We start from the raw sequence: 57,671 nt of genomic DNA, 5'->3' as shown, positions 1-57,671 counted from the left end.
GAACTTGCGTGATGAAGTCGTAGCACAGCTTGTCGAGCTGGTTGGTCGTCACGCCCGGCACCACGTGCGGGGTGATGAAATCGAGAACTTCGGAGGCCAGTTTGCCCGCGATACGCATGCCTTGTGCGCCTTGGGCGTCTTTGATGGAGATGGTCATGAGTGTGATTATCCCATTCACGCAACAACACCTTGTTCCATGTAGATATTGTGTACAAATGTGCCGCGCCAGACACGTAAAATCTTGTCTTTGCCGACCAGCCCCAGTCAGCGGCCCGGCTCGAACCGATTCCCGTCTTTTTCTCAAGGCTCCCTCGTGTCCCTGCACCTCAGCATTTTCGAAGGCGGCAACGCCCTCAGCAATTTCCGTGTTCAACAGCTTTTGCCACGTTTGGCGGCCATTTCTCCCCAAATCAAAGGCTTGAGCGCACGTTTTGTGCATGTGTCGGCCAGTGACGCGGCCTTGAGTGCGGAACAGCAAAACACATTGGCTGCCTTGTTGACCTACGGCGAGCCTGCCCACGGTTTGCAACAAGGCACTTTGCTGGTCGTTACACCACGTTTTGGCACAGTGTCGCCTTGGGCTTCAAAGGCGACTGACATTGCGCACAACTGCGGTTTGCAGCTCAAGCGCATTGAGCGCATCACCGAGTTCCACATCCAACTCAAAGACGGCTTGCTGAGCAAAGCCACGCTCACACCTGAGCAGTTGATGGCGGTCGCCGATGTGTTGCACGACCGCATGACCGAGTCTGTCATGCGCACACGCGACGAGGCGCTGGGCTTGTTCACCGAACTGCACCCCGCACCCATGGAACAAGTGGACGTGCTCCAAGGCGGCGAGGCCGCTTTGCACGACGCCAACACCCGTTGGGGCTTGGCCTTGGCCGAGGACGAGATTGCGTATTTGGTGAATGCCTTCACGCAGCTCAAGCGCAACCCCACCGATGTAGAGCTGATGATGTTCGCGCAAGCCAACAGCGAGCACTGCCGCCACAAGATTTTCAATGCCGAGTTCACCATTGACGGCGAAGCGCAATCGCACAGCCTGTTTGGCATGATTCGCCACACTGAAAAAACCAGCCCGCAATACACGGTAGTGGCGTATTCGGACAACGCCTCCATCATGGAAGGTCACAAAGTCGAGCGCTTTTTAGCCACCAACAATGGCAAAGACCTGCCTCAGTACAGCAAAGTATCAGCCACCAACCATGTGTTGATGAAGGTCGAAACCCACAACCACCCCACCGCCATTTCGCCATACCCCGGTGCCTCTACCGGCAATGGCGGTGAGATTCGCGACGAGGGCGCAACAGGCCGAGGCTCCAAGCCCAAAGCCGGTATGTCTGGCTTCACCGTGTCGAAGCTGTGGGACAGCCAACTGGGCCGCCCCTCGCACATGGCCAGCCCTTTGCAAATCATGACCGAAGGCCCCTTGGGCGGCGCCGCGTTCAACAACGAGTTTGGCCGTCCCAACCTGACTGGCTACTTCCGAGAGTATGAGCAAGACGTGGCTGGCGTGACACGCGGTTACCACAAGCCCATCATGATTGCGGGTGGCTTGGGCGTGATTGACAGCGAACAAACCAAGAAGATCGAGTTCCCCGCAGGCAGCTTGTTGATTCAACTCGGTGGCCCTGGCATGCGTATTGGCATGGGCGGCAGCGCCGCCAGCTCGATGGCCAGCGGCACGAACGCGGCAGAGCTGGACTTTGACTCGGTGCAACGCGGCAACCCCGAGATTGAGCGCCGTGCGCAAGAGGTGATCAACCATTGTTGGGCGCAAGGCGCGGCCAACCCCATCCTCGCCATTCACGATGTGGGCGCGGGCGGTTTGTCCAACGCGTTTCCAGAACTCACCAACGACGCAGGCCGTGGCGCACGCTTTGATTTGCGCGCTGTGCCTCTCGAAGAGTCGGGCTTGGCCCCTAAAGAAATTTGGTCCAACGAAAGCCAAGAGCGTTATGTGATGGCCATTGCGCCAGAGTCGCTGGAGCAATTCAAAGCCTTCTGCGAGCGCGAGCGTTGCCCGTTTGCAGTGGTGGGCGTGGCCACCGAAGAGCGCCACTTGACCGTTGCCAATGAAGATGCAACGTTGGCACACCACTTAAGCGCCCCCACGGGGGGCAGCGAATCACACGAAGTGGGGAGCGTGGGGGTGGCAGTCAACATGCCCATGAACGTGCTGCTGGGCAAACCACCCAAGATGCACCGCGATGTCACACGCGTAGCACGCACCAGCGCCCCGATGGACTTGACTGGCGTGAGCTTGCAAGAGTCAGTCATCAACGTGCTGAGCCACCCCACGGTGGCCAGCAAACGCTTCCTCATCACCATTGGCGACCGCGCCGTGGGTGGCCTGACGCATCGCGACCAAATGGTCGGCCCGTGGCAAGTGCCAGTGGCTGACGTTGCCGTGACCTTGGCCGACTACCAAAGCTTCGCCGGTGAAGCCATGAGCATGGGCGAACGCACACCGCTCGCGTCACTCGACGCACCCGCCTCAGGCCGCATGGCTGTGGCTGAAGCCATCACCAACTTGTTGGCTGCGCCGTTTGAATTGTCTCGCGTCAAGCTCAGCGCCAACTGGATGGCCGCTTGCGGCGAAGCCGGTGAAGACGCTGCGCTCTACGACACCGTCAAAGCTGTCGGTCTTGAGCTGTGCCCAGCTTTGGGCATTTCCATTCCCGTGGGCAAAGACAGTTTGTCTATGCGCACGCAGTGGAGCGAAAACGGCGACACCAAAAAAGTGACCTCGCCTGTGAGCTTGATCATCAGCGCGTTTGCGTCCATCCCCGATGTGCGTGGCACGCTCACGCCGCAGCTCAACAACATCGAAGACACCACCTTGGTCTTGGTGCAATTAGGCGAGGGCAAGCGCCGCATGGCAGGCAGCATCTTGGGCCAAGTGCTGAACCAAGCAGGCGACCAAGTGCCAGACCTCGACGATGCGCAAGACTTGGTCAAGCTCGTCAATGCCGTCAACGCCTTGCGCGCGCAAGGAAAAATTTTGGCGTACCACGACCGCAGCGATGGCGGCTTGATGGCGGCCGTGTGCGAAATGGCCTTCGCAGGCCAAGTGGGCGTGGCGCTGAATGTAGACATGCTCATCACCGAAGGCGACGGCATCAACGACAGCCGTGCCGAATATGGCGACACCAAGAACTGGGCCTCACAGGTGAGCGCACGCCGCGAAGAACTGACGCTAAAAGCCTTGTTCAACGAAGAGCTGGGCGTGGTGCTGCAAGTGCGCACGTCGGAGCGTAACGAGGTGATGCAAACCCTGCGCGAGCATGGCTTGTCCAAGCACAGCCACTTTGTTGGCAAAACGCGTCCCGCATCGGCGGCGTTAGACCATGGCAAAGGCGCCATCAGCGTGTGGCGCGACACCAAAGAAGTCTTCACCGCCAAGCTGGCCGACCTGCATCAAGTGTGGGACAGCGTGAGCTGGAAGATTTGCCAACAGCGCGACAACCCTGCATGCGCTGACGCAGAACATGCTGCCGCTGGCAACCTCACCGACCCCGGTATGCATGTGCATTTGCCAGCCGGTATCACCGACAACGTGGCCGCACCCTTCATCAACGTGGCCGCCAAACCCAAAGTGGCCGTGCTGCGCGAGCAGGGCGTCAACTCACACATCGAGATGGCCTACGCCTTTGCCGAAGCCGGTTTTGACGCGTATGACGTGCACATGACCGACCTGCAAACCGGCCGCGCCAAGCTGCAAGACTTCAAAGGCTTGGTGGCGTGCGGTGGCTTTAGCTACGGCGACACCTTGGGTGCCGGCATCGGCTGGGCACGCAGCATCACGTTCAACCCCCTGTTGTCTGAGCAAATGCAGCAGTTCTTTGCACGCACCGACACCTTTGGTTTGGGCGTGTGTAACGGCTGTCAGATGTTTGCCGAGTTGGCCGACATCATTCCTGGCGCTGAACACTGGCCTCGCTTCACCACCAACCAAAGCGAGCGCTTTGAAGCGCGCCTCTCGATGGTGGAAGTGTTGGAATCGCCCTCTTTGTTTTTCGCGGGTATGGCCGGTGCGCGTTTGCCCATCGCTGTGGCACACGGCGAAGGCTTTGCCAACTTCCAAACACGCGGCAATGCAGCCCTAGTGTTGCCCGCCATGCGCTTTGTGGACAACCACGGCGCAGCGACCGAAGCCTATCCGTTCAACCCCAACGGCAGTGCAGGTGGCTTGACCGCTGTCACCACCGCCGATGGTCGCTTCACCGCCATGATGCCGCACCCCGAACGCGTGTTCCGCAACGTGCAAATGAGCTGGACAGACTTGGCTGCTTCGGGTGGCATTGACGCGTTCAGCCCTTGGATGCGCATGTGGCGCAATGCGCGCAAGTGGGTTAATTGATAAATTCATTAGGAAATATCAGCCTCAAAGATTAATGCTTTACGTCAATAATTATTAATACATAAGTTGACTTAAATCAATTAAAATTCAACCTTTCCCAACATGGATGGCGAGAGGTATCAATTTGAAACAACACTGTCTAAACATCAAGGCAAATATTGACAAATTGATGGCGTCGTTTAGGCTTCAGCCCGGCGAGGCATTGGGACACCCTCGTTTCCTGTGGGGCTTACCTCTGATCGCATTGGCTTGGCTATTGGTCCTGGGTGTCATCACCAGCATGCAGCTGACGTTGACGGGTGAACTGATACACGCCAACGCGTCCGCCACACAACTTCACCTAGCGCCTCGGATCTGGACTTTGGGAATGTGCCAGCTGCTGCTCTGGGGCATAGCGATTTGGGCATTGTTGGCAAACCAACGGCAGCAAGCACAGGCTTACGCGATGCAAACGCGTAACTACGAAGATCAACTCAAGGCAACGCACCAAGCCGAGTCGAGCAACCGAGGGAAAAGTCAGTTCCTCGCCAACATGAGCTATGAGTTGCGAACACCATTTAATGCCATGTTGGGCATGCTGAGTTTGTTGGACAAAACCCAACTCGATCCACAGCAACAAGATCTGATCGAAACGACCAAAAACAGCGCCGAACATTTGCTGCGTTTGCTGAACGACATTTTGGAAGTGTCGGCCTTGGAAGCAGGTCAGCTCAATATTCATTCCGAGCCGGTGGATATGGCGGCCTTGCTTCAGGATGTTTTCCGACTCATGCGCTGCATGGCTAACCAAAAAAACTTGGCGTTTTATTTAGAGGGCGATGTGCACACGCCGCAATGGGTCGCCACGGCGCCCACACGCGTGCGGCAAATTTTGTACAAACTGCTCAGCAACGCCATCCAGTACACGGAGTCGGGCAGCATTCACATCGAGGCACGTGTCAAGCTGCATGACAAACGCATGCATTGGACCATCGACGTCAAAGACACCGGCATCGGCATGAGCGCTGAAACCATGCATGGCTTGTTTCAGCACATGCCTTCGGGCGATATGGGTTTGAATCGTTCAGGTCTGGGTTTAGAAATATCGCGCGCTTTGGCCCGACTGATGGGCGGCGACTTGACCGTGACCAGCCGTTTAGGCCATGGCTCGTGCTTCTGTTTTGAATTGGTCATGTTGCAAGCTGCGCCCCCCAAACCACAGGCGTCGCCATTGGTGCCGATTTTGGTCGCTCACCAGCCGATCCGCTCTGATTTACAGCCTCAAGAGCCGCTTCAGGTGTTGGTGGCCGAAGACCACCCGATCAACCGCAAAGTGGTTGGCATGCTCTTGCAAACCATGGGGCACCAAGTGACGTTTGCGGAGGATGGACTGAAAGCCTTGGATTTGGCCCGTTCACAAGACTTTGACGTTGTGCTGATGGACATTCACATGCCAGAGATGGACGGACTGACCAGCACGCGCCACATTCGCGAATTACCCACGCCACGCTCGCAAGTGCCTATCGTGGCGCTGACGGCTGACGTGATGAATGATGCCGAACAACGTGCGATGGATGCGGGCATGAATGCCTTCCTTGCCAAACCGCTGCGCAAAGCACAACTAGAAGCCGTTTTGGGCCGCGCTTGTAAGCGACAGCCGCTCCTTTGATAAATGGCGTAAATCCTGAATCTGCAAATTCAATCAATATGACTTCGTCAATCGGGTTTCCATGAGTTGGATTTTTGCGCTGGCAGCTTTGATTTCGTTTTGAACCAAACGTCTCATTTCTGACATGGCTCCGGATCGGTTTTGATAGTTCTGGAACATCTGACAGTTCGCGGGATGCAAGGCCACGAAGTCTTCATGCGACATGACTTCGAGCCTGTTGTTGCGCTCGATGACGTACCAGCTATTTGAAAAGTCCATGCGGCATCCTTTTGGGGCTTTTAAACATCACTCTTCAGACGTGTTCAGATTAAAGGCCTTCATGGCTTTATTGAAATATTCACGCGAGGCCAAGGGGAGCTCACCCAGAGGCGGTCTTGATCTTGCCCAATCCGCATCACGGTAAATGATGGACAGTATGAACTTCATCGCGAGGGTGCTGGGGTATTTACCCAGCAAAGTGACCAACTCTTGCACCCGTTCATCGCCTTGTTTGACTTTCAAGCCCGGAACGCTGTGCGCCTGTGTTTGAGAAGCCGATGTGCTCATGCCAATGATGACGCGCGGCAAAAGATTGGCCAACGGCGAGACAACGCCGCGTGACTTCAGAAGCTTGTGGTTCATTTCATGGGTGGAAGAAATGTCCACTTTGTCACCAAACGACTTCAACAGATCAAGCGTGTGCGTGGGGTTGGCCCCCTCATCAATCATGCCGACGATGTGGTTGGGATGTTTGCGTAGCAAATCTTCAATGACCGCATCGGGCATGCTTATTTTTTGAGCATTCAGAAGCAAATACAAGCGCCAGTTCGGTTGGTTCACGCGTCCAATGAGCTGATCAACGTAGTCGATCAAACCTTGCTCACTGATCTCTTGTTCATAAGACGGCGGCATCACTGTGACGCCATGGATTTCATGCTGGAGCGCCTGCTGGATCAACTTGAGTGAGTCGTTCATGTTGGTGCAACTGGCACTCAGCATGATGGCGTTTGCAGGAATACCTTGGGCGATCAAATATGCAAGCGCCGTGAGTTTTTCATCCACATCAAACAAAGACCCCTCGCCCATTTCTCCAAACAACAAGACACCGTGCACGCCTTTGGCAAAAAGTGTTCGAATGTGTGAATTCAACCGGATCAGGTCAATGTTCAAGTCTGCTTTCAAGGGGGTGGGAACGCTGGCCCAAACCCCTGAAAATGCATGGCTTTCGTGTGAGATGGTGGTCATGAAATCATCATGTCAGCCAAATACTACCTTGTAACTAGCAAATACCCTTGAAGTTACTTTGATTGATTTATTGCTGAAATACCAAAGCCTTCAGCCCGTCACCTTGGCGATTGGACGCGTTTTGAAGAACGTCATCGGCATTTCGGTCATCTCTTTCACACGCTGATTGAGCACCGACTTTTTCATCTTGCCCACCACATGCATCTCACAGGGCTTGCAGTCAAAACGCAGGGTGAGTTTTTCGCTGCCGTTGATGAGCATCAGAGGCTCAGCCTTCACGGTGCCTTGCACACCGGTGACGCCTTTGGCTTGTTTGGGGCACAAGCTCATGCTGAAGCGCACGCAGTGTTTGGTGATCATCAAGCTGGCTTCGCCCAACTCTTCGTGGCTTTCGTACGCAGCCTCAATCACTTTCACGCCATGCTTGGCGTAGAAGTCGTGTGCTTTTTGGTTGTAGACGTTGGCCAAATAAGTGAGCGAATCTTCGGGGTAGTTCACAGGTGGCTCAACGGCGGCTGCACGTAGAGGCCGTTGATAGGCGGCCAAGCGCGCTTGTTCCAACTGATCAACGGCATCACGTCGCAGCGCGTTCAGAGAAGAGGCTGGCACAAACCAAGGCTGGCTGAGGGTGAGTTGCAGATTCAACACGTCAAAGGCCGTGGCGCCAAATTTGCGCAAGTGCTCACGCAAACTGGCATCGTTGCGCACCGCGTCTTTGGCGAGTTCTTTTGGACAGGTGAGGGTGGCTGTTGCCGTGTGACCATCTTCATCGGTCAGACTCAGCGCAAAGCCTTGGGGTGTTTCAGAAAACGCCAGCCAGACGCCCATGCGGCGCTCGCTGGAGGTTTTCTCTAAGCCACGCACCCAGTCCATGTCGCGGTTGCGGTTGATGACCATGCCTGCGCGCAAATCGCGAAAGCCTTCGATGGGGTCTTTGGGAAACAAGCGCCAGACGCCTTTTTTGGCGGTGGCTTCAGCACGGTTGATGGCCACACCCACCAGCTCTTTTTGCAGGTCGTAGTAGCACAAGCCGTCACCGTTGTGCAGCACAGCGGCTTTATCGTAGGGCTGCACTTCGAGCCAGTTGGGCCCGGTGCCCATGACTTCACCCAACACGATGCCCGGGTTCTTGGGCGAGTCAAACGCGCCAATGTCTTCTTTGCGGCCTTGCACAAAGTAGTCGGTGAATTCGCGGTTGAAGTTTTGCTCGGGGTTGGGTGTGAAGTAGAGCGTGGTGTTGCCGCTGGATGCGCGGCTGAGCGGTGGGCGCTCGGGGTCTGTTGAATATTGACGCGCTTCAATCAGCTCGTCCATCAACACGCGGTAGTGCGCGGTGATGTTCTTCACATAGGCCATGTCTTTGTACCGGCCTTCGATTTTGAAGCTGCGCACACCCGCATCCACCAAGGCGGCTAAGTTCTCGCTTTGGTTGTTGTCTTTCATCGAGAGCACATGCTTGTCGTGGGCGATGAAGCGGCCTTGTGCATCGGTGACGTGATAGGGCAGGCGGCAGGCTTGGCTGCAGTCACCTCGGTTGGCACTGCGCCCTGTGTGCGCATGGCTGATGAAGCATTGGCCGCTGTAGGCCACGCACAACGCGCCGTGCACAAAGAACTCTAAGTTGCAGCGTTCAGCATCGAGCACGTCGTGAATGGCTTTGATTTGCGGCAGCGTCAACTCACGCGCCAACACAATTTGCGAAAAGCCAACGTCTTGCAAGAAGCGCGCTTTCTCGGGAGTGCGAATGTCGGTTTGTGTGCTGGCGTGCAACTGAATGGGAGGCAAATCCAGCTCTAACAAACCCATGTCTTGCAAGATCAGCACATCGGCGCCTGCGTGGTACACGTCCCACGCCATGTTGCGGGCGGCTTCTAATTCATCGTCACGCAGAATCGTGTTGAGGGTGATGAAGATTTTGCTGTTGAATCGGTGCGCTTCTTTGCACAAGCGTTCGATGTCTTGCAGCGTGTTGGTGGCGCTGGCTCGTGCACCAAAGGCGGGGGCGCCAATGTAGACCGCATCTGCGCCGTGGTGAAGTGCGGCAATGCCAATGTCGGCATCACGTGCGGGGGCAAGCAGTTCGAGTTGGTGGTTGAGCAAAGACATGGCGTGAATTATCTAAAAAAACAAAAGCGGCCCGAAGGCCGCTGTGTGTATGGCGCAAAGGTGAATTATTCGACCTTGGCTTTGGCGCGCAATTCTTGCTGGAAAGCGGCCATGCGTTGCTGTGTCATTTGTTGGGTGATTTGAGGCTTCACTTCTTCCAACTTGGGCAACTGGGCTTCACGCACGTCGTCCAAACGGATGATGTGGAAACCAAATTGGCTCTTCACCGCGGCGGGTGTTGTTTCGCCTTTGTTCAAAGCCACCATGGCGTCCGAGAACTCTTTGACGAAGTTGCCTGCCGCCGCCCAGTCCAAATCGCCACCATTGGCACCTGAGCCTGGGTCTTTGGACATCTTCTTGGCCAAGTCTTCAAACTTAGCGCCTTTTTTCAGGCTGGCGTAGACGGCCTTGGCTTGGTCTTCGGTTTCCACCAAGATGTGGCGTGCGCGGTACTCTTTACCGCCGTTGGCAGCCACGAATTTGTCGTATTCAGCTTGCACGTCTGCATCGGTCACAGCGGCTGTTTTTTGGTATTCGGCGAACAACTCGCGGATCAGAATCGTTTGACGGGCCAGTTCGATTTGAGCTTTGTAATCGTCAGTCGCATCCAAGCCGCGCTTTTGGGCTTCTTGCATGAAGATTTCGCGGGCAATGACTTCTTCTTTGACCTGGGCTTCCACCTCAGGTGTGATCGGACGACCCGAGCGAGCGACTTGCTGCATCAGGGCCTCAACGCGTGTCTTGGGCACAGCTTTGCCATTGACGATGGCGATGTTTTGCGCAGAAGCGCCCATGCTCAATGCAGTCAGCGCGGCGGCGGCAACAGCGGTCCAAATCATTTGTTTTTTCATGTCAGGGGTCTCAATCCGGTTGGGTTTCGATGACTTCGATGGCCAAAGCGTGCAAGCCTTGGTCTATGAATTCTTGCAATGCATCATACACAAGGCGATGGCGCGAAACCCGTGATTTACCTGTGAAAACGTCGCTTTGGATACGTACCCGAAAGTGGGTACCTTGACCCGTGCCATCGGCCCCTGCATGGCCTGCATGGGCAGCACTTTCGTCCAAAACTTCAACAAAAGCGGGCGAAAGGCGTTCTTGTAATCGCTGCGTCAGCGCTTGTGCAGAGATATTCATGGCTTATCTTCAGGCGCTTCTTGCACAAAGCGGCTCATGTACATCCCTTGAATCACCACAAACACGAGCATCAAGCCCAAACCGCCAAAGAGTTTGAAGCTCACCCACGTGTCGGTGTCAAAGTGATTGGCCACCCACAAGTTAAGACATCCCATGACCGCAAAGAAGCATGCCCAGCTGTGCAGCAAAACAAGCCATGCGTGGGGTGGTAATTCAATTTGTGCGCCCATCAGTTGGCGCAAAAAGTTGCGCTTGAACACGTAATGGCCCACCCATAAAGCACTGCCCATCAACCAGTACAAGACGGTGGGTTTCCATTTGATGAAGGTTTCGTCTTGGGTCAACAGCGTGGCGCCGCCAAACACCACGATGACGCCAAGGCTCACCCATTGCATGGGCTCTACCAACCCGTTTTTGCGCCACAACCAAGCAATTTGTCCCAAGGTGGCAACGATGGCAACGGCCGTGGCCGCCATGATGCCAAACGCTTTGAAGGTGCCAAAAAACAAAATAATTGGGAAAAAGTCGAGCAGTAATTTCATAGAGCGGGTTCAGTCTTTGGGCACGAAGTCTAACGAGGCCGAGTTCATGCAATAGCGCAAGCCTGTGGGGGCAGGGCCGTCGTTGAACACATGGCCGAGGTGCGCCTCGCATTGGGAACACACGGTTTCAACACGGGTCATACCGTGGCTGGTGTCCCGGTGTTCGGTGATGGCACTGGCATCCGCAGCGGTGTGAAAACTCGGCCAGCCGCAACCCGCATCAAACTTGGTGTCGGCTTCGAAGAGTTTGTTGCCGCAACAAATGCAGTGGTAAGTGCCTGCGGCCCAGTGGTCTTCGTATTTGCCCGTGAAAGGGCGCTCCGTGGCGGCTTTGCGGGTCACTTCAAAGGCCAAAGGTTCGGCATGTTTAGCGGCCAGCAGTTCGCGCCATTCTTGTTCGGTTTTGGGTGTGGTCATGAGGAACAACTGATTTCAATAGATGACGCCCATTCTGGCGCAAGACCGGCCCAAGCTTCAAAGGCCGGATGTTCATCAAACGGGTGATGCAGCACGTCACACAGGTCTTGCACCATCGCAAAGTCGCCAGTTTTGGCTTGCCGAATGGCCAATTCCCCCAAATGGTTGCGCAGAATAAATTTAGGGTTCACCTGCAACATGGCCTGACTTCGGGCTGCGCGTGATGTGGCCACCCCTTCGCCCGTGCCGCTGGCCGTGTGGTCGAGGTCTAAGCGGGCGAGATATTGCGTGAGCCATTGATCCAACACCTCGCGGTGCAAGAACAAATCGCGCACGGGGTCGAAGGCGTGTGCCAAGGTGGTCGATTCCCCCACGGCGTGGCTGAGGCGACGCCAAAAAACGGTGTAGTCCACACGGTCTTGGTGCATGGCTTTGAGCAAGGTTTCCACCAGACCGCGGTCGCCGTCGTTGGCCGTTTGCAAGCCGAGTTTGGCGCGCATGCGCGCATCCAGCGCAGCGGGAAAAGCTTCTTTGTAACTTTCTAAAGCAGCCAAGGCTGGGGCTTGTTCGTCAATGAGCGGCATCAGGGCTTGGCCCAAACAGAATAAATTCCAATACGCGACTTGTGGCTGACGCGCATAGGCATAGCGCCCTTGGTGGTCCGAGTGGTTGCAAATGTGGCTGGGGTCAAAGGCGTCTAAAAATTGGAAAGGTCCGTAATCGAGCGTCAGTCCAAGCACACTCATGTTGTCGGTGTTCATCACCCCATGGCAAAAGCCCACGGCTTGCCATTGCGCCATCAGTGCCGCCGTGCTTTGTGTGACGGCGTGCAACAGCCCTGTGTAGCGCTCAGGGCCTTGCAACGCCTGCAAACTGGGCAGGTGCTGGGCCACCACCGCATCAGCCAGCGCTCGAAGTTCGTCGGTCTGACCGTTGGAGGCGAAGTGTTCAAAGTGTCCAAAACGCACAAAACTTGGCGCAGTGCGGGTCACCACAGCGGCGGTTTCGACCTCTTCGCGACGCACAAACCCGGGTGAACCCGTCACACAAAGTGCGCGAGTGGTGGCGACGCCTAAGCCATGCATGGCTTCGCTGGCCAAATACTCGCGAATGCTGGAGCGCAACAGGGCGCGTCCATCGCCACGGCGTGAGTAGGGCGTCGGTCCTGCGCCTTTGAGTTGCAGGGTTTGGGGACCCAAAGGGGTGTCGATGTCCCCTAAACTCAAGGCACGTCCGTCGCCCAATTGCCCCGCCCATTGCCCGAATTGATGCCCGCTGTACACACTCGCATAGGGGGCGCTACCCGCTAAAACCAAGTTGCCGGTCAGCGCCTGAAGGGTTTCTGGGTGCGTCCAAAAATCACGGGGCAAACCCAAATCGCTCCGCAACAGTTCGTTACGCGCCACCCAATGTGCGGCTGGCAAGGCCGTGGGTGCGGTGGGCGTCGCAAACTGGGGGCCAAGCTGGGTCAAACCCGATGCGTTGGCAGGTCGCCACGGCAGGTCAAGCGGTGCCACAAAAGAGTCGGGGTCGGCGTAAGTCATCGATGAATTGTCTAGGGTATTCCATAGGCTTGTTTTTCGTAGGCCATCCCGAAATCGTCAAAAACTCTGGGCACAATGGATTCACAAAAAGCACGATCGTGCGAAAAATTATCGTTTGACAGGAGTTCCCCCCATGCTGGGTTTGATGCAAGACCAACCTTTGTTGATTTCAAACATGATCGAGTACGCCGATCGCCACCACGGCGATGGCGAAGTCGTGTCGCGCCGCGTGGAAGGCGACATCCATCGTTACACCTGGTCTGACGTGGCGCGTCGTTCGCGCCAAGTGGCCAATGCGTTAGATGGCATGAATTTGGCCTTCAGCGACCGCATCGCCACTTTGGCTTGGAACGGCTACCGCCATCTGGAGTTGTACTTTGGCGTCAGCGGCAGTGGCCGTGTGCTGCACACCATCAACCCCCGTTTGCACCCCGACCAAATCGCGTGGATCACCAACCACGCCGAAGACCAAGTGTTGTGTTTTGACATGACGTTCTTGCCCATCATTCAAGCCGTGCACAGCAAATGCCCGACCGTCAAACAGTGGATTGCGCTGTGCGATGCTGACAAACTGCCCGCCGACACCGGCATTCCCGGCTTGATGAGCTACGAGTCTTGGATGGGCCAGCAAGCGACCACCTACACCTGGCCCGTGTTTGACGAAAACTCGGCTTCCAGCATGTGCTATACCAGCGGCACCACAGGCAACCCCAAAGCGGCGTTGTACAGCCACCGCTCGACCACCTTGCACGCTTATGCTGCCGCCATGCCGGACGTGATGTGCATTTCCGCACGTGATGCCATCTTGCCCGTTGTGCCCATGTTCCACGTCAACGCGTGGGGCATTCCTTACAGCGCGGCGTTGACGGGCGCTAAGCTGGTGTTCCCAGGCTCGGGCATGGACGGCAAGTCGATTTATGAATTGATTGAGGGGGAAGGCGTGACCTTTGCTGCCGGTGTGCCCACCGTCTGGCAAATGTTGCTCACGCACATGAAGCCACAAGGTTTGCGTTTCTCCAAATTGAACCGTACCGTCATTGGCGGCTCAGCCTGTCCACCGGCCATGATCAACGCCTTCCGCGACGACTACAACGTCGAGGTCTTGCATGCTTGGGGCATGACCGAAATGAGTCCTTTGGGCACGCTTTGCACTTTGAAAAACAAGCACCTGAACCTGCCCAAAGACGAGCAAATGAAAATTTTGCTCAAACAAGGCCGCGCCATTTACGGCGTGGACATGAAGATCATCGATGACGCTGGCCACGAACAACCGCACGACGGCAAAGCCTATGGCGATTTGTTGGTGCGCGGCCCGTGGGTCGTGGCCAACTATTACAAAGGTGAGGGCGGCAGCCCGTTGGTGAAAGACGCCAATGGTTTGGAATGGTTCCCCACCGGCGATGTGGCCACCATCGACGCCGATGGCTTCATGCAAATCACCGATCGCAGCAAAGACGTCATCAAGTCAGGCGGCGAATGGATCAGCTCCATCGACATCGAAAACATTGCCGTGGCGCATCCCGCCGTGCTGATGGCTGCTTGCATTGGCGTGAAGCACCCCAAGTGGGACGAGCGCCCCATCGTGGTGGTGGTGAAAAAGCCAGATGGCCAAGTGACGCGCGAAGAATTGCTGCATTTTTACGAAGGTAAAACCGCGAAATGGCAGATCCCCGATGACGTGGTGTTTGTTGACAGCATTCCCATCGGCGCAACGGGCAAGCTGCTCAAAACCAAACTGCGTGAGCAACTCAAAGACTACGTGTTGCCCACCCTTTAAAAGGCTGTTTTCAGTCACACGCGAGATAGTGTCTAGGGCAATCCCTTGCGTGTGCTGAAAACAAACCTTGTACGCTTTCACTGGCATTAAAACTTCTAAGGAGACAACCATGAAATTTGCACGCAACCTCATCGCCACCGCCGTCTTGGTGACCGCTGGCGTCTCAGCTTTTGCGCAAGCTGGCGAGACAGTCAAAATTGGCTGGATCGATCCACTCTCCGGTTTGATGGGCCCCGTTGGCTCCAACCAAATCAAGTCGTTCCAGTTTTTCGCTGAAAAATTCAATGCGACCAACCCCGCCAAGGTCAAGTTTGAAATGGTGCCGTTCGACAACAAGCTCAGCCCCGCTGAAAGCTTGAACGCCCTCAAAGCCGCCATGGACCAAGGTGTGCGCTACATCGTGCAAGGCAACGGCTCTTCGGTCGCGGGTGCCTTGATCGAAGCGGTCAACAAACACAACGAGCGCAACCCCGGCAAGGAAATCTTGTTCCTGAACTACGCCGCCGTGGACCCTGACTTCACCAACAGCAAGTGCAGCTACTGGCACTTCCGCTTTGATGCCGACACCTCCATGAAGATGGAAGCGTTGACCACCTTCATGGCCGATCAAAAAGACGTGAAGAAAGTCTATTTGCTCAACCAAAACTATTCGCACGGCCACCAAGTCGCCAAGTACGCGAAAGAGAACTTGGCCCGCAAGCGTCCTGATGTGCAAATCGTCGGTGAAGACCTGCACCCCTTGGCCCAAGTGCGCGACTTCGCACCGTACATTGCCAAGATCAAAGCGTCTGGCGCAGACACCGTGATCACAGGCAACTGGGGGTCGGACTTGGCTTTGCTGGTCAAAGCGGCCAACGAAGGCGGCTACACCGGCAAGTTCTACACCTACTACACCAGCGTGACGGGCACCCCCACCGCATTGGGCAAAGGTGGCGAAGGCCGTGTGTATCAAATTGGCTATGCCCACTACAACATGGGTGGTCAAAACGACAAATGGGCGGCTGAGTTCAATGCCAAGTTCAAAGACGACTTCTACACCAACGCCGTGGTGCATGTGTTCAACGCCTTGGGGCAATCGATGGCCAAAGCCAAATCGACCGACCCTGTCAAAGTGGCTGCAGCACTTGAAGGCATGAAGTTCAACAGTTTCAACGGCGAAGTTGAAATGCGCAAAGCCGACCACCAATTGCAGCAACCTTTGTATTTGGCCGTGTGGCAAAAGGCGGACAAAAAGTACCCCTACAGCCCAGAAAATACCGGCATGACATTGGCACCGGTGAAAACGTTTGAAGCTTATGTGGCCAGCACGCCCACCAGCTGCCAAATGAAACGACCCGGTTAAGCAAGCGGTCTATCGGTGACGGAGTGCCAAGTCCACTTGGCACTCCGTTTTGTCAGGTCTCGGGAGAACAGGTTCATACATGGAGTTTTTCTTCATCTCCATGCTCAACGGCATGAGCTACGGCTTGCTGTTGTTCATGCTCAGCTCAGGGTTGACGCTGATTTTCAGCATGATGGGTGTGCTTAACTTTGCACACGCCAGTTTTTACATGATTGGTGCCTACATTGGCTACACCCTCAACAGCGTTTTAGGCTTTTGGGTGGCCTTGTTGGTGGCACCGATTTTGGTCGGCGCTTTAGGCGCCATGTTCGAGCGCTTGTGTTTGCGCCGTGTTCACAAATTTGGGCATGTGCCTGAATTGTTGGTGACGTTTGGCTTGTCTTACATCGTGTTGGAAGTGGTGCAACTGGTCTGGGGCCGGACTGCGGTTGAGTTCGCACCGCCGCCATCGTTGCAAGGCCCAGCCTTCACATTGGTGCAAAACTCCTTGAATGGTTTGTCTTTGGTTTGGGGGGCCGCTGCGCCTGAACTGTGCAGTGCCGCAGATGCCGCTGTCCGTGTGGTCTGCTCGCCATTCCCTGCCACCCGTGGTTTCATGATGTTGGTGGCCTTGATGATGATGGTCGGCTTGTGGCTCTTGCTCAAGCGCACCCGCGTGGGCTTGGTGATTCAAGCGGCGTTGACACACCCAGAAGCCGTGGAAGCGTTGGGGCACAACGTGCCACGCGTTTTCATGATGGTCTTTGGTGTGGGCACCGGTTTGGCAGGTCTGGCGGGCGTGATTGGTGGCAGCACCTTTGTCACCGAGCCAGCCATGGCCGCAACCGTGGGCTCTGTGATCTTTGTGGTGGTGGTGGTCGGTGGCATGGGCTCTTTGGCCGGTGCGTTTTTGGCGTCTGTGCTGATTGGCGTGGTCCAGACCTTTGCCGTCGCGTTTGACAACTCACTCGTGTCGCTGATGCAAGGCTTTGGTTGGCAACTCAGCAGTGCGTTGCAAAACAACTCGATCTTGAAGCTCACGCTGTCACAGGTTGCGCCGATCTTGCCGTATCTGTTTTTGGTGTTGATTTTGATCTTCCGACCCAAGGGTCTGTTGGGCACTCGGGAGACTTGAGCCATGGCCTTGACCAAAACCCATTACGAATTCAAACCCTACAACGTGGCCCGTTGGGTCATTTGGAGTCTCTTTGCACTGCTCTTGGTGGTGTCACCCATGGTGTTCACCAGCAATTTGTCTGTGACCATGCTCACCCAGATGGGCATTGCCATGATCGCCTGCTTGTCCTACAACATGTTGTTGGGGCAGGGCGGCATGCTCAGTTTCGGCCATGCGGTGTACACCGGTCTGGGCGCTTACATCGCCATGCATGCGTTGAATGCGGCTAGCAGCGGAGGGCTGAACATTCCTGTCACCTTGGTCCCGTTGGTGGGCGGCCTAGGCGGTATGTTCTTTGCAGTGCTGTTTGGCTATGTAACCACACGCAAATCAGGCACCACCTTCGCCATGATCACCATGGGCGTGGGCGAGTTGGTGTTTGCCATGTCGCTGATGTTTTCGGAGTTCTTTGGCGGTGAAGCCGGTGTCTCGGGCAACCGTGTGATGGGTCAAGCGTTCATGGGCATCACCTACGGGCCACCTGTCCAGGTGTACTACCTCACCGCGGCCTACACGCTGGTGTGTGTGGCCTTGATGTACGCCTTCACCCGCACCCCGTTGGGGCGCATTTTGAATGCCGTGCGCGACAACCCAGAGCGTGTCGAGTTCATTGGCTACAACACCCAGCATGTGCGTTATTTGTCGTTCATCATTGCAGGCTTTTTCGCAGGCATTGCCGGTGGTTTGGCCTCGGTTAACTTTGAGATCGTCACGGCCGAGGTGGTCGGCGCAGGGCGTTCCGGCGCTTACCTGCTGTTCACCTTCTTAGGCGGCGCCACCTTCTTCTTCGGCCCCCTCATTGGGGCTGTGTTGATGGTGCTGGCGTTTGTGCTGCTGTCGGAGTTCACCAAAGCTTGGCTGCTGTATTTGGGCTTGGTGTTCTTGTTCATGGTGATGTTTGCGCCCGGCGGCATCGCAAGCTTGATCATGATGAACTTGCGCTTGGCTGCCTTTGGTCGCTTGCGGCAAATGTGGGTGGCCTACGTGGGGTTGGCCGTCACGGCCTTGATCGCGCTGGCAGGGGCTGCGGCCATGATTGAAATGGTCTACCACTTGCAACTCAACGCAGCGCTTGGCCCTGAATTGAAGTTTGCAGGCGTGCACCTCAACGCCGACTCGCTCAACAGCTGGTTTGGTTCTGCGTTTGTCATGCTCACCGGCTTGGGGCTGTTTGAGTTAGCCAGACGTCAATATGTGCACGATTGGGATGAGACGCAGGTGTTCATCGAAAAAGAAATCAAACGCCGGGAGGCCCTGTGATCGCCCTCGAACTCAAAGACGTCCGCAAGAACTTCGGCAAGACCGAAATCATCCGAGGCGTGAATTTAGCGGTGCAATCCGGTGAGCGCGTGGGCATCATTGGCCCCAACGGCGCCGGCAAATCCACCTTGTTCAACCTCATCAGTGGCAGGTTAGAGCCCAGCAGCGGTGAGATTTGGTTGGGTGACAACCGCATCGACCACAAAAAGCCTTTCGAGATCAACCGCTTGGGCTTGTCCCGCAGTTTTCAGATCACCAACATCTTCCCGAAGTTGAGTGTGTTTGAAAACTTGCGCTGTGCCGTGCTCTGGAAGCTGGGCTACAAGTACACCTTCTTCAAGTTCTTGGCCGATTTGGACGACGCCAACGATGCCGCTGACAAGCTGATGCATGAGATTCGTCTCGACAAAAAACGCGATGTGCTGGCCATGAACTTGACCTATGCCGAGCAACGCGCTTTGGAGATTGGCATCACCATCGCAGGCGGCGCGAACGTGATCTTGCTCGACGAGCCCACAGCGGGTATGAGCAAAAGCGAAACCAAGCGATTCATTCAACTCATCCGTGAAGTCACCGAAGGCAAAACCTTGTTGACCGTTGAGCACGACATGGGCGTGGTGTTTGGTTTGGCCGACAAGATCGCCGTGGTGGTGTACGGCGAAGTGATCGCCTTTGACACCCCTGAGGCTGTGCGCGCCAACGCCAAGGTGCAAGAGGCCTATTTGGGCTCTGCCGTGGCTGAATCCCAAGCCCACGGCTGACCGACGAACACGACCGCGCGAGAAACACCGCATGCTTCACATTGAAAATCTTCACGCGTTTTACGGCAAAAGCCATGTCTTGCATGGCGTGTCGTTCGACATCCAGCCCGGCGAAATTGTGTCGCTTTTGGGACGCAACGGTTCAGGCCGTTCTACCACCGCACGCAGCATCATGGGCTTGGTCGATTGCAAGGGCCACATCGACTGGAAAGGGCAATCTATCCTCGATAAAAAGGCCTACCAAATTGCACATTTGGGCATCGGTTATGTGCCTGAAAGCCGCGATATTTTCCCAACTTTGACCGTGCATCAAAACTTGCTGCTGGGTCAAAAGGGCAAGGGCGAAGGCAGCCGCTGGTCCTTCGACGACATGTACGCCATGTTCCCTCGTCTCAAAGAGCGCGAACACACGGAAGCTGGCGTGATGTCAGGCGGCGAGCAGCAAATGCTCACCCTCTGCCGCACCCTCATGGGCGACCCTGATCTGATCATCATTGACGAACCCACCGAAGGCTTGGCGCCCAAGATTGTGGAGTTGGTCGGCCAGTATTTACAGACGCTCAAAGCACGCGGCATTTCCGTGCTGCTGATTGAGCAAAAACTCACCATCGCCATGGACATTTCTGACCGCGTGTTGGTCATGGGCCACGGCAGCATTGTGTTCACAGGCACACCCGCTGAACTGAAAGCAGACGCGTATACCCGACGCGAATGGCTTGAAGTTTGATCTAGAATAAAAAATAGAACGACCGTTCTTTTTTCCTTTCATTGCTCCAACAAGGAACCCGCATGAGTGCAGACTACAAAGTTCACGGCGACGTGGCCGTGATTTCTCTCAACAACCCACCCGTCAATGGGTTGGGCTTGTCGACACGTCAAGCGATCGCTGACGGCGTGGCCAAAGCCTTGGCCGATGCCGCTGTCAAAGCCATCGTGGTGACCGGTGAGGGCACCGCTTTTTCGGGCGGCGCAGACATTCGTGAGTTTGGTTCTCCCAAAGCGATCCAAGAGCCCAACCTGTTGAGCGTGATCTCGGTCATCGAAAACAGCACCAAGCCCGTCGTGGCGGCCATTCACTCCGTCGCCATGGGCGGCGGTTTGGAATTGGCCCTCGGTTGCCACTACCGCATTGCCGCACCCGGTGCCAGCATTGCCTTGCCTGAAGTGAAGATTGGGTTGATCCCCGGCGCAGGTGGCACGCAACGTCTGCCACGCGTGTTGGGCGTCGAAGCCGCGCTGAACATGATCGTCAGCGGCGAAGCCATCAAGAGCGAAATGCTCGCCATGCTGCCTGGTCAAAAGCTGTTCGACCAAATGGCCGCATCCCCCGCCTCCTTGATGGACGAGGCTTTGGCCTTCGCCCGTTCGGTGGCCGATGTGCGCCCCTTGCCCCGCGTGCGTGACTTGCCTTGCAAGCACCCCCAAGGCGATGCGTACTTCCAGTTCACACGCAACATGGTCAATGGCATGGCCAAAAATTACCCTGCGCCGCCCAAGTGCGTGGACGCCGTGCAAGCCGCCACCAAGAAAAAGTTCGACGACGGCATGGTTCTCGAGCGCGAAATCTTCACCAATCTGATGTGGACACCCGAGTGCCGCGCTTTGCGTCACTTGTTCACCTCACAACGTGCGGCCTCGAAGATTCCTGACGTTCCGAGCGACACGCCCACACGCGAGATCAAACAAGTCGCTGTGATTGGTGCAGGCACCATGGGTGGCGGTATCACCATGAACTTCTTGAACGCAGGCATCCCCGTCAAGATGCTCGAAACGAAGCAAGAAGCGCTGGACCGCGGCGTCGCCACGATCAAGAAAAACTACGAAGCCCAAGTCAAAAAGGGCAAGCTCAAAGAAGACAAATACGCGCAGCGTATGGCTTTGCTGACCACCACCTTGAGCTACGACGACATCAAAGACGCCGACATGGTGATTGAAGCTGTGTTTGAAGAAATGGGCGTCAAAGAGGCCGTCTTCAAACAACTCGACGCCGTGATGAAGCCCGGTGCCATCTTGGCCTCCAATACCTCCACACTCGACGTCAACCAAATCGCCAACTTCACCAAGCGTCCACAAGACGTGGTGGGCATGCACTTCTTTAGCCCTGCCAACGTGATGAAGCTGCTCGAAGTGGTGCGTGGCGCGGCCACGGCCAAAGATGTGCTGGCCACCGTCATGGCTGTGGCCAAGAAAATCAAGAAAACTGCCGTGGTGTCTGGCGTGTGCGATGGCTTCATCGGCAACCGCATGATTGAGCAGTACGGCCGTCAAGGCGGCTTCTTGCTCGAAGAAGGCTGCACCCCACAGCAAGTGGACAAAGCCATTGAAAAGTTTGGTTTCGCCATGGGCCCATTCCGCATGGGCGATTTGGCTGGCAACGACATTGGCTGGGCCATCCGCAAGCGTCGCTACCAAGAAAAACCCAACATGAAGTACAGCAAAACCGCTGACTTGTTGTGCGAAATGGGCCGCTATGGTCAAAAAACGGGCGCCGGCTGGTACGACTACCAAGCGGGCAAACGTGACGCCATCCCGAACAAAGAGGTGGAGGCCATGATCGTCAAGCACCGCGCCGACATGGGCATCACGGCTCGCAAGATCAGCGACGAAGAAATTGTTCAACGCTTGGTGTTCTCGCTCGTGAACGAAGCTGCGCACATCTTGGAAGAAGGCATTGCCTCCAAGGCCAGCGACATCGACATGGTCTACATCACCGGTTACGGCTTCCCCATCTACCGCGGTGGCCCGATGCTGTACGCCGACCAAATCGGCCTGTTCAACGTGGTGCAAGCCATGAACCGCTTTGCCACCAACCCCCTCGATGACGCCGAGTTCTGGAAACCAGCCCCGTTGCTGGCCAAACTCGTCGCCGAAGGCAAGACCTTCAACTGAAACCCAATTAAGGACACCTTATGACCAACGCTGTCATCGTTTCTACCGCACGCACCCCGCTCGCCAAGAGCTGGAAAGGTGCCTTCAACATGACCCACGGCGCCACGCTGGGCGGTCATGCCGTGAAACACGCCATCGCTCGCGCAGGCATCGACGCAGGTGAAGTCGAAGACGTCATCATGGGTTGTGCCAACCCCGAAGGGGCGACCGGCGCCAACATCGCACGTCAAATCGCGCTCATGGCCGATTGCCCCATTTCTGTGTCGGGTGTGACCGTCAACCGTTTTTGCTCGTCTGGTTTGCAAACCATCGCACTGGCCTCGCAACGCATCATTGCGGGTGAGGGCGATGTATATGTGGCGGGCGGCGTGGAGAGCATTTCATGCGTTCAGCAAGAGATGAACCAACACATGCTGGGCGACGTCAACTTGATGAAGAAAAAGCCAGAAATTTACTGGAACATGCTGCAAACCGCTGAGCAAGTGGCCAAACGCTACAACATCAGCCGCGACGTGATGGACGAGTACGGTGCAGGCAGCCAGCAAAAAGCCTGCGCTGCACAAGCCGCCGGTTTGTTTGACGCTGAAATTGCCCCCATCACGGTCTCCGCGGGTGTGATCGACAAAGTCATGGGCATGATGCACAAGCAAGTCACTGTGAGCCGCGACGAAGGCACCCGCGAGGGCACCACGGTTGAAGGCATTCGTGGGTTACGTTCTGCCATGCCCGGTGGCTTGGTCACCGCAGGCAACGCCAGCCAGTTCTCGGACGGCGCCGGCGCTTGCGTGGTGATGAGCGAAGAAATGGCGAGCAAACGTGGCTTGCAACCGCTGGGCCGTTTCCTCGGTTTCGCCGTTGCCGGTTGCGAGCCTGACGAAATGGGCATTGGCCCTGTCTACGCCGTGCCCAAGGTCTTGAAGCGCTTGGGCCTGACGGTCAATGACATCGACCTGTGGGAACTGAACGAAGCCTTCGCCGTGCAAGTGCTGTATTGCCGCGACAAGCTGGGCATTCCACACGACCGCTTGAACGTCAACGGTGGCGCGATTGCCTTGGGCCACCCCTATGGCGTGAGCGGCCAGCGTTTGACAGGCCATGCCTTGATTGAAGGCAAGCGCCGTGGCGCCAAGCGCGTTGCTGTGACCATGTGCATTGGTGGCGGCATGGGCGCTTGCGGCATTTTCGAAGTTTTGTAACTCGTTGACGTTGTCCAAAGGCCAAGGGTGGCGTGAGCCCTTGGCCTGTTCTTTCTCTAAACCCTGAGTGGTGTTGTATGACTTTGCGTTCCACGGTTGATTTTTTACTTCACGACTGGCTGCAAGTCAGCACCTTGAGTCAACGCGAACGCTTCGCTGACCACTCACGCGACACGTTTGATGCCGTGCTCGACACATGCGAGCGCATCGCCCGCGACAAATTTGCGCCGTTCAACCGCACGGTCGACATCGAAGAACCCCAATTTGACGGGGAGCAAGTGGTGCTGCCGCAAGCCACCTACGATGCCCGCGAAGCCTATGCGGCCTCCGGCATGTTGAGCGCCGCACAAGATTACGACATCGGTGGCATGCAGCTGCCCTACACGGTGGAGTCTGCGGCCAACGCCTTTTTTGCTTGCGCCTCGGTCAGCATTGGCGCAGGCATGTTGACCGTGGGCAATGCCAATTTGTTGATGGCGCACGGCACCGAGAAACAAAAAGAAGTCTTTGCCCTGAGAGAGTTCGCAGGCGATTGGGCGGGCACCATGTGCTTGTCTGAACCCCAAGCGGGCTCATCCTTGAGCGACATTGCCACCCGTGCCATGCCCGATGGCGATGCGTTTGAGGCCGACCCACTGGGCCCACGCTACCGCCTCAAAGGCAACAAGATGTGGATCTCAACGGGCGACCACGAACTCACCGAAAACATCGTTCATTTGGTGCTGGCCAAAATTCCAGGGCCGGATGGCAAAACCATCCCAGGTGTCAAAGGCATTTCGCTGTTTGTGGTACCTAAGAAACTGGTCGATGCGCAAGGCGCGATGACGGGTGAGCGCAATGACGTGGCGCTGGCTGGCTTGAACCACAAATGCGGCTGGCGTGGCACCGTCAACACGTTGCTCAACTTTGGCGAAGGCAAGTACCCCGTTCGCGGTGCAGGCCTCGACGGCAAGGGTGCTGGGGCCATTGGCTATCTTGTCGGCAAACCCGGCGAGGGCTTGCGCTGCATGTTCCACATGATGAATGAAGCACGCATTGGTGTGGGCATGGCCGCCACCATGCTGGGCTTGGCAGGCTATTACGCCTCCCTCGACTACGCCAAAACCCGCCCACAAGGTCGCCCCATGACCTCGGCTGGCAAAGACGCGGCATCGCCACAAGCGCGCATCATCGAACACGCGGACGTGAAACGCATGTTGCTGGCTCAAAAATCTTACGGCGAAGGCGCCTTGGCGCTGGAGTTGTACTGCGCTCGCTTGGTCGACGAGCAGCACACGGGTGACGCCGAGAGCGCCAACCAAGCCCGCTTGTTGCTCGAAGTGCTCACGCCCATCGCCAAGAGCTGGCCCAGCGAATGGTGTTTGGAAGCCAACTCACTCGCCATTCAAATTCATGGCGGCTACGGCTACACGCGCGATTACCCCGTGGAGCAATATTGGCGCGACAACCGCCTCAACATGATTCACGAAGGCACGCACGGCATTCAGGCCCTCGACTTGCTGGGCCGCAAAGTGCTGATGGAAGAAGGCAAGGGACTGTGGCTGCTGGCCGATCGCATCAACGTGACCGTCCAAAAAGCACTCGACGCCGACAACGCCCACGAAAACGTGGCTCGAACCGAACACGCCCATGCCTTGGCGCAAGCCTTGCAACGGGTGGGCCGAGCCACCAAAATGGCGTGGAGCAGCGGTGTGCCCAACGAAGCCTTGGCCAATGCCGTGCCCTACATGCAAGCCTTTGGCCACACCGTGCTCGCATGGATGTGGCTGGAAGTGGCCTTGGCCAGTGAAGGCGAGGGCGCTGCCAACGCGGGTCGCCGTGCCGCGGCGCAGTTCTTCTTCCATTACGAACTGCCCAAAATTGGCGCTTGGCTGAACGTGGTTGAAAGCCGCGACATGACCTGCGCCCAACTGTCCGAAGACGCGTTTTAAGCGCCTGCTCTTGTTTCAAGAAAGAACTCCTATGCAAGAAAGTTTTGGCGCCTACATTCCCTTTGTTGAACACCTTGGCTTTGAGATGGTGTTCTTTGACGACGGTCAATCCGAGTTGCGCTTCACCCCCGAACCCGAACACCTGAACTCGTTCAACGTCACCCACGGTGGTGCGGTGATGACGCTGCTTGACGTCACCTTGGCCACCGCTGCACGCAGCATCGACAAGGCTGTTGGCGTGGTGACCATTGAGATGAAAACCAGCTTCATGCAACCCGCACGCGGCACATTGACGGGCAAAGGCCGCTTGATTCACCGCACCCGCAGCATGGCCTTCACCGAGGGCACGGTCTTTGATGCCCAAGGGAATGCGTGCGCCCACGCCACCGGCACCTTCAAGTACGTGACCCGTGCGCCCAAGCACGAGGACGCGGAGCATCCTGCGCATCCCAGCCCAGAAATTTCGACCGATTAATTTTTCACGACACCACAACAACATCTCGGAGACAACATGACAGAAAACCAACAAATCGTGCTCGACAACCGCCCCCAAGGCGAAGCAACGACCAGCAACTTCAAGCTCCTGCACACGCAAACACCTGAACTGAAAGACAACGAAGTGCTGGTGCGCCACCACTACCTCAGCCTCGACCCGTACATGCGCGGTCGCATGAACGAGAGCAAAAGCTACGCCGTGCCCCAGCCTTTGGGCGAGGTCATGATCGGCGCCACCGTGGGCGAGGTCGTGGAGAGCCGTCATCCCAAATTCAACCCAGGCGACAAAGTCGTGGGCATGGGCGGTTGGCAGCTTTACAGCTTGGTCGACGGCAACGCGATCTCGAACGGCATGCTGCGCAAGGTCGACACCACCCATGTGTCGCTCTCTTATTACTTAGGCGCGGTCGGCATGCCCGGCGTGACGGCTTGGTACGGTTTGGTAAAAATCATCAATCCCAAAGCCGGTGAGACCGTCACCGTCAGCGCCGCCAGCGGTGCAGTGGGCAGCGCTTATGGCGCTTTGGCCAAAGCACGCGGCTGCCGCGTGGTCGGCATTGCGGGCGGCAAAGACAAATGTGATTACGTGGTCAACGAGCTCGGGTTTGACGCCTGCATCGACTACAAAGAGCACAAAGACTACATCTCGCTCTCCAAAGCCCTGCGCGAAGCCTGCCCCAATGGCATCGACGGTCACTTCGAAAACGTGGGCGGTATGGTGCTCGATGCTGTGATGTTGCGCACCAACGCGTTTGCCCGCATTGCGGTCTGCGGCATGATCGCCGGCTACGACGGCGCGCCCATCGGCATGACCAACCCCGCTCTGATTTTGGTCAACCGCATGCGTGTGGAAGGCTTCATCGTCAGCGAGCACATGGAGGTGTGGCCCGAAGCGCTGCAAGAACTGGGCAATTTGGTGGGCAGCGGCAAATTGCGCCCCCGTGAAACCGTGGCGCAAGGCTTGGCTGCCGCGCCCGAAGCATTTTTGGGTTTGCTGAAAGGTAAAAACTTCGGCAAGCAATTGGTCAAGTTGATTTGAGTTGACATCAACGATCGCTCGCATGGCCCCCATCATTCTTCACCACTACCCCCTGTCGCCGTTTGCTGAAAAAGTGCGGCTCATCTTGGGCTACAAACAACTCAGCTGGCAAAGCGTGCACATTCCGATGTACATGCCCAAGCCCGATGTGATCGCACTGACTGGCGGTCACCGCCGCACGCCGTTCATGCAAATTGGTGCAGACATTTATTGCGACAGCAACTTGATTGCCGATGTGTTGGAGCAAATCAAGCCCACGCCCACCTTGTACCCAGAGGCCGTCAAAGGTGCCGCCCGCATCGTGGCGCAATGGGCGGACACCTTGGTGTTTCCCGTGGCTATGGCTTACAACTTTCAACCCGCAGGTGCGGCCTATGTGTTGGCCAAATGGTCGCCCGAGGATGTGAAAGTGTTTGTGCAAGACCGCGCCACCATGCGCGGTGGCGCACCGCGCATGCCACCCGCTGACGCCATTGGCATGTACAAAAGCTACTTGCGCCGCTTATCCCACATGCTGGACCAACATCCGTTTTTGATGGGCGATGCGCCTTCGATCGCTGACTTTTCGGCCTACCACCCCACTTGGTACACCTTGCGCCAAGTGCCCTTGCTGGCCGACATCTTCAAGGCCACGCCGAACGTGCGCGATTGGCTGGAGCGCATGGAGAAGTTGGGCCACGGCACACACACCGATCTCAGCGCGACACAAGCACTGCAAATCGCGCACGACAGCCAGCCCGCGGATGTGTCGCAAGAGCCATTCATCGATCACCACGGCATCCCCTTGGGCAGCCAAGTGGTCATCACTGCTGAATCGTTCGGTTTAGAGCCGACGGCCGGCGAATTGGTCGCGGCCACCCGCACGCGCTACACCGTGCGCCGCACCGACGATCGCGCAGGCACCGTGCATGTGCATTTCCCACGCAATGGGTTTATTTTGAAAAAGGCGGACTGATGATTTCTAACTTCAAAGGCAAAACCGCCGTATTGACCGGCGCAGGCTCGGGCTTTGGCCTGGAGTGCGCCCGTATTGGTGCCAAGTTGGGCATGAACTTGGTGCTGGTCGATGTGCAAAAAGACGCACTCGACGCGGCCGAGGCCGAACTCAAAGCCACCGGCGTTCAAGTGCTGGCCCGTTTGGTCAACGTGGCTGACGCCGCGCAAATGCAAGCGCTGGCCCATGACGTGAAAGCCACCTTTGGCGCGCCCAACTTTGTGTTCAACAACGCGGGCGTGGGCGCAGGCGGCCTGATCTGGGAAAACACCCAAGCCGACTGGAACTGGGTGCTGGGTGTCAACGTGTGGGGCGTGGTGCACGGTGTGCGCTTGTTCACCCCCATGATGTTGGAGGCTGCAGCCAAAGACCCAAGTTTTCAGGGACACATCGTCAACACCGCCAGCATGGCCGGTTTGCTCACGCCGCCCAACATGGGCATTTACAACGTCAGCAAACATGCCGTGGTGGCGTTGACCGAAACGCTCTACCAAGACTTGAAGCTGGTCAACGACCAAATCAGTGCCAGCGTGTTGTGCCCTTACTTTGTGCCCACCGGCATCAGCCAAAGCCATCGCAACCGCCCAGCCGCTTTAGATGCCGAGCAACCGACCAAGAGTCAGTTGATTGGCCAAGCCATGAGCGACAAAGCGGTGAGCAGTGGCAAAGTGAGCGCAGCCGATGTGGCGCAAATGGTGTTTGACGCCGTTGCCGCCGATCAGTTCTATATCTACAGCCACCCGCAAGCGCTGGGTAATGTGCAAAGCCGCATGGAAGCCATCGTTCAGCAGCACAACCCACCAGACCCGTTCAAAGAACGGCCAGATTTGGGCGAAAAACTCAAGGCACAGCTGCGCGATTGAGTGAGGCATCGGTGTCTCCAAGGCCGCGCAAGTCGCGAACCTGTGGTTCAGTGAAAGTGGCCTTCGAAGCAGTGACGAACCTCATGGCCCAACACCGCATGGTCGGGGTTGGGTCCTGTCACGATGGTGCACTCGTGGGTGCTTTGTGACCATTTGGCACAGGCGACAGGGGTTCCGTTGAAGGCTTGATCCCGCCCTTTGTGCGCCTGCAAGCAGTACTCGGCGGCATCGGGCCGAACTTCCCAATTCAGTCTGACTTTGTTCATGATCCGCTTGTCATAAGTCATGGGGGTGAATTCGGCGTATTCCCATTTGGGAACGTTGTAGCAACCGCTCAATAAAAACGTGCAAAACAATGCAATTGACGAACTGCCAATTAATTTATTAAACTTTAGTACTATGTAATTCAAGATATCGCTATCTTAACGATTTTGAAAATGCTCCTGATTTTGAGTGTTGCAAGATCACCACGTTGTGGCGCCGTTCGTCAGTGGAAATGGCCTTCAAAGCAGTGACGAACCTCATGGCCGATGACAACATGGTCGGGATTGGGTGTCGTCACGATGGTGCATTCATTGGTGCTGCGCGACCAGATCGAGCAGGCTGCGACGGTCATCGCGGCATCGCGCTGATAGTCTTGCTGAACCCGCTGGCAATACGTCACGGCATCGTCTCGAACTTCCCAAGTGAGTTTGACCCGATTCATGATTCGCTTTTTTTCATCAAGTGGTGTGAATTGCGCATATTCGTTCGGTGAAATTTGTTTGCATCCTGATAAAAACAACAATACAAACATCGTCTCTAAGAAAGCTATACGTTTATTTGTTTTAAGCTTCATTAAGTACCTCTAAGTATTTCAATTTTAGAGATTGAAGCGTTTTTTGTTTTTAGGCGTAGATACATTTGCGGTATGGCAAACTTGCACGCTTTGCCAAGACAGACCAAAAGAACATGCAGAAAATCATGGGCCAGCTGGCCGCTGAAATCAAAATCCGCCCCGAGCAAGTCCGCGCTGCGGTTGAGTTGCTGGACGGTGGTGCCACCGTCCCGTTCATTGCGCGTTACCGCAAAGAAGTCACAGGCGGGTTGGACGACATTCAACTGCGCGAACTCGAAGCGCGCCTGAGCTACCTGCGCGAGCTGACCGATCGCCGCGCTGCCGTGATCAAGAGCATTCAAGAACAAGGCAAGCTCACCCCCGAAGTGCTGGCTGCCATCGAAGCTGCCCCGACCAAACAAGAGCTCGAAGACATTTACTTGCCCTACAAGCCTAAGCGCCGCACCAAAGGCATGATTGCCAAAGAAGCAGGCTTGGAGCCACTGGCCGACAAACTGTTTGCCGACCCCACGCTCAACCCCAATGTGGAAGCCGAAGCGTTCATCCTGCCTGCGGGCAAGATTGAAGGGGCCGACTTCACCACCGTTGCCGCGGTGCTGGACGGCGTACGCGACCTGTTGAGCGAGCGTTGGGCCGAAGACGCTGTGTTGGTGCAAGGCTTGCGCGAATGGCTGTGGACCGAAGGCTTATTCCGCAGCAAGCTCGCTGCAGGGAAAGACGAAAACAACCCCGATGTCGCCAAGTTCCGCGACTATTTTGAATACGACGAGCCCGTGGGCCGCGTGCCATCGCACCGCGCATTGGCTGTGTTCCGTGGCCGTGCCCTGGAAATGCTCGATGCCAAACTGGTGCTGCCCGTTGAGCCCGAACCCGGCAAGCCCAGCTTGGCCGAAGGCAAGATTGCTTTGCACCTTGGCTGGAGCTATTCCAGCAGAGCAGGGGACGACCTGATTCGCAAATGCGTGGCCTGGACGTGGCGCGTGAAACTCAGCCTCTCCACCGAGCGCGACTTGTTCACCCGCCTGCGTGAAGAAGCCGAGAAGGTGGCCATCAAAGTGTTTGCCGACAACTTGCGCGACTTGCTGCTGGCCGCACCCGCTGGCCCACGCGTGGTGATGGGCCTAGACCCAGGCATTCGCACCGGCGTGAAAGTGGCCGTGGTCGACGCCACGGGCAAGCTGGTGGAAACCTCCACCGTCTACCCCCACGAGCCTCGCAAAGATTGGGATGGCTCGCTCTACACCTTGGCCAAGCTGGCCGAGAAACACGGCGTGAACCTGATTGCCATTGGCAACGGCACAGCCAGCCGCGAGACCGACAAACTGGCGGGCGAGCTGATCAAACTCATGACCAAGCACGATGCCAGCAAGGTGATCGACAAAGTGGTGGTGAGTGAAGCCGGTGCATCGGTGTACAGCGCCAGTGAATATGCCAGCCAAGAAATGCCCGATGTGGACGTGAGCCTGCGCGGCGCAGCCAGCATTGCGCGCCGCTTGCAAGACCCCTTGGCCGAGCTGGTGAAGATTGACCCCAAATCCATCGGCGTGGGCCAGTACCAACACGATGTGAACCAAAGCGAACTCGCACGCACGCTTGAAGCAGTGGTGGAAGACTGCGTGAACAAAGTGGGGGTGGACCTCAATACGGCCAGCGTGCCGCTGCTCACACGCGTGTCGGGCCTGAGCACCACCACCGCCAAAGCCGTGGTGCGTTGGCGCGAAGCCAACGGCGCGTTTGCCAACCGTCAGCAGTTGCTCAAGGTCACAGGCTTAGGCGCGAAAACGTTTGAGCAAAGCGCAGGCTTCTTGCGCATCCGTGATGGCGACAACCCGCTAGACATGACCGCTGTTCACCCCGAAACCTACCCCGTGGTCGAGCGCATCATGGCGCAAACCGGCAAGCCTGTGGCCGAGCTGATGGGCCGTGCTGACATGCTCAAAACCTTGAAGCCCGAGCTGTTGGCCAACGACACCGTGGGCGTGATCACCGTCAAAGACATCTTGAGTGAACTCGAAAAGCCAGGCCGCGATCCGCGCCCCGACTTCAAAGTGGCCAAGCTGCAAGACGGCGTGGAAGACATCAAAGACCTGAAGGTCGACATGGTGCTCGAAGGCACGGTCAGCAACGTGGCGGCCTTTGGCGCGTTTGTCGACTTGGGCGTGCACCAAGACGGCTTGATTCATGTGAGCCAACTCAGCAACAAGTTCATCACCGACGCCCGCGAAGTGGTGAAAACAGGCGACATCATCAAAGTCAAAGTGCTGGAAGTGGATGTGGCCCGCAAGCGCATCAGCCTGACCATGAAGATGGACGCTGCGCCTGCGCGTAAAGACGGGCCGCGCGATAACCGCTTTGAGCATGCAGGACGGGATAACCGCCAACGCGGTGGGGGAAGCTACAGCTCGGCGCCGGTGGCAGCGGGCTCGGCCATGGCGAGTGCGTTTGCCAAATTGCAAGGTTTGAAGAAGTAAGACGAAGGCCGCGCGTTGAAAGCACTGAATATCTACGCCGGCCCCAAAGCCATGGCCCACATCGCGGCCCATGGCTTGAAGCCTGAGCACATTGGCGTCATCCCCGCTGCCGCGGGTGGCCCCAAGGGTTTGATACTCGGGCCGCTTGACCGCTTTTTGTTTGGCGAGTGGTTGCCGCAAAGCACACAGCCCATCGATTTGGTCGGCGCATCTATCGGCGCGTGGCGCATGGCCACGGCGTGTTTGAACAAGCCTGTGCAGGGCTTTGATCGCCTGTCACACGACTACATCCACCAAGACTACAAAGTGCCTGAGGGCCAAAAGCGCCCGAGCGCAAGCCAAGTCAGCGACGAGTTTGGCAAAAGCCTGAACGCTTTTTATGGCGGGCGCATTGGCGAAGTGCTGAACAACCCGCGCTATCGCCTGCATGTGGTGACCTCGCGCGGCAAACACATCTTGCACCGCGAGCACCCGCTGCTCACGCCCTTGGGCTACGCCGGTGCGTACCTGTGCAATGCCGTGCAACGCAAAGCCATGGGTGCATGGCTAGAGCGTGTGGTGTTTTCGAGCCGAGGCGAACTGCCGTTTGATACGGCAGACTTTGCCACCCAGCACATGGCGCTGAACGACCGCAATTTCATGGCCGCGCTGCAAGCCAGTTGCTCCATCCCGTTTGTGCTGCAAGCGGTGCACGACATTCCCGATGCCCCCACGGGCGCGTATTGGGACGGGGGCATCACCGACTACCACTTACACCTGAACTACAACGGTTTGGCCAAAAGTCCTTTGGTTCTTTATCCGCATTTTCAAAAGGCCGTGGTACCAGGTTGGCTAGACAAAGCGTTGAAGTGGCGACACAAAGCCACCACGTTTTTAGACAACACCATCGTCTTGGCCCCCAACCCCGAGTGGGTCAAAACCTTGCCCAACGGCAAGCTGCCTGACCGCAGTGACTTTGTGACCTATGCCTCTGAATTTGAGGGACGCGTGAAAGTTTGGCAAACGGCGGTGCGTGCGAGTGAGCAGATGGCCGAGGAGTTTTCAGACTGGCTGGCCAGTCCCAACTTGGCGGCATTGCACCCGCTTTGAGGCGTTGCCTTGGGCCGCGCGCAACAACACCGCATGAACGAATCCATCGACTACCTGCGCGAAGTCTTTGACGCATTCGGCCCCATCCGCGCCCGCCGCATGTTTGGTGGCTGGGGTATTTATCACGATGGCTTGATGTTTGGGCTGTATGCCGCAGGGCGTTTGTATTTGAAAACCGATGCGCATAACGTGGCGCAGTTTGAGGCGGCGGGGTCTGAGCCGTTTACCTACCTGCAACGCGGCAAGGTGGTGAAGCTGTCTTACTGGTCTGCGCCCGAGGTGGTCTTGGACGAACGCGAGCAAGCACAACTTTGGGGGCGTAGCGCGTTTGAAGCTGCGCTGCGCTGCAAGCAAAAATGACAAATTGATTTCTTATTGAGTAAAACACCTATAGATGATGGAAAATAGAAAAATCATCAAAACGTGTTCAGAGGCTTTTTCTACATGCCGGTCATTGCGTACAAGTTGTCGTTAGAAAACGCAGAGCCGCTGACGTTCACGGTGGACACCGAGCGTTTGGCCACGGAAGAAAATGCCGTTCAGCCCCCTTTTTGGACCACGCTGTCGCACCACCAATGCCCCAACTGTCCTTTAGCCGCCAGCACTGAACGCCATTGCCCAGCGGCTGTGGACATTGAGCACATCGTGGATACGTTTTGCCATGTCGACTCACACGCGCACGTGCAAGTTGACGTTCAAATCGGCGACCGCCAACACAGCAAACGCACCGACGTACAAACCGCCTTGCAGTCGCTTTTGGGCCTGACGCTAGCCACCAGCGCCTGTCCGGTGTTGTCACAAATGAAGGGCCCAGGGCGCTTGCACATGCCATTTGCCACGGTCGAAGAAACTTTGTTTCGCATGGTTGGCGCCTACTTTGTGGGGCAGTACCTCAAAAGCCAGCAGGGCAAGACAGCCGATTTCACACTAGACAGCTTGAGCCGCATGTACGCCGAGGTGCAAACGGTGAACCGTTATCTCAAGCTTCGCCTCGACGATGCAGTCTCCCGCGACGCCAACACCAACGCCGTGGTGTCGCTGATGTCGGTGGCGATGTTGGTGTCGTTTTCGTTGGACCAGCAATTGAACGGATTACAACCTTTCGCCATTCAAACGAGCCTGTGAGGCGAGGGTGGGCGTGGATAATCTGTCCATGCCTTCAACCGCGCCATATCTCACCGCCGCTCTCTACAAATTTGTAGATTTACCCGACTTCGCCGCTCTGCAAGGGCCTTTGCAAGCTTGCTGCGAGGCCCATGACGTCAAAGGCACGCTGCTTTTGGCGCATGAAGGCATCAACGGCACGATTGCAGGCCCCGAAGCGGGCATTCGCGCTGTGCTGGCGTTTTTGCACGCCGATCCGCGTTTGGCCACGCTAGCGCACAAAGAATCGTGGAGCCCCAAGCCACCGTTCACACGCATGAAGGTTCGGCTGAAAAAAGAGATCGTCACGTTGCGCGTGCCCGACCTCGACCCCAACAAAACGGTGGGGCAATACGTCAAACCCCAAGACTGGAACGCGTTGCTGGCCGACCCCGACGTGGTGGTGATCGACACCCGCAACGACTACGAGGTGGCGATTGGCACCTTCAAAGGCGCGATCAACCCCAACATCAAGACCTTTGTGCAATTGCCCGCGTGGCTAGATGCCCAAGAGAATCTGCAAGGTGAGGCCGCCAAAAAGACCAAAGTGGCGATGTTTTGCACCGGTGGCATCCGCTGCGAAAAATCGACGGCGCTGATGAAAATGCGCGGGTTTGACGAGGTGTATCACCTCGAAGGCGGCATCCTCAAGTACCTCGAAGAAATCCCGCCTGAGCAAAGCACGTGGGAAGGCGATTGCTTCGTGTTCGACGAGCGGGTGAGTGTGAGCCACGGCTTGGGCCTAGGCCACCACGAGCTGTGCCGTTCATGCCGCTGGCCGCTGAGCGAGCAAGACAAGCTGTCGCCGCATTACGTGCTGGGTGTGAGTTGCGAACACTGCCACGACCAACGCACGCCTGAGCAAAAAGCCCACATGGCGGAGCGTCAGCGGCAAGTGGAGTTGGCCGAGGCCCGCGGTGAGCTTCATGTGGGTGCCAAGATGCCTGAGCACAACCACGACCACGAACACCTCAAGAGCGAATAAGAAAGAAGCGCGCGGCGTTACATCGCCGCGTTCAGCATCTCGCGGTATTCCTGCTCCGTTGCCAAACGCGGGTTGGTTTTGTGGCAATGATCGGTCATGGCGCCTGCAATCACTTTGTCAAAACAATCGGGCGTGACGCCCATGTCGGCCAAGCCTTTGGGCAAATTCAAGCGGGCGTTCATGGCGGTGATGGCTTGCGCGATGGCTTCTGCGGCTTGCGCCGATGCAGCAGCGGAGGCCACGCCCCCACCGATTTCACCCAAGCCCATGGCGTAGGCCATGCGTTCCATGCGGCGTTCTTTTTGCACCGATTCGGCGACGGCGTTGAAACGCACCACGGCGGGTAAGAACATGGCGTTCAAGGTGCCGTGATGCAAGCGTGGGTTCACGCCACCCAAGCTGTGGCTGAGCGAGTGCACACAGCCCAAACCTTTTTGAAACGCCATCGCGCCTTGCATGGAGGCGCTCATCATGTTCAAGCGCGCATCGCGGTCTTGGCCGTCGTTCGTGGCGCGCTCGATGTGCGCCCAGCCACGCGTTAAGCCGTCTAGCGCAATGCCGTCAGCAGGTGGGTTGAAGGGGGCCGCCATGAAGGTTTCCATGCAGTGCGCGATGGCGTCCATGCCAGTGGCGGCGGTCAGGGCTGGGGGCAAGCCCAATGTGAGTTCGGGATCGAGCAGGGCGGCTTTGGGCACCAAGTGCCACGAGTGAAAACCCAGCTTGCGCCCATCGTCCACGATGACGATGGCACCGCGTGCCACTTCGCTGCCAGTGCCTGCCGTGGTGGGCACGGCGATCAACGGCGACACAGCGGGCGTGATTTTGAGGGAGCCGCCTTCGATGGTGGCGTAGGTTTTGAGCGGGCCTTCGTGCGTGGCGGCAATGGCCACGCCTTTGGCGCAGTCGATGGAAGAGCCGCCACCCACCGCAATCAACCCATCGCACTGGTGCGCGTGGTACACCGCCACAGCAGCACGCACGGCCGCCTCGGTCGGGTTCGACGGCGTTTGGTCAAACACCGCGACAGGCAGGTCCTGCAATGCAGCAAGCGCTTTTTGCAAAATGCCCACGGCTTTGACGCCTTGGTCCGTCACGATGAGCGGCCGTTTGATGTTCGCCTTTTCGCACTCTGCACCTAAAGTGCTGAGCGCGCCAAAGTCGATCTGGATGTGGGTGAGGTAAAGAATTTGAGCCATGGCACACTATAAAAGCCCCCTCACAAAAAGCAAATCTGTATGAGTCACCCACGTAACCCACAAAGCCTGTTGACCCCCGCCATGCGCGATGTGCTCAACGCCATCGCCAAAGCCGGTCGTCCTCCCATTGCCATGCTCAGCGCCGCGCAAGCCAAGCAGGGCTACGCCTTGGGCGCAGGCGTGTTGGAGGTGAATGCCCACAAGATGGCCCGCGACGACACGCTGCAGATTCCGGTGCGTGACGGTGCTGTTTTGCGCGCCAAGCTCTGGGCCGAGCACGCCGCCCCCAACTTGCCTGTGCTGCTGTACTTTCATGGCGGCGGCTTTACGGTGGGCAGCCCCGAAACACATGAGGCGCTGTGCAAACACTTGGCGCATCTGGCGCAATGCGCGGTGGTGTCGCTGGACTACCGGCTCGCCCCCGAACACACATTTCCCACTGCGCACAACGATGCGTTTGATGCCCTGCAATGGCTGGCCGCCAACGCGACAAATCTCGGGTTAGACGTGACACGCATGGCGATTGGCGGCGACAGTGCGGGCGGCACGCTCACCACAGCCACCGCGATTGCCGCCCGTGACGCGGGCATTGCCTTGAAGCTGCAACTCATGTTTTACCCCGGCTGTTCGCCCGAGTACATGCCCTCGGCACACACGTTTGAGAAAGGCTTTTTGCTGGAGAAAGCCAGCATTGAGTACTTCTACAACCACTACGTCCCGAACCTAGCGGACCGCCACGACCCACGCTTTTCACCGTTGCTGGCCGATGTGTCTGGCGTCGCGCCTGCTTGGCTGGGATTGGCCGAATGCGACCCGCTGGTCGACGAAGGTGTGGCGTATGCCGACCACCTTCGACTGTGCGGTGTGCCTGTCGATTTAGAAATTTACAAAGGCGTGGTGCACAGCTTCATCCAAATGGGCCGCGTCATTCCCGAAGCCTTGGTGGCCCATGCCGATGCGGCTCGGGCGCTGCGCCACGCGTTTGCTTGAACCTTTGAGGGCTTGGCGCTGCGGCCTTACAACACGGTTTTGCGCACCGCGTGTTCCCACAACGCCATTTGCTCGACGGCGTAGTCGGGCAGGCGCTGCGGGCTGAAGCGACGCTCCACGCGCCACTGCGCGCTCAACTCATCGGTACTGGCATAAATACCGGTGGACAGTCCAGCCAAGTAAGCCGCGCCCAGTGCCGTGGTTTCCACCACTTCGGGACGCACCACGTCAATGCCCAGTAAATCGGCTTGAAACTGCATGAGCAAGTCGTTCACGCACGCGCCACCATCTACCCGCAATTCCCGCACTTGGGCCACCCCCGCCAACGACAGATCGCGGCCCATCGCTTGCAACAACGCCGCGCTTTGGAAGGCAATGCTCTCGAGCGCAGCGCGTGCAATGTGTGCCACCGTGCTGCCACGCGTGAGTCCGGTGATAGAGCCGCGTGCATCGGGTTTCCAATACGGCGCGCCTAGGCCGGTGAAGGCCGGCACCACCATCACGCCGCCCGAGTCGGGCACGGTCTCGGCCAAGGCTTGCACTTCGCTGCTGTGGCGAATGGCACCCAAGCCGTCGCGCAGCCACTGCACCACCGCACCGCCCACAAACACGCTGCCTTCCATCGCAAATTGCGGTTGCGTGTTGGCTTGGGCTGCGCTGGTGGTGATGAGGCCGTTTTGCGAACGCATGGCCACGTCGCCCGTGTGCATGAGCATGAAGCAGCCTGTGCCGTAGGTGTTTTTGACCATACCGGCGCTGAAGCACGCTTGACCAAACAGGGCACTTTGTTGGTCGCCTGCCACCCCACCGATGGGGATGGCGTGGCCCAACACATCCGCACGCACTTGGCCAAACATCGCACTGGAAGGCTGCACCTTGGGCATCATGCATTCAGGAATGCGCAACGCCGCCAGCAACGCCGCATCCCATTGGTTGGTGTGGATGTTGAACAACATGGTGCGCGAGGCATTGCTCACATCCGTGGCGTGCACAGCGCCACCGCTGAGTTGCCACATCAACCAACTGTCGACCGTGCCAAACAGCAGTTCGCCGCGTTCGGCTTGGGCACGGGCGTTGGGCACGTTGTCCAAGATCCATTGCAATTTGGTGCCTGAAAAATAGGCGTCGACCAACAACCCCGTTTTGGCTTGGATGGTGTCGGTCAACCCTTGCTCGCGCAATGCCACGCAGGCGGGCTCGGCACGGCGGTCTTGCCACACGATGGCGTTGTAAATGGGCTGGCCCGTGGTTTTGTGCCACACCACACTCGTTTCGCGCTGGTTGGTGATGCCCAGCGCAGACACCTCGCGCGCGCTGATACCCGCCTTGGCCAGTGCCTCCACAGCCGTAGCCAGTTGGGTTTGCCAAATCTGCAGGGGATCGTGTTCCACCCAACCCGGTTGGGGGTAGATCTGCGTGATCTCTTGCTGCGCCATAGACACGATTTGGCCTTGGGGGTTGAACACAATGCTGCGCGAGCTGGAAGTGCCTTGGTCGAGAGCGAGGATGTAGGTCATGGTGTGAAACGAGGGGTCTGGGTCAGATCAGGAGTCGGTCAATCGGCGATGTGCAGCTGGACTTGCGCCTCAGCCAACAGGGCCGCAAAAGGGGCGGGTGGGGGCGCATCGGTGAACAAGCGGTCGATTTGCGACATGGTGCCGACCTCCACCATGGCAGGGCGGTTGAACTTACTCTGATCAGCAGCCAGCCACACCTCACGCGCATGGGTCAGGATGGTTTGTGACACCTTGACTTCGCGGTAGTCGTAATCACGCAACGAGCCATCCGCTTCGATGCCAGAAATGCCAATCAAAGCAATGTCCACTTTGAATTGGCGAATGAAGTCCACCGCAGCTTCGCCCACGATGCCTTGGTCTCGGCCACGCACCACGCCCCCCACCACGATGACTTCACTGTTGGGGTTGGCGCTCAAGATGCTGGCCACGTTCAAGTTGTTGGTGATCACGCGCAAGCCGCTGTGACGCAAAAGCGCACGCGCGATGGCTTCGGTGGTGGTGCCGATGTTCAAGATCAACGAGCAATCGTTGGGCACAGCCGCCGCCACGCTGCGGGCAATGCGCGTTTTGGCATCAGAGTTGAGGTTGACGCGCTGCTGGTGACCAATGTTTTCTATGGTCGAACTCGGCACACGCACACCGCCGTGAAAGCGTGTCAACTGCCCAGTTTCAGCCATGCGCTGCACATCGCGTCGCACGGTTTGCAGCGTCACGCCAAGTCTTTCGGCCAATTGCTCCACCGTCACTGAGCCGAGTTCTTGCACAACTTTGAGCAAGGTGAGTTGTCGTGGATTGGAATTCATAAGGCCCCATTTTCCATGCATAAACGAAGAGCCATCACTTTAAATCGAATCAAAACGAACATTCAAAGGGTAAATACCGACTTAAAAAGAAAATTACCGAACAATAATGAACGTCATCAAAAGATGGTTCGCAACCGTCTGTGTACTTTATGCATAAAGGTGGTGTGATGCAGTTGTCTCTCGAAGGTGTCAGTAAAAAAGTCGGGCCACAAACCTGGCTCTACGACATGAGCCTCGCCCCGCGCAGCGCCAACGTGACGGTGTTGCTGGGTGCCACGCAAGCTGGCAAAACCAGCCTCATGCGCATCATGGCGGGTTTGGATGTGCCGAGCTCGGGTCGTGTGCTGGTCGATGGGCAAGACGTGGTGGGCATTCCAGTGCGGGAGCGCAACGTGGCCATGGTCTACCAACAGTTCATCAACTACCCCTCCATGAAAGTGCGCGACAACATCGGCTCACCCATGAAGTTGCGTGGCGACAAAGACGTGGCCAAACGCGTGCAAGCGTTGGCCGAAAAGCTGCACATCGACATGTTTTTAGACCGTTACCCCACAGAGCTTTCCGGCGGCCAACAACAACGCGTCGCCTTGGCCCGTGCACTGGCCAAAGGTGCGCCCTTGATGCTGCTCGACGAACCCTTGGTCAACCTCGATTACAAGCTGCGCGAAGAGTTGCGCGAAGAACTGGGCGCCTTGTTTGCCAGCGGCGACTCCACCGTGATCTACGCCACCACCGAGCCCGGGGAAGCGCTGCTCTTGGGGGGCTACACGGCCGTGATGGATGCAGGCGAACTGTTGCAATATGGCCCCACGGCTGAGGTGTTTCACACCCCCAAGTCGTTGCGGGTGGCGCGCGCTTTCAGTGACCCGCCCATGAACTTAATGGCTGCCACACGCACCGTCACAGGCGTTCAGTTGGCAGATGGCACACCGCTGGTGCTTGAACTGCCGCCCACAAGTTGCACCGATTTGACTGTGGGCTTGCGCGCCAGTGCCGTACGCGTCCATGCACAAAACGGCGACATCGCCTTGAGCGGGCGCGTTGAATTGGCTGAAATTTCAGGTTCAGACACCTTTGTGCATGTGGCCACCTCAGTCGGGAACGTGGTGGCGCAGCTCACGGGTGTGCATTACTTTGACTTGGGCGCCCAGATTCAGGTGTTCATACACCCCGCACAGGTCTATGTGTTTGATGCGCAAGGGCCTTTGTTGCTCGCGCCCGTGCGTGTGGGAGTGCATTGAGATGGCACGTATCGACCTCGATCTGGCCCACGCCTACAAAGCCAACCCGCAGCAAGACAGCGATTACGCCTTGCTGCCTTTGAAGATGACCTTCGACGATGGCGGTGCCTACGCGTTGCTCGGCCCCTCAGGCTGCGGCAAAACCACCATGCTCAACGTGATGTCAGGCCTGCTCACCCCCTCGCAAGGCACGGTGTTGTTTGATGGCCGCGATGTGACCCATGCCTCGCCCCAAGCCCGCAACATCGCACAAGTGTTTCAGTTCCCCGTGATTTACGACACCATGACGGTGGCCGAAAATTTGGCATTCCCGTTGCGTAACCGTCATTGGGCCAAAGACAAGATGGACCAACGCGTCGGCCAAATTGCCGAAATGCTCGAGATGAGTGGCCAGCTCAACCAACGCGCCGCGGGTCTGTCGGCCGATGCCAAGCAAAAAATCTCGCTCGGACGCGGTTTGGTGCGCCCCGATGTGTCGGCCGTGCTGTTCGATGAGCCCTTGACCGTGATCGACCCGCACCTGAAATGGCAGTTGCGCCGCAAGCTCAAGCAAATTCACCACGAACTCAAGCTCACCCTGATTTACGTCACGCATGACCAAGTCGAGGCGCTCACCTTTGCCGATCAAGTGGTGGTGATGACCCGAGGCCGCGCAGTGCAAGTCGGTTCACCCGCCGATTTGTTTGAGCGCCCCAGCCACACCTTTGTGGGCAACTTCATTGGCTCGCCCGGCATGAACTTCATGCACGCGCAGGTTCAACCCGATGGCGTGCATGTGGGTGCTCAAGTGCTGGCCTTGCCCGCTTCGATGCGCCTGCCTTTGGGCGACATCAAGTTGGGCGTGCGTCCTGAATATGTAGCGTTGGCAGATGCACAAACGTCGGGCGCATTGCCGATGGTGGTGTCGCAAGTGCAAGACGTGGGCACCCATTTCATCGTCACCGCGCGTCACAACGCCCAAGTGGTGAAAGCGCGTTTGTCAGCGAATGCCGCACAACTCCACGCGGGCCAAACGGTTTGGCTACAGGTGCTGGGAGCGCACACCTGCTTCTACAAAAATGAGGAGATCGTGGCATGAGTACGACCACCAAGCCCGTCAACCAGAAGGCCTGGTTTTTGATATTGCCCGTGTTGTTGTGCGTCGCGTTTTCGGCCATCTTGCCGTTGATGGTGGTCGTCAACTACTCGGTGCAAGACATTATTTCCACCGACCGCCGTGTGTTTGTAGGCACTGAATGGTTCGCCGCCATCATGCGCGACGAAGAATTGCACGGCGCTTTGTTGCGCCAACTGATCTACTCGTTCTCGGTGCTGGCTGTGGAGTTGCCCTTGGGCATTTTGTTGGCGCTGTCCATGCCCGCCACGGGCTGGAAATCGTCCGCCGTGTTGGTCATCGTGTCCTTGTCCTTGCTGATTCCTTGGAACGTGGTGGGCACCATTTGGCAAATCTTTGGCCGCACCGACATTGGCTTGATGGGCGCCGCGCTACAGGGCTTGGGGCTGGCCTACAACTACACAGGCAATGCCAGCCACGCATGGCTGACGGTGTTGCTGATGGATGTGTGGCACTGGACACCCTTGGTCGCTTTGCTGGGTTACGCCGGTTTGCGCTCCATTCCTGATGCGTATTACCAAGCCGCCAGCATCGACGGGGCCAGCAAATTCGACGTGTTTCGTTTTGTGCAATTGCCCAAGATGCGCGGCGTGTTGGTGATTGCGGTGCTGCTGCGCTTCATGGACAGCTTCATGATTTACACCGAGCCGTTTGTGCTGACCGGCGGTGGCCCTGGCAACTCGACCACGTTCTTGTCGCAGTTCTTGACGCAAAAAGCGGTGGGGCAGTTTGACTTAGGGCCTGCCGCTGCGTTCTCGTTGATTTATTTCCTCATCATTTTGTTGTTCTGTTTTGTTTTGTACAACTGGATGCAACAAGTCGGTACTGAGCCCAAGGAGGGCGGTCATGCCTAACACCCGATTCCAAAAACGCACCCTCTTTCTGTGCTTCTACCTTGTGTTTGCCTTGTTGCCCATCTACTGGATGGTCAACATGTCGTTCAAAACAAACAACGAAATCTTGGCCGGCTTCACCTTGTTCCCCGAGCATTTCACTTGGGCCAACTACGAAACCATTTTGACCGATCCGGCTTGGTACTCGGGCTACATCAACAGCTTGATTTACGTGGCCATGAACACCGTCATGTCACTCACGGTGGCCTTGCCCGCTGCCTATGCGTTTTCGCGTTACAGCTTTTTGGGTGACAAGCATGTGTTCTTTTGGCTGCTGACCAACCGCATGACGCCACCCGCTGTGTTTTTGTTGCCGTTCTTTCAGCTCTACAGCTCGGTCGGTTTGATGGACACGCACTTGGCCGTGGCGCTGGTGCATTTGCTGTTCAACGTGCCGCTGGCCGTGTGGATTTTGGAAGGCTTCATGAGCGGCATTCCTCGTGAAATTGACGAAACGGCCTACATCGATGGGTATTCGTTCCCTCGGTTTTTTGTGCAGATCTTTTTGCCTTTGATCAAAGCCGGTGTCGGCGTGGCGGCGTTCTTTTGCTTCATGTTCAGCTGGGTGGAATTGCTCTTGGCACGCACCTTGACCAGTGTGAATGCCAAACCCATTGCCGCCACCATGACGCGCACCGTCTCCGCCTCGGGCATGGACTGGGCCACCTTGGCCGCCGCGGGTGTGCTGACCATCGTGCCCGGCGCCATCGTGATTTGGTTTGTTCGTAACTACATCGCCAAGGGTTTTGCGATGGGTCGCGTGTGACGCGACTTCAAGAGGAGAACTGCAATGTTTGAATGGATGGCTTGGACCACCCCTGTGGCCGTATTTTTTGGTTGCATCGTGTTGATGATCGCGGGCATGACGGTGTGGGAAATCAAATCGCCCACCGTGATTCGCAAAGGTTTTTTACCCATGCCAACCACCCGTGGCGACCGCTTGTTCATCGGCCTGTTGTCTGCGGCTTATGTGAATTTGGCATTCGTGGGCATCAGCGGCTGGCTAGGTCAAGCCTTGGCCTTAGACGGCGATCCCTCCATTTGGTTCAGCTTTGTGGCCTCCATGATGTTGTTGGTTTGGATCATGCGCAAAGGCTGACACACGTTTTCAGAAAAGGGCGGCTTGTTTTCCCCTGGAGCCGAAAGTGCCTTTCAAACAGGGGTATCAAAAAATGAGGAGATAGATATGAAGTTGCGTTACAGCGTCGTTGCAGTGGCAGTTGCCTGCTCACTGTCATCTCAAGGTTGGGCGGATGAAGCCGCCGCCAAGAAGTGGATTGACAGCGAGTTCCAGCCCTCGACCTTGAGTAAAACCCAGCAAGCTGCCGAGATGAAATGGTTCATCGATGCGGCCAAGAAACTTCAAGCCAAAGGCGTGAAGGAAATCTCGGTGGTGTCAGAAACCATCGCGACCCACGAATACGAATCTAAAACCTTGGCCAAGGCCTTTGAAGAAATCACGGGCATCAAGGTCAAACACGACCTGATCGGCGAGGGCGATGTGGTGGAGAAGCTGCAAACCTCCATGCAATCGGGCAAGTCCATTTACGACGGCTGGATCACCGACTCTGACTTGATCGGTACCCACTACCGCTACGGCAAGATCATGAACTTGACCGACTACATGAGCGGCAACGGCAAAGAGTGGACCAACCCCGGCATCGACATCAAAGACTTCATCGGCACCAGCTTCACCACCGCCCCTGACGGCAAGCTGTACCAGTTGCCTGACCAACAGTTTGCCAACTTGTATTGGTTCCGTGCCGACTTGTTTGCCAAGCCTGAACTGAAAGCCAAATTCAAAGCCAAGTACGGTTACGAGTTGGGCGTGCCGTTGAACTGGAGTGCTTACGAAGACATCGCCGCCTTCTTCAGCAACGATGTGAAAAACATCGACGGCAAAGCCATCTACGGCCACATGGACTACGGCAAGAAAGACCCATCTCTGGGTTGGCGTTTCACCGACGCGTGGTTGTCGATGGCTGGCTCGGCTGACATCGGTATTCCCAACGGCAAGCCCGTGGACGAGTGGGGCATTCGCGCTTCGGCTGACGGCTGTACACCTCAAGGCGCATCGGTTGCCCGCGGTGGCGCCACCAACTCGCCTGCTGCCGTGTACGCGCTCACCAAGTACGTCGACTGGATGAAGCAGTACGCACCGAAAGAAGCGATTGGCATGACCTTCGGCGAAGCGGGCCCCGTGCCCGCGCAAGGTCAAATTGCGCAACAAATCTTCTGGTACACCGCCTTCACGGCAGACATGATCAAGCCCGGTTTGCCCGTGGTGAATGCCGATGGCACACCGAAGTGGCGCATGGCCCCTGGCCCGAACGGCCCGTATTGGAAGCAAGGCATGCAAAACGGCTACCAAGACGTGGGCTCATGGACCTTCTTCAAAGGCCATGACGAAAGCAAAACTGCCGCAGCTTGGCTGTATGCACAGTTCGTGACGGCCAAAACCACGTCCTTGAAAAAGACCATCGTCGGCTTGACACCAATTCGTGAGTCCGACATCCAGTCCAAAGCCATGACCGACATGGCACCCAAGTTGGGTGGTTTGGTGGAGTTCTACCGCAGCCCCGCTCGCGTGGCTTGGACGCCCACCGGCACCAACGTGCCTGACTACCCCAAGCTCGCACAGCTGTGGTGGAAAAACGTGGCGGTGGCTGTGACGGGTGAGAAAACACCACAAGCCGCGATGGACAACTTGGCCAACGAAATGGATGACGTGATGGCACGTTTGGAGCGCTCCGGCATGGCCGTGTGTCCTCCCAAACTCAACGCCAAATCGGACCCCAACAAGTGGTTGAGCGACAAGGGCGCACCTTGGAAGAAGTTGGCCAATGAGAAGCCAAAAGGCGAAACCATTGCGTACGACTCGTTGCTGAACGCTTGGAAAAACGGCAAGGTCCGTTAAACCCCATGGCCGTGTGAATACCCATTCACACGGCCATGCTGAAAACTCTCGATAGAAGACTCATGGAGCGCTCGTTTTTATGCCGACTCAAGCACAGCCGTTGCCGACGCGCCGCGAAGACCTCGTTGCCCAGCTTGACCCCAACACGGTCTACGACATGGCCATTGTGGGCGGGGGTGCCACGGGCTTAGGCTTGGCCTTAGACGCTGCCTCACGCGGATACCGCGTGGTGTTGGTGGAGTCGGATGACTTTGCCAAGGGCACCTCGTCGCGCTCGACCAAACTGGTGCACGGTGGCGTGCGCTATTTGGCACAGGGCAACATTGCCTTGGTTCGCGAAGCCTTGCATGAGCGCAGCACGTTGTTGCACAACGCGCCCCACATTGCCCAGCCCTTGCCATTTGTGATGCCGTCTTACGCGTGGTGGGAAAAGCCTTTTTATGGCATTGGCTTGAAGATGTACGACGCCTTAGCAGGCAAATCTGGCCTCGGGCCAACCGCATTTTTGTCACGTCAAGAGACCGTGGCCTGTTTGCCATCGGTGCAAGCCAACGGCTTGCGCGGTGGCGTGAAGTATTGGGATGGTCAATTCAACGACGCCAAATTGGCCTTGGCCTTGACACGCAGTGCCGCACTTGAAGGGGCCTTGTTGTTGAACTACATGCGCGCCTCGCGCCTGCTGTATACCCACGACAAAATTTCTGGCCTGCATTGCGAGGACACGCTCACAGGCCAAACGCATGACATTCACGCACAGTGTGTGGTCAACGCCACCGGTGTGTGGGTCGATGCCTTGCGCGAACAAGATGGCACGAAGGAAGCGATGGTCGCGCCTAGCCAAGGCGTTCACATCGTGGTGGATAAAAAGTTTTTACCCGGACATGCGGGCTTGATGATTCCCAAAACTGCCGATGGACGCGTGCTGTTTGCCGTGCCTTGGTTGGGCAAAGTCATCTTGGGCACGACCGACACACCGCGTGACGATTTGGCCAAAGAGCCTTTGGCCTTTGAAGAAGAAATTGATTTCATCTTGCACGAATCGGCCCGCTACTTGAAGCACGCACCGCAACGCAGCGATGTGAAAAGCATTTGGGTGGGCCTGCGCCCGCTGGTCAAACCGCCGCAAGACGAGGGTGAGAACACCAAAGCCCTGAGTCGCGAACACACGGTGTTGGTCAGCCCCTCGGGCTTGGTCACCGTCACAGGTGGCAAATGGACCACTTACCGTGCCATGGCCGAAGATGTGTTGCAGAAGTGCTTTGACAGCGCGTTGATGGTGCCCAAAAGCTACGCCATGACCGAGCACCTGCCGCTCGTGGGCGCTGACGTCACCACACCTGTGTCGATTTGCGAACCCGAAGGCCCCCATTCCTACGGCAGCGAGCAAGAGGTACTTAACCGTTTGCCTGGGTCTCAAAACTGGCTCACCCACAGCTTGAGCGAGGCGATGGTGCGCTTTGCGGCCCGTTACGAATACGCACTGCGTGTGGAAGATGTGTTGGCACGTCGCTCACGCTTGCTGTTTTTAGACGCCAAACTCGCCGCCAAACTTGCGCCCTCTGTGGCTGAGATCTTGCAATCCGAAACCGGCATGGACCCCGATGTGCAGGGCTTTTTGAAACTGGCAACGCAATACACCTTGGTTTAGAAATGACGGAAGAGTCGTCTGTTAAATTGCGCGCATGCCGCCGAAACACACAGACACCACTGCCGAGAAAAACCAAGTGACCCGCCAAGACTTTCGACTGTTCCACCGCCTGCGCGTACGCTGGGCCGAAGTGGACATGCAAAAAATCGTCTTCAACGGCCACTACCTGATGTACTTCGACACGGCCATGGCCGATTACTGGCGCGCCTTGGCGCTGCCGTATGAGCCCACCATGCACGCCCTAGGCGGCGATTTGTACGTCAAAAAGGCCACCGTGGAGTACCACGCCTCCGCACGTTACGACGACCAACTCGATGTGGGGCTGAAATGCCAACGCATTGGCACCTCGTCGATCCAATTTGTGGGCGCCATCTTTTGTGGCGATCAGCTGCTCATCACGGGGGAGTTGATCTACGTTTACGCCAACCCCGCCACGCAAACCTCGCTGCCAGTGCCACAGAGTTTGCGCGACATCTTTTTGAACTTTGAGGCGGGTAGGGCAGTCACGCAGTGCCAAGTGGGCACATGGCAAGAACTGCAAACCCACGCGAGTGCGGTACGCACCGAGGTGTTTGTGCAAGAGCAGGGCATTGCGGCTGAAGACGAATGGGACGACGCCGATGCCACCGCTGTGCATGCGGTGGTGAGTAACGGCTTTGACCTGCCCTTGGCCACAGCGCGGCTTTTGCAGCCGGCGCCCGGCGTGTCACAAATTGGCCGCATGGCCGTCACACGGTTGGTACGGGGCTCGGGTTTAGGCAAACAACTGCTCGACGCACTGGTGGAGTGCGCACGCACACGAGGTGACCGTGAAATACGCCTGCATGCACAACGCAGCGCGCAAGGCTTTTATGCCCGCCAAGGCTTCAGCAGCTATGGTGATCCATTCGATGAGGTCGGCATTGCGCACATTGAAATGCGTCGCACATTGGCATCGCACTAACGGCTTATAGGTGTACGGGCAGGGGTGGTCAAGCGTGGCTTGGATTGCTACGCTTTACCGCATGCCTGACCCAAGCTTTAACCCCAGCAAAGTCACCCAGCTTTGCGCTTCTGATTTGCGCCTCACGGTCGATGCCTCGGCTTTGGGCTTTGGCGACACCTCAGAGTTGGTGCAATGCGCGTTACCGTGGATCGGACAAGAACGTGCGCAACAAGCGGCGCGTTTTGGGCTGTCTGTGGTTCAACCGGGCTACAACTTATTTGTGTTGGGCGAGGTCGGAACGGGGCGCTCGACATTGATGAACCAATTGATGGCCGAGGTCGCGCAGCAACGGCCTGTGCCGCCTGACCTGTGCTATTTGCATCACTTTGAAACGCCCGAGCAACCCCGCGCTTTAAGGATGGGGCAAGGTCAGGGGCGTGTGTTTCGCCAGCTGATGACGCAATTCTCAAAGTCCTTGCAATCTCAAATTCCCAAACGCTTGTCAGCCCCAGACGTCAAAGCAAAAAATGACGCGCTGCAAAGTGCTTACAAAGCACAAGAAGATGAAGCATATGCAGCGCTCACCGCCTACGCCCAAGCTCGTCATTTCGGGCTCCTGCGCGATGAAGGCCGTTTGGTGTTCACGCTCAAAAACGACAAAGGCGAGCCCGTGACGGCCAACCAATCGTTGGCGTTGTCGCCTGAAAAACAGCTGGAAGTCGACAAAGCCGAGGATGCCTTGCTCAACGAAATCAACCGTTTCTTAGCCAAATCACAAGCGATGGAACGCGACTTGAATGAAAAACTGTCGGCCCTCAGGCGTCAGATGGTCAAGCCGCTCTTGAAACGGGAAACGCAAGCTGTGATGGATGGTTTGCAACAAAAAATTAGCGACGACAGTGCCAAAGACGTCTTCAAGTTGGGCATCTACCTCGACCAAGTGCAGCATGATGTGCTGGAGAACTTAGAGTTATTCATTCCCACGCCAGACGACGAGGCGCGCCTTGAAGCGCTGGAGAGTGTGTTGTCGCGCTTTCGTGTGAACTTGGTGGTCGATAACCATGACTTGGTGGGTGCGCCTGTGATTTTGGAAGACAACCCACTGTTCCACAATCTGTTTAGCAGCATCGAATACGAAACCTATGACGATGTGTTGGTGACCGATTTTTCACGCATTCGTGCAGGCAGTTTGCTCAAAGCCCATGGCGGATTTTTGATGCTGCATTTGCACGACTTGCTGAGCGATGAGCCGGTGTGGGGCAAGTTACGCCGATTCCTGCGCAGCGGACGTTTGCAAATTGAAGAACCCGGCATGGCGGCGGCGCCGATTGCCGCCGTGTCACTGCGACCCGAAGTCGTTCAAGTGGACGTGAAGATCATCTTGATCGGCTCGATTGAGGCTTATTACGCCGTTCAAGATGCCGATCCGGAAACGGCTGAACGCTTTCGCTGCAAAGTTGACTTTGCCGAAACGTTCAAGGCCACGTCGGAGTCCAACCGATCCATCGCCATTTTTGTGGCGCACACCTGTCGTCGCTTAGGGCTGCTGCATTTTTCAGCGGCAGCAGTCGCGGCGCTGATTGAAGAAACCCACCGAGAAGCTGAGGATCAAACCCACCAAAGCGCCATATTTGCCAGCACCGAGGCTTTGGTGATTGAAAGTAGCGTGATGGCGCAAAGCTTGGGGTCTGCGTGCGTCCAACCGCAAGATGTGAGGGCAGCCAAGCTGGCGCGTATACGCCGACACAACTACCCCGAAGAGCAATTGCAAGAGATGGTCGTCAGTGGCGAACGTTTGCTCACGGTCACCGGCGAGCGCGTGGCCCAAGTGAACGGTTTGACCGTGCTGGATCTGGGCGACTACCAGTTTGGGTTTCCGATTCGCATCACCGCCTGCACGCATGCGGGCGAAGAAGGGCTGTTGAACATCGAACGTGAAGTCAAGCTGTCGGGACCGATTCACGACAAAGGCGTGTTGATTTTTCACAGCTACTTGTCGGTGCTGTTTTCACACATCGCACCCTTGGCTTTCAATGCGTCGGTCGTGTTTGAGCAAGAGTACAGCGGTGTCGAGGGCGACTCGGCCTCTTGCGCAGAGTTTTATGCCTTGTTGTCGAGCCTGTCAGGGTTGCCCTTGAAGCAAAGTATTGCCATCACCGGCGCCATGAACCAGCACGGCGAGATGCTGCCTGTGGGGGGCATCAACGAAAAAATAGAAGGCTATTTCCGTAGCTGTGAATTACTTGGTTTTGATGGTCAGCAAGGCGTGTTGATGCCGAGTCGCAACCGTCAACACTTGATGCTCGATCCACACATCGTGGATGCAGTCAAGAGGGGGCAATTTCACATCTACACCGCGGAGCGCGTGAGTGACGGCATGAGTTTGCTCACGGGTGTGGCATTTGGGTCGCGAGAAACGGGCGCTTATCCACCAGAAACGGTGCTTGGTCACGTACAGAAAACACTGGAAGACTATCGACGGGCTTGCGACAGGGTAGGGGTAGGCCACAGACAAAAGCCTGCCGCCGAAGATGTGCCAAGTTGACGACGCGCTTGCGCGTCAAATGTCGTCGCGAAGCGGGTAAGGCAAGGGCAGTCGCTGCAATTCAGGCCCTTGCGCGGCACCGAGATAAAGCGTGCTGTTATCTGTCGCGGCCAGCTGCAATTCAGCAATCGCCACGCACACCGCGCCATCTTGCGCGGCTTGTGCAATCAGGCCGCAGGGCTGTGTGGCATCCAAACTTGAAAACACCTCTTGGCCCGCTGCCATCGGCACTGGGCTTTGCACGATGAAGGCCCGGCGCTTCAAGGTGCCTCTGAACTGGCTGCGCGCCACGATCTCTTGGCCGGGGTAACAGCCTTTTTTGAAGTTCACGCCATCGACCGATTCGTAGTTGAGCATTTGCGGCACAAACGCTTCGAACGTGGCTTGCTCCACCCACGCAATGCCGCTCAACACTTCCCCGACTTGCCACAACGCTGGGGTGAGCACAGGGCCGGCATAGGCAGGCTGCGGCACATCCACAGGGGCAATCCAAAGAGCACGGGGCTGGCCCAAAGCGGGGTAAAGCGTCAACACATCAGCGGTGGCGGCAGAAGCTTCCGTCGTCGCAGCCAACGGGCTGACCCACACGCGGCGCTGCCATGCGGGCAGCGTTTGGGCCGTGAGGGATGCATCGCCCAGCACGAGGCCGACCGACTCACCGGCTAAGCCAAGCAATTGAAACGCGTCGCTGGCATCGCTCAATTTGGCTTTGGCGCGCATCACGAACATCGACAAACGCTTGACCGTCTGAGCCATCAAGTTACGGCGACAAATCAACAACACCTCTTCAGCGCTGCGCTTGTAGACCACAAAACTGGCTTGCATGCGACCTTTGGCGTTACAAAACGCCGCCAAGCGACACTCGCCATCTTTCATCAACAGCACATCGTTGGTGAGCTGGTTGTGCAGAAAGTTGGCGGCGTCGGCGCCTGTGGCACGAATCACGCCGAGGTGAGGCAGAGGGCTGACACCCGTGAACGGGACGTTGAGGTCAAGGACGGCGGCAGGAGCTTGGGCTGGGGTAGACATGGCTGAATTATCATGCCCGCTTCATTCAACACGTTGGAACTAGGGTTGTGATCAAACTGCTCAAGCGCATCTTTTTGACCTTGCTGGTGCTGTCGCTCTTGCTGGGCGCGGCGGCTGGCTGGTGGGTGCTGCGCCCGCTGCCCTTGGTCACGCCAACGGTTGATCTGTCGATTGCGCCACAAACGCCAGTGCGTGGCATCGCACAAGCTGCGGTGGAGGCGGGCATTGAGGTGCAACCCGAGTTGTTGTATGTGTTGTTTCGCCTCAGCGGCCAATCGCGCAAACTGCGTGCCGGCAGCTATGAAATCACCCAAGGCAACACAGCACTCGATGTGTTGCGCAAGCTCACCCGTGGCGAGGAAAGTCTCAAAGCCATCACACTGATTGATGGCTGGACGTTTCGCCAATTCCGTGCCGCCCTCGACAAAGCAGAGGGCTTGAAACACGACACCCGCCAGCTCAGCGACAGCGAGTTGATGGAGAAGCTGGGCTTGCCCGATGTGGCCCCCGAAGGCCGATTTTTCCCCGACACCTATACCTACGGCAAAGGCACATCCGAGTTGCATGTGATGCAACGCGCGGCCAACGCAATGGTCAAGCAATTGGCGGCGGCTTGGGGCCAGCGCGCGGGAGGCTTGCAAGTCAAAACGCAAGAGCAAGCGCTGATTCTGGCCAGCATCATCGAAAAAGAAACAGGCCGCGAAAGTGACCGGACCACGATCAGCCGGGTATTTCACAACCGTTTGGCCATCGACATGCCGCTGCAAACTGACCCGACTGTGATTTATGGCTTGGGCGAGTCGTTCGACGGCAACTTGCGCCGCACTGATTTGCGCACCGACCACCCGTGGAACACCTACACCCGCAAAGGCCTGCCCATCACCCCGATTGCCATGCCTGGCCGCAACGCCTTGTTGGCTGCGGTAAAGCCCGCCAACAGCCGTGCGCTTTATTTTGTGGCACGCGGTGACGGCACGAGCGAGTTCAGCGTAACGCTTGACGCGCACAACGCCGCCGTCAATCGCTACCAACGCCGCGCATCTGCAGCACAAGCCGCATCTGGACAGTGATGCTTCACAGGCAAAATAGCAGGCTATGAAAAATACAGGCCTGTTCATCAGTTTCGAAGGCATCGACGGTGCGGGTAAATCCACCCACATCGACGGTTTGGCTGCCGCATTCAAAGCCCAAGGTCGCCACGTCACGCTGACGCGCGAGCCCGGCGGTACACCGCTGGCCGAAAAATTGCGGGAATTGGTGCTGCACGACGCGATGGACCCCTTGTGCGAAGCGCTGTTGATCTTTGCCGCGCGACGCGATCACTTGCAAAACGTGATCGAGCCCGCCTTGGCCCGTGGCGATGTGGTGTTGTGCGATCGCTTCACCGATGCCACCTTTGCCTACCAAGGCAGTGGCCGTGGTTTTGATGTGGCGGTGTTGCAGCAACTGGAGTCGTGGGTGCAAGCCCTGCCACAAGGGACAGCGGGCAAGTCTGCCACCGGCTTGCGTCAACCCGACGTGACCGTGTGGTTTGAGCTTGACCCTGCCATTGCCGCCGAGCGTTTGGCGGGGGCCCGTGTGCCGGACCGCTTTGAATCGCAGCCTGTTGACTTCTTCCAAAAAGTGTCGGATGGTTACGCCCAGCGTGCCGAGGCCGATCCGCAGCGCTTTGTCCGCCTCAACGCCGCACAGACACGCGACGCCGTTTGGCAACAATTGCTGCAACATTTCATGCAACGCGGCTGGTTGCCTGCCAACCTAGAAGTCACAAGCCACGGCGTTGCGCCCTCAGGCACGTCAGCATGAGCGACGCATCTTCCGCCGTACGCCCCGCGTTGAGCCCGTGGCTGCAAGGCCAACTCACCACCTTGTTGGCGCGGCGCGGCCATGCGTGGTTGTTGCAGGGGCCATCTGGCTTGGGGCAATACACCTTGGGGCTAGAGATGGCTCGTGCGTGGTTGTGCGAACAGCCCACGCCACACGGCGCGTGTTACCAATGCCGCAGTTGCCACAGCGTGGACGTGCGCACCCATGCCGATTTGTGCACCTTAATGCCCGAAACTTTGGCCTTGGCACTCAACTGGCCGCTGGACGAAAAAACACAAAAAGACCTCGACGACAAAAAGCGCAAGCCCAGCAAAGAAATTCGTGTGGAAGGGGCCCGTCAAATGGTCACTTTCACGCAGCAAACCCGCTCGGGTGGTGCGACCAAAGTGGTGTTTGTCTACCCCGCAGAGCGCATGAACCATGTGACGGCCAACACCATTTTGAAAACTTTGGAAGAGCCGCCCGGCGAAACGCGCTTTGTACTGGCCAGTGAGGCCTCGCACTTGTTGCTGCCCACCATTCGCAGCCGCTGCCAAACCCACACGATGGTGTGGCCTAGCGACACTGAGTCGCTTCAATGGCTGCAAGGGCAGGGCGTGCCCAGCGGCGACGCCGCCGTGTTGTTGCGTGCCGCAGGCGGTCGCCCTGAAGACGCGCTCGATTTGGCCAACAACGGCCTGAAAGCTGCCCACTGGGCCAATTTGCCAAAAGCCGTCTTGCGTGGTGATGTGGGGGCGGTGTCTGACGCCACACCCTCGCAAGCCATTGCCATGCTGCAAAAGCTGTGTCACGACTTGCTGGCCGTGCGCACGGGTGCAGAACCACGCTTTTTCATGGCCGCCGATTTACCCGCTGCAGGCACGGTGTCGTCGCTGACGCAATGGTCCAAAGACTTGATGCAAGGCGCACGCACGTCTGAGCACCCTTACAACCCAGGCCTGATGTTTGAAGCGCTGGTCGCCCGCGCGCAAACGGCTTTGCGCGCCAAGGATTAATCATGTTCACCGACTCCCACTGCCACCTCAACTTCCCAGAGCTGGTTGAAAACATTCACACCATCCGCGACGACATGGCCAAAGCACAAGTCACGCGCGCGTTGGTGATCAGCACCACACTGGAAAGGTTTCCTGAAGTCCACAGTCTTGCCACTCAGTTTGACAACTTCTGGGCCACCGTGGGCGTACACCCCGACAACGAAGGCGTGCAAGAACCCACGCTCGACGACTTGCTGACCCGCGCCCAATTACCCCGCGTGGTGGGCATTGGCGAAACAGGCTTGGATTACTTCCGCTTAGGCGAACGCACGGTGGCCGATATGGCGTGGCAGCGCAACCGCTTTCGCATCCACATTCAAGCCGCGCAACAGACCCAACTGCCTTTGGTCATCCATACCCGCAGCTCGTCGGCAGACACCATCGCCATTTTGAAAGAGCAGGGCGAAGACGGCTCGGCGGGCAGCGCAGGGGGGGTGTTTCACTGCTTCACAGAAACCGCCGATGTGGCCCGTGCTGGCTTAGACCTGGGGCTGTACATCTCGTTTTCAGGCATTTTGACCTTCAAAAATGCCCAAGATTTGCGCGACGTAGCGAGCTTTGTACCGATGGACCGCATCTTGATCGAAACCGACAGCCCCTACTTGGCCCCCGTGCCGCACCGTGGCAAAACCAACAATCCGTCCTTTGTTCCGTTTGTGGCCAAACAAATTGCCGAGATCAAAGGCATGAGCGTTGAAGCCGTAGCCGAAGCGACCAGTCGCAATTTTGACCAATTGTTCAAGGCTGTTTTGAAATGAAGCTTTACTTTAAGTACCTTGTCTATTTATCTGTTTTCATTGGATTTTCATCTGCCAATGCGGGTTCATACGACGACTTTTTCAAAGCCATCCACTTTGACCAAGTGCAAGAGGTTCAAAAGCTACTTCGACGTGGTATCGACCCCAATTCACCCAACGAAAAAGGCGTGCCCGCACTGTTGGTCGCGCTTCAATCGGGCTCGCCTAAATCTGCGGTGCTGTTGGCACAAGAGCCTCAAACCCGCGTAGAGGTCAGCAACCCCAACAACGAGTCGGCGTTGATGATGGCCGCCCTGCATAACCAAATTGAAGTGGCGACAGTCTTGATTGAACGGGGCGCCGAAGTCAACCGCAAAGGCTGGACGCCTCTGCATTACGCAGCAACACGCGGTCACATTGCCATGATGCGTTTGCTGCTCGAAAACAATGCCTACATCGATGCCGAATCGCCCAATGGCACCACGCCGCTGATGATGGCGGCGTACTACGCGCCACCTCTGGCTGTGAAACTATTGCTAGAAGAAGGCGCAGACCCCACGCTGCGTAACCAAGCCAAAGCCACCGCACTCGACATGGCCTTGGCCAACGATCGCAAGCAAAGCGCTTATTACTTGCGCGCGTTCATTGAAGCTTGGGAAATTAAAGAAGCTGGGGAATAAAGTGCGGCATCGGCTCCATCCCGATGTATTCAAGCTAGGCTTGGTGAGTTTTCTCACCGACCTGAGCTCAGAGATGATCTTTTCGGTATTTGCCATCGTCTTCACGACAGTCGCTGGTGCCTCCAGTGCCATGCTGGGGCTGGTGGAGGGCTTGGCAGATTTTTCAGCTTCGTCACTTAACTACTTGGCCGGCTGGTTGTCCGACCGCAGCGGGCGACACAAATGGCTTGCCACTGCGGGTTATGGACTCTCGACGCTAGCCAAGCTCATTCTGTTACTTGCGTCATCTGTTGTGACGCTGAGCATCTTTCGCGTGATTGAGCGGTTGGGCAAAGGCTTTCGTGGCCCGCCACGCGATGCATGGTTGTCATCTATCTCCCCGGCGGCGTCACGCGGTTATGACTTTGGCGTTCATAAGTCACTTGACAAGTCTGGTGCTGTGCTCGGGCCGCTGGTGGCTTATGGGCTGCTGTCTTGGCTGGGGGAGTCGGCGAACACCTACGGAACGCTTTTTTTGATAGCTTGCGTGCCCGCAATGGTCAGCGTCTGGGTGCTCACGCGCATCCCTGATCAACCCGGTCCCCCTCATGCTCGCGAGAGTCTGAGTCAGAACTGGCAACAATTGAGCCCTAATTTCAAACGCTTTCTGATTCCATCAGGCATTTTTGCGCTGGCGTATTTCAGTCTTGGATTCATCCTTCTGAAGGCACACGCCCTCGGCTTTGGCGTGACCGAGATCGTTTTGCTCTACGCGCTGTTCAACAGCACCTGCGTGGTGTCAGCGCCGCTGATTGGCAAACTCGGTGACAGGCTCGGGCGCCACCACGTCATCATGCTGGGTTATGCCCTCTACGCGTTCGTCAATCTGTGGTTGATACTGGCAAGCCGCCCGTGGGAAATGTGGGTGCTGCTTGCCATTTATGGATTGTTTTATGCGATTGACGAGTCGCAGAGCAAGGCATTCATCGCTGACCTTGAGCCTGAGAGGGTAGCCACGGCGGTGGGCGTCTATAACTTCACCACCGGATTGCTGTATTTGCCTGCATCGTTGATCGCTGGCACCTTGTGGGCCGCTAGTCCCAGTTTGGCATTCGCAGCGGCTGCAGCTCTGTCATTCACAGCCATGGCATTTTTGACCTTACAGGGTCCTGGTGCCGCGCTGCGATAGACGCTCTCAGATTCAAGACATTTCTAGCTTAAAATTAACTATACATAATATACATCGTATGAAGTAGACGCAGGGTAAGAAGCGGCAGCTCAGAACTCCACTCAGGTCAATAAAGGTCATGGTCTGGTCAAGGAGAAAAATGATGCCGAACAAAACAATCGTAATTTCTGTGGTGTCCACCAAAGGTGGCGTCG

Annotated in this window: 51 protein-coding genes (1 of these 51 running past the window's edge); 36 read left to right on the top strand and 15 right to left on the bottom strand. The window is 57.1% G+C overall.

The genetic code is table 11. From position 1 onward, the window contains the following. A protein-coding gene (map, locus tag RMS95_RS10730) for a type I methionyl aminopeptidase (RefSeq protein WP_310646038.1) crosses the window boundary here: on the bottom strand, positions 1-157 show its beginning. The gene continues 656 nt to the left of window position 1, outside the view; the window shows 157 of its 813 coding nt (coding positions 1-157); its start codon is at positions 155-157; its stop codon lies beyond the left edge, outside the window. A 156-nt stretch (positions 158-313) separates the two neighbouring features. Between map and purL the strand changes: the two genes are divergently transcribed. Beyond that, positions 314-4,366, top strand: a complete 4,053-nt coding sequence (gene purL / locus RMS95_RS10725; protein WP_310646036.1) for a phosphoribosylformylglycinamidine synthase — start codon at positions 314-316, stop codon at positions 4,364-4,366. A gap of 445 nt (positions 4,367-4,811) precedes the next feature. Further along, positions 4,812-6,014, top strand: coding sequence for a response regulator (locus RMS95_RS10720; protein WP_310646034.1), 1,203 nt, complete (start codon positions 4,812-4,814; stop codon positions 6,012-6,014). A 33-nt stretch (positions 6,015-6,047) separates the two neighbouring features. Here RMS95_RS10720 and RMS95_RS10715 read toward each other — a convergent pair whose 3' ends face one another. The 8 genes from RMS95_RS10715 to RMS95_RS10680 form a co-directional block, all read right to left on the bottom strand. Continuing rightward, positions 6,048-6,272: a hypothetical protein gene (locus tag RMS95_RS10715; RefSeq protein ID WP_310646032.1), complete on the bottom strand. Its 225-nt coding sequence runs from the start codon at positions 6,270-6,272 to the stop codon at positions 6,048-6,050. Between the two features lie 27 nt (positions 6,273-6,299). Further along, a complete protein-coding gene (locus tag RMS95_RS10710; RefSeq protein WP_310646031.1) occupies positions 6,300-7,238 on the bottom strand; it encodes a dihydrodipicolinate synthase family protein in 939 nt (312 codons plus the stop codon). A 90-nt stretch (positions 7,239-7,328) separates the two neighbouring features. Continuing rightward, positions 7,329-9,344, bottom strand: a complete 2,016-nt coding sequence (locus tag RMS95_RS10705; protein ID WP_310646030.1) for a U32 family peptidase — start codon at positions 9,342-9,344, stop codon at positions 7,329-7,331. 65 nt (positions 9,345-9,409) lie between these two features. Further along, a complete protein-coding gene (locus tag RMS95_RS10700) occupies positions 9,410-10,195 on the bottom strand; it encodes a peptidylprolyl isomerase (protein WP_310646028.1) in 786 nt (261 codons plus the stop codon). A gap of 10 nt (positions 10,196-10,205) precedes the next feature. Beyond that, a complete protein-coding gene (locus tag RMS95_RS10695) occupies positions 10,206-10,481 on the bottom strand; it encodes a BolA family protein (protein ID WP_310646026.1) in 276 nt (91 codons plus the stop codon). Continuing rightward, entirely contained in the window at positions 10,478-11,023 is a 546-nt protein-coding gene (locus RMS95_RS10690; RefSeq protein WP_310646024.1) for a septation protein A, read from the bottom strand. The genes RMS95_RS10695 and RMS95_RS10690 overlap by 4 nt, the downstream gene beginning before the upstream one ends. Before the next feature lie 9 nt (positions 11,024-11,032). Beyond that, entirely contained in the window at positions 11,033-11,440 is a 408-nt protein-coding gene (gene msrB / locus RMS95_RS10685) for a peptide-methionine (R)-S-oxide reductase MsrB (protein WP_310646022.1), read from the bottom strand. After that, positions 11,437-12,984 (bottom strand): protein adenylyltransferase SelO family protein, encoded by a 1,548-nt coding sequence (locus RMS95_RS10680; protein WP_310646021.1) that lies wholly within the window; start codon positions 12,982-12,984, stop codon positions 11,437-11,439. Before RMS95_RS10680 ends, msrB begins: the two co-directional genes overlap by 4 nt. Before the next feature lie 133 nt (positions 12,985-13,117). On the opposite strand from RMS95_RS10680, the gene RMS95_RS10675 reads away from it, so the two are divergent. From RMS95_RS10675 to RMS95_RS10615, 13 genes are all read left to right on the top strand, one after another. After that, positions 13,118-14,761, top strand: a complete 1,644-nt coding sequence (locus tag RMS95_RS10675; RefSeq protein WP_310646019.1) for a 3-(methylthio)propionyl-CoA ligase — start codon at positions 13,118-13,120, stop codon at positions 14,759-14,761. Positions 14,762-14,870: 109 nt separating this feature from the next. After that, on the top strand, positions 14,871-16,103 hold the full coding sequence (locus RMS95_RS10670; RefSeq protein ID WP_310646017.1) for a branched-chain amino acid ABC transporter substrate-binding protein: 1,233 nt from the start codon (positions 14,871-14,873) through the stop codon (positions 16,101-16,103). Between the two features lie 79 nt (positions 16,104-16,182). Next, positions 16,183-17,217 carry a branched-chain amino acid ABC transporter permease gene (locus RMS95_RS10665; RefSeq protein ID WP_310646015.1) on the top strand — a complete coding sequence of 345 codons (1,035 nt, stop codon included), beginning with the start codon at positions 16,183-16,185 and terminating at the stop codon, positions 17,215-17,217. Between the two features lie 3 nt (positions 17,218-17,220). Beyond that, complete coding sequence (locus RMS95_RS10660; RefSeq protein WP_310646014.1) at positions 17,221-18,519, top strand: branched-chain amino acid ABC transporter permease; 1,299 nt, start codon at positions 17,221-17,223, stop codon at positions 18,517-18,519. Then, positions 18,516-19,280 (top strand): ABC transporter ATP-binding protein, encoded by a 765-nt coding sequence (locus RMS95_RS10655; RefSeq protein WP_310646012.1) that lies wholly within the window; start codon positions 18,516-18,518, stop codon positions 19,278-19,280. The genes RMS95_RS10660 and RMS95_RS10655 overlap by 4 nt, the downstream gene beginning before the upstream one ends. A 31-nt stretch (positions 19,281-19,311) precedes the next feature. Further along, positions 19,312-20,007: an ABC transporter ATP-binding protein gene (locus RMS95_RS10650; RefSeq protein WP_310646010.1), complete on the top strand. Its 696-nt coding sequence runs from the start codon at positions 19,312-19,314 to the stop codon at positions 20,005-20,007. A gap of 62 nt (positions 20,008-20,069) precedes the next feature. Next, positions 20,070-22,169 carry a 3-hydroxyacyl-CoA dehydrogenase NAD-binding domain-containing protein gene (locus RMS95_RS10645; RefSeq protein ID WP_310646008.1) on the top strand — a complete coding sequence of 700 codons (2,100 nt, stop codon included), beginning with the start codon at positions 20,070-20,072 and terminating at the stop codon, positions 22,167-22,169. Positions 22,170-22,189: 20 nt separating this feature from the next. Next, on the top strand, positions 22,190-23,365 hold the full coding sequence (locus RMS95_RS10640; protein ID WP_310646006.1) for an acetyl-CoA C-acyltransferase: 1,176 nt from the start codon (positions 22,190-22,192) through the stop codon (positions 23,363-23,365). A 77-nt stretch (positions 23,366-23,442) separates the two neighbouring features. Further along, positions 23,443-25,296, top strand: coding sequence for an acyl-CoA dehydrogenase (locus RMS95_RS10635; RefSeq protein ID WP_310646004.1), 1,854 nt, complete (start codon positions 23,443-23,445; stop codon positions 25,294-25,296). Between the two features lie 31 nt (positions 25,297-25,327). Then, the gene (locus tag RMS95_RS10630; RefSeq protein ID WP_310646002.1) at positions 25,328-25,771 is read left to right on the top strand and encodes a PaaI family thioesterase; all 444 of its coding nucleotides are present in this window, start codon (positions 25,328-25,330) and stop codon (positions 25,769-25,771) included. Positions 25,772-25,807: 36 nt separating this feature from the next. Continuing rightward, positions 25,808-26,830: an NADP-dependent oxidoreductase gene (locus tag RMS95_RS10625; protein ID WP_310646000.1), complete on the top strand. Its 1,023-nt coding sequence runs from the start codon at positions 25,808-25,810 to the stop codon at positions 26,828-26,830. A gap of 22 nt (positions 26,831-26,852) precedes the next feature. Continuing rightward, the gene (locus tag RMS95_RS10620; protein WP_310645999.1) at positions 26,853-27,785 is read left to right on the top strand and encodes a glutathione S-transferase family protein; all 933 of its coding nucleotides are present in this window, start codon (positions 26,853-26,855) and stop codon (positions 27,783-27,785) included. Further along, a complete protein-coding gene (locus tag RMS95_RS10615; RefSeq protein ID WP_310645997.1) occupies positions 27,785-28,687 on the top strand; it encodes an SDR family oxidoreductase in 903 nt (300 codons plus the stop codon). Before RMS95_RS10620 ends, RMS95_RS10615 begins: the two co-directional genes overlap by 1 nt. Positions 28,688-28,734: 47 nt before the next feature. Here RMS95_RS10615 and RMS95_RS10610 read toward each other — a convergent pair whose 3' ends face one another. Together RMS95_RS10610 and RMS95_RS10605 are read right to left on the bottom strand one after the other, a co-directional pair. After that, the gene (locus tag RMS95_RS10610) at positions 28,735-28,953 is read right to left on the bottom strand and encodes a hypothetical protein (protein WP_310645996.1); all 219 of its coding nucleotides are present in this window, start codon (positions 28,951-28,953) and stop codon (positions 28,735-28,737) included. Positions 28,954-29,174: 221 nt separating this feature from the next. Then, entirely contained in the window at positions 29,175-29,525 is a 351-nt protein-coding gene (locus tag RMS95_RS10605) for a hypothetical protein (RefSeq protein WP_310645994.1), read from the bottom strand. 113 nt (positions 29,526-29,638) lie between these two features. On the opposite strand from RMS95_RS10605, the gene RMS95_RS10600 reads away from it, so the two are divergent. The 5 genes from RMS95_RS10600 (at position 29,639) to RMS95_RS10580 (ending at position 35,213) form a co-directional block, all read left to right on the top strand. Next, positions 29,639-31,996 (top strand): Tex family protein, encoded by a 2,358-nt coding sequence (locus tag RMS95_RS10600; protein ID WP_310645992.1) that lies wholly within the window; start codon positions 29,639-29,641, stop codon positions 31,994-31,996. Between the two features lie 15 nt (positions 31,997-32,011). Continuing rightward, on the top strand, positions 32,012-33,085 hold the full coding sequence (locus RMS95_RS10595) for a phospholipase (RefSeq protein WP_310645990.1): 1,074 nt from the start codon (positions 32,012-32,014) through the stop codon (positions 33,083-33,085). Positions 33,086-33,118: 33 nt separating this feature from the next. Beyond that, positions 33,119-33,445 (top strand): TfoX/Sxy family protein, encoded by a 327-nt coding sequence (locus tag RMS95_RS10590; RefSeq protein ID WP_310645989.1) that lies wholly within the window; start codon positions 33,119-33,121, stop codon positions 33,443-33,445. An 84-nt stretch (positions 33,446-33,529) separates the two neighbouring features. Then, positions 33,530-34,210 (top strand): DUF6901 family protein, encoded by a 681-nt coding sequence (locus RMS95_RS10585; RefSeq protein WP_310645987.1) that lies wholly within the window; start codon positions 33,530-33,532, stop codon positions 34,208-34,210. 28 nt (positions 34,211-34,238) lie between these two features. After that, on the top strand, positions 34,239-35,213 hold the full coding sequence (locus RMS95_RS10580) for a rhodanese-related sulfurtransferase (protein ID WP_310645985.1): 975 nt from the start codon (positions 34,239-34,241) through the stop codon (positions 35,211-35,213). A gap of 17 nt (positions 35,214-35,230) precedes the next feature. Here the strand turns inward: RMS95_RS10580 and RMS95_RS10575 are convergent, their stop codons facing one another. Further along, on the bottom strand, positions 35,231-36,409 hold the full coding sequence (locus tag RMS95_RS10575; RefSeq protein ID WP_310645983.1) for an iron-containing alcohol dehydrogenase: 1,179 nt from the start codon (positions 36,407-36,409) through the stop codon (positions 35,231-35,233). 39 nt (positions 36,410-36,448) lie between these two features. On the opposite strand from RMS95_RS10575, the gene RMS95_RS10570 reads away from it, so the two are divergent. Continuing rightward, on the top strand, positions 36,449-37,399 hold the full coding sequence (locus RMS95_RS10570) for an alpha/beta hydrolase (RefSeq protein WP_310645982.1): 951 nt from the start codon (positions 36,449-36,451) through the stop codon (positions 37,397-37,399). Between the two features lie 26 nt (positions 37,400-37,425). On the opposite strand, the gene glpK is transcribed toward RMS95_RS10570, so the two are convergent. Both glpK and RMS95_RS10560 read right to left on the bottom strand, forming a co-directional pair. Continuing rightward, on the bottom strand, positions 37,426-38,916 hold the full coding sequence (glpK, locus tag RMS95_RS10565; RefSeq protein WP_310645980.1) for a glycerol kinase GlpK: 1,491 nt from the start codon (positions 38,914-38,916) through the stop codon (positions 37,426-37,428). 38 nt (positions 38,917-38,954) lie between these two features. Next, positions 38,955-39,719, bottom strand: coding sequence for a DeoR/GlpR family DNA-binding transcription regulator (locus RMS95_RS10560; RefSeq protein WP_310645978.1), 765 nt, complete (start codon positions 39,717-39,719; stop codon positions 38,955-38,957). A gap of 167 nt (positions 39,720-39,886) precedes the next feature. Here RMS95_RS10560 and RMS95_RS10555 point away from each other — a divergent pair, with 167 nt between their 5' ends. From RMS95_RS10555 to RMS95_RS10515, 9 genes are all read left to right on the top strand, one after another. Next, positions 39,887-40,960, top strand: a complete 1,074-nt coding sequence (locus RMS95_RS10555) for an ABC transporter ATP-binding protein (protein ID WP_310645977.1) — start codon at positions 39,887-39,889, stop codon at positions 40,958-40,960. A gap of 1 nt (position 40,961) precedes the next feature. Beyond that, on the top strand, positions 40,962-42,038 hold the full coding sequence (locus tag RMS95_RS10550) for an ABC transporter ATP-binding protein (protein WP_310645976.1): 1,077 nt from the start codon (positions 40,962-40,964) through the stop codon (positions 42,036-42,038). Continuing rightward, positions 42,035-42,928 carry a carbohydrate ABC transporter permease gene (locus RMS95_RS10545; RefSeq protein WP_104798620.1) on the top strand — a complete coding sequence of 298 codons (894 nt, stop codon included), beginning with the start codon at positions 42,035-42,037 and terminating at the stop codon, positions 42,926-42,928. Before RMS95_RS10550 ends, RMS95_RS10545 begins: the two co-directional genes overlap by 4 nt. After that, on the top strand, positions 42,921-43,733 hold the full coding sequence (locus RMS95_RS10540) for a carbohydrate ABC transporter permease (RefSeq protein WP_310645973.1): 813 nt from the start codon (positions 42,921-42,923) through the stop codon (positions 43,731-43,733). Before RMS95_RS10545 ends, RMS95_RS10540 begins: the two co-directional genes overlap by 8 nt. Positions 43,734-43,757: 24 nt before the next feature. Next, entirely contained in the window at positions 43,758-44,066 is a 309-nt protein-coding gene (locus RMS95_RS10535; RefSeq protein ID WP_310645971.1) for a DUF2160 domain-containing protein, read from the top strand. 87 nt (positions 44,067-44,153) lie between these two features. Then, complete coding sequence (locus tag RMS95_RS10530; protein WP_310645969.1) at positions 44,154-45,884, top strand: ABC transporter substrate-binding protein; 1,731 nt, start codon at positions 44,154-44,156, stop codon at positions 45,882-45,884. 79 nt (positions 45,885-45,963) lie between these two features. After that, positions 45,964-47,532: a glycerol-3-phosphate dehydrogenase/oxidase gene (locus RMS95_RS10525; protein ID WP_310645967.1), complete on the top strand. Its 1,569-nt coding sequence runs from the start codon at positions 45,964-45,966 to the stop codon at positions 47,530-47,532. A gap of 34 nt (positions 47,533-47,566) precedes the next feature. Continuing rightward, entirely contained in the window at positions 47,567-48,475 is a 909-nt protein-coding gene (locus tag RMS95_RS10520) for a YbgC/FadM family acyl-CoA thioesterase (protein ID WP_310645965.1), read from the top strand. A 61-nt stretch (positions 48,476-48,536) separates the two neighbouring features. Further along, positions 48,537-51,002: an ATP-binding protein gene (locus RMS95_RS10515; protein WP_310645963.1), complete on the top strand. Its 2,466-nt coding sequence runs from the start codon at positions 48,537-48,539 to the stop codon at positions 51,000-51,002. Between the two features lie 15 nt (positions 51,003-51,017). Here RMS95_RS10515 and RMS95_RS10510 read toward each other — a convergent pair whose 3' ends face one another. After that, positions 51,018-52,031, bottom strand: coding sequence for a folate-binding protein (locus RMS95_RS10510; protein WP_310645961.1), 1,014 nt, complete (start codon positions 52,029-52,031; stop codon positions 51,018-51,020). A 50-nt stretch (positions 52,032-52,081) separates the two neighbouring features. On the opposite strand from RMS95_RS10510, the gene mltG reads away from it, so the two are divergent. The 6 genes from mltG to RMS95_RS10480 are packed head-to-tail and all read left to right on the top strand — an operon-like array spanning position 52,082 to position 57,477. Next, a complete protein-coding gene (gene mltG, locus RMS95_RS10505; RefSeq protein ID WP_310646102.1) occupies positions 52,082-53,101 on the top strand; it encodes an endolytic transglycosylase MltG in 1,020 nt (339 codons plus the stop codon). A gap of 25 nt (positions 53,102-53,126) precedes the next feature. Next, the gene (gene tmk, locus RMS95_RS10500; RefSeq protein ID WP_310645959.1) at positions 53,127-53,837 is read left to right on the top strand and encodes a dTMP kinase; all 711 of its coding nucleotides are present in this window, start codon (positions 53,127-53,129) and stop codon (positions 53,835-53,837) included. Continuing rightward, positions 53,834-54,853 (top strand): DNA polymerase III subunit delta', encoded by a 1,020-nt coding sequence (locus RMS95_RS10495; protein WP_310645958.1) that lies wholly within the window; start codon positions 53,834-53,836, stop codon positions 54,851-54,853. The genes tmk and RMS95_RS10495 overlap by 4 nt, the downstream gene beginning before the upstream one ends. 2 nt (positions 54,854-54,855) lie before the next feature. After that, on the top strand, positions 54,856-55,650 hold the full coding sequence (locus RMS95_RS10490; protein WP_310645956.1) for a TatD family hydrolase: 795 nt from the start codon (positions 54,856-54,858) through the stop codon (positions 55,648-55,650). After that, positions 55,647-56,309 carry an ankyrin repeat domain-containing protein gene (locus RMS95_RS10485; RefSeq protein ID WP_310645954.1) on the top strand — a complete coding sequence of 221 codons (663 nt, stop codon included), beginning with the start codon at positions 55,647-55,649 and terminating at the stop codon, positions 56,307-56,309. Before RMS95_RS10490 ends, RMS95_RS10485 begins: the two co-directional genes overlap by 4 nt. Then, positions 56,275-57,477 (top strand): MFS transporter, encoded by a 1,203-nt coding sequence (locus RMS95_RS10480; RefSeq protein WP_310645952.1) that lies wholly within the window; start codon positions 56,275-56,277, stop codon positions 57,475-57,477. Before RMS95_RS10485 ends, RMS95_RS10480 begins: the two co-directional genes overlap by 35 nt. The last annotated feature ends 194 nt before the right edge of the window (positions 57,478-57,671 follow it).

Source organism: Limnohabitans sp. (genome assembly GCF_031539175.1).
In the GTDB taxonomy this organism is placed as follows: domain Bacteria; phylum Pseudomonadota; class Gammaproteobacteria; order Burkholderiales; family Burkholderiaceae_C; genus Limnohabitans.
Note: the sequence above shows the minus strand (reverse complement) of the source record. Positions and strands in the feature narration are given on the sequence as shown.

Excerpts from the sequence above, each read along its gene's own strand:
- RMS95_RS10665 (WP_310646015.1), top strand. The coding sequence starts at position 16,183 with ATGGAGTTTTTCTTCATCTCCATGCTCAACGGCATGAGCTACGGCTTG.
- RMS95_RS10580 (WP_310645985.1), top strand. The coding sequence starts at position 34,239 with ATGCCTTCAACCGCGCCATATCTCACCGCCGCTCTCTACAAATTTGTA.
- RMS95_RS10610 (WP_310645996.1), bottom strand. The coding sequence starts at position 28,953 with ATGAACAAAGTCAGACTGAATTGGGAAGTTCGGCCCGATGCCGCCGAG.
- RMS95_RS10630 (WP_310646002.1), top strand. The coding sequence starts at position 25,328 with ATGCAAGAAAGTTTTGGCGCCTACATTCCCTTTGTTGAACACCTTGGC.
- RMS95_RS10520 (WP_310645965.1), top strand. The coding sequence starts at position 47,567 with ATGCCGCCGAAACACACAGACACCACTGCCGAGAAAAACCAAGTGACC.
- RMS95_RS10510 (WP_310645961.1), bottom strand. The coding sequence starts at position 52,031 with ATGTCTACCCCAGCCCAAGCTCCTGCCGCCGTCCTTGACCTCAACGTC.
- RMS95_RS10495 (WP_310645958.1), top strand. The coding sequence starts at position 53,834 with ATGAGCGACGCATCTTCCGCCGTACGCCCCGCGTTGAGCCCGTGGCTG.
- RMS95_RS10515 (WP_310645963.1), top strand. The coding sequence starts at position 48,537 with ATGCCTGACCCAAGCTTTAACCCCAGCAAAGTCACCCAGCTTTGCGCT.
- RMS95_RS10680 (WP_310646021.1), bottom strand. The coding sequence starts at position 12,984 with ATGACTTACGCCGACCCCGACTCTTTTGTGGCACCGCTTGACCTGCCG.
- RMS95_RS10700 (WP_310646028.1), bottom strand. The coding sequence starts at position 10,195 with ATGAAAAAACAAATGATTTGGACCGCTGTTGCCGCCGCCGCGCTGACT.
- RMS95_RS10535 (WP_310645971.1), top strand. The coding sequence starts at position 43,758 with ATGTTTGAATGGATGGCTTGGACCACCCCTGTGGCCGTATTTTTTGGT.
- RMS95_RS10615 (WP_310645997.1), top strand. The coding sequence starts at position 27,785 with ATGATTTCTAACTTCAAAGGCAAAACCGCCGTATTGACCGGCGCAGGC.
- RMS95_RS10670 (WP_310646017.1), top strand. The coding sequence starts at position 14,871 with ATGAAATTTGCACGCAACCTCATCGCCACCGCCGTCTTGGTGACCGCT.
- RMS95_RS10585 (WP_310645987.1), top strand. The coding sequence starts at position 33,530 with ATGCCGGTCATTGCGTACAAGTTGTCGTTAGAAAACGCAGAGCCGCTG.
- RMS95_RS10720 (WP_310646034.1), top strand. The coding sequence starts at position 4,812 with ATGCAAACGCGTAACTACGAAGATCAACTCAAGGCAACGCACCAAGCC.
- RMS95_RS10660 (WP_310646014.1), top strand. The coding sequence starts at position 17,221 with ATGGCCTTGACCAAAACCCATTACGAATTCAAACCCTACAACGTGGCC.
- RMS95_RS10625 (WP_310646000.1), top strand. The coding sequence starts at position 25,808 with ATGACAGAAAACCAACAAATCGTGCTCGACAACCGCCCCCAAGGCGAA.
- RMS95_RS10640 (WP_310646006.1), top strand. The coding sequence starts at position 22,190 with ATGACCAACGCTGTCATCGTTTCTACCGCACGCACCCCGCTCGCCAAG.
- RMS95_RS10530 (WP_310645969.1), top strand. The coding sequence starts at position 44,154 with ATGAAGTTGCGTTACAGCGTCGTTGCAGTGGCAGTTGCCTGCTCACTG.
- RMS95_RS10605 (WP_310645994.1), bottom strand. The coding sequence starts at position 29,525 with ATGAAGCTTAAAACAAATAAACGTATAGCTTTCTTAGAGACGATGTTT.
- RMS95_RS10550 (WP_310645976.1), top strand. The coding sequence starts at position 40,962 with ATGGCACGTATCGACCTCGATCTGGCCCACGCCTACAAAGCCAACCCG.
- RMS95_RS10620 (WP_310645999.1), top strand. The coding sequence starts at position 26,853 with ATGGCCCCCATCATTCTTCACCACTACCCCCTGTCGCCGTTTGCTGAA.
- RMS95_RS10560 (WP_310645978.1), bottom strand. The coding sequence starts at position 39,719 with ATGAATTCCAATCCACGACAACTCACCTTGCTCAAAGTTGTGCAAGAA.
- RMS95_RS10575 (WP_310645983.1), bottom strand. The coding sequence starts at position 36,409 with ATGGCTCAAATTCTTTACCTCACCCACATCCAGATCGACTTTGGCGCG.
- RMS95_RS10545 (WP_104798620.1), top strand. The coding sequence starts at position 42,035 with ATGAGTACGACCACCAAGCCCGTCAACCAGAAGGCCTGGTTTTTGATA.
- tmk (WP_310645959.1), top strand. The coding sequence starts at position 53,127 with ATGAAAAATACAGGCCTGTTCATCAGTTTCGAAGGCATCGACGGTGCG.
- RMS95_RS10695 (WP_310646026.1), bottom strand. The coding sequence starts at position 10,481 with ATGAATATCTCTGCACAAGCGCTGACGCAGCGATTACAAGAACGCCTT.
- glpK (WP_310645980.1), bottom strand. The coding sequence starts at position 38,916 with ATGACCTACATCCTCGCTCTCGACCAAGGCACTTCCAGCTCGCGCAGC.
- RMS95_RS10540 (WP_310645973.1), top strand. The coding sequence starts at position 42,921 with ATGCCTAACACCCGATTCCAAAAACGCACCCTCTTTCTGTGCTTCTAC.
- RMS95_RS10710 (WP_310646031.1), bottom strand. The coding sequence starts at position 7,238 with ATGACCACCATCTCACACGAAAGCCATGCATTTTCAGGGGTTTGGGCC.
- RMS95_RS10650 (WP_310646010.1), top strand. The coding sequence starts at position 19,312 with ATGCTTCACATTGAAAATCTTCACGCGTTTTACGGCAAAAGCCATGTC.
- RMS95_RS10525 (WP_310645967.1), top strand. The coding sequence starts at position 45,964 with ATGCCGACTCAAGCACAGCCGTTGCCGACGCGCCGCGAAGACCTCGTT.
- RMS95_RS10555 (WP_310645977.1), top strand. The coding sequence starts at position 39,887 with ATGCAGTTGTCTCTCGAAGGTGTCAGTAAAAAAGTCGGGCCACAAACC.
- RMS95_RS10715 (WP_310646032.1), bottom strand. The coding sequence starts at position 6,272 with ATGGACTTTTCAAATAGCTGGTACGTCATCGAGCGCAACAACAGGCTC.
- RMS95_RS10490 (WP_310645956.1), top strand. The coding sequence starts at position 54,856 with ATGTTCACCGACTCCCACTGCCACCTCAACTTCCCAGAGCTGGTTGAA.
- RMS95_RS10690 (WP_310646024.1), bottom strand. The coding sequence starts at position 11,023 with ATGAAATTACTGCTCGACTTTTTCCCAATTATTTTGTTTTTTGGCACC.
- msrB (WP_310646022.1), bottom strand. The coding sequence starts at position 11,440 with ATGACCACACCCAAAACCGAACAAGAATGGCGCGAACTGCTGGCCGCT.
- RMS95_RS10645 (WP_310646008.1), top strand. The coding sequence starts at position 20,070 with ATGAGTGCAGACTACAAAGTTCACGGCGACGTGGCCGTGATTTCTCTC.
- RMS95_RS10635 (WP_310646004.1), top strand. The coding sequence starts at position 23,443 with ATGACTTTGCGTTCCACGGTTGATTTTTTACTTCACGACTGGCTGCAA.
- RMS95_RS10485 (WP_310645954.1), top strand. The coding sequence starts at position 55,647 with ATGAAGCTTTACTTTAAGTACCTTGTCTATTTATCTGTTTTCATTGGA.
- RMS95_RS10600 (WP_310645992.1), top strand. The coding sequence starts at position 29,639 with ATGCAGAAAATCATGGGCCAGCTGGCCGCTGAAATCAAAATCCGCCCC.
- RMS95_RS10570 (WP_310645982.1), top strand. The coding sequence starts at position 36,449 with ATGAGTCACCCACGTAACCCACAAAGCCTGTTGACCCCCGCCATGCGC.
- RMS95_RS10675 (WP_310646019.1), top strand. The coding sequence starts at position 13,118 with ATGCTGGGTTTGATGCAAGACCAACCTTTGTTGATTTCAAACATGATC.
- RMS95_RS10705 (WP_310646030.1), bottom strand. The coding sequence starts at position 9,344 with ATGTCTTTGCTCAACCACCAACTCGAACTGCTTGCCCCCGCACGTGAT.
- RMS95_RS10590 (WP_310645989.1), top strand. The coding sequence starts at position 33,119 with ATGAACGAATCCATCGACTACCTGCGCGAAGTCTTTGACGCATTCGGC.